This is a genomic window from Leptolyngbya sp. KIOST-1 (genome assembly GCF_000763385.1).
Classification (GTDB): Bacteria; Cyanobacteriota; Cyanobacteriia; order Phormidesmidales; family Phormidesmidaceae; genus Nodosilinea.
This window is the reverse complement of record NZ_JQFA01000002.1, coordinates 3487791-3543759: the sequence shown is the minus strand read 5'-3', so window position 1 is coordinate 3543759 and position 55969 is coordinate 3487791. Positions and strand designations below refer to the sequence as shown.

General features: G+C 61.7%; 52 protein-coding genes (2 of these 52 only partly in view). 31 read left to right on the top strand and 21 right to left on the bottom strand.

The genetic code is table 11. The features are described from left to right. From mltG to NF78_RS15660, 4 genes are all read right to left on the bottom strand, one after another. On the bottom strand, positions 1-19 hold the 5' portion of the coding sequence (gene mltG, locus NF78_RS15675; RefSeq protein ID WP_035987778.1) for an endolytic transglycosylase MltG. 1043 nt of this gene lie to the left of the window's left edge; the window shows 19 of its 1062 coding nt (coding positions 1-19); the start codon lies at positions 17-19; the stop codon falls past the left edge of the window. 41 nt (positions 20-60) lie between these two features. Then, the gene (locus tag NF78_RS15670) at positions 61-624 is read right to left on the bottom strand and encodes a DUF3727 domain-containing protein (protein WP_035987777.1); all 564 of its coding nucleotides are present in this window, start codon (positions 622-624) and stop codon (positions 61-63) included. 115 nt (positions 625-739) lie between these two features. Continuing rightward, on the bottom strand, positions 740-1189 hold the full coding sequence (ruvX, locus tag NF78_RS31870) for a Holliday junction resolvase RuvX (RefSeq protein WP_225885307.1): 450 nt from the start codon (positions 1187-1189) through the stop codon (positions 740-742). After that, on the bottom strand, positions 1190-2413 hold the full coding sequence (locus NF78_RS15660) for a GNAT family N-acetyltransferase (protein WP_197064855.1): 1224 nt from the start codon (positions 2411-2413) through the stop codon (positions 1190-1192). A 395-nt stretch (positions 2414-2808) separates the two neighbouring features. Here NF78_RS15660 and cruF point away from each other — a divergent pair, with 395 nt between their 5' ends. Next, complete coding sequence (cruF, locus tag NF78_RS15655) at positions 2809-3732, top strand: gamma-carotene 1'-hydroxylase CruF (RefSeq protein ID WP_035987776.1); 924 nt, start codon at positions 2809-2811, stop codon at positions 3730-3732. Positions 3733-3809: 77 nt separating this feature from the next. Beyond that, positions 3810-5018, top strand: coding sequence for a 2'-O-glycosyltransferase CruG (gene cruG, locus NF78_RS15650; protein WP_263970615.1), 1209 nt, complete (start codon positions 3810-3812; stop codon positions 5016-5018). A 13-nt stretch (positions 5019-5031) separates the two neighbouring features. Here the strand turns inward: cruG and NF78_RS15645 are convergent, their stop codons facing one another. Both NF78_RS15645 and sds read right to left on the bottom strand, forming a co-directional pair. After that, positions 5032-5502: a CYTH domain-containing protein gene (locus NF78_RS15645; protein ID WP_035987773.1), complete on the bottom strand. Its 471-nt coding sequence runs from the start codon at positions 5500-5502 to the stop codon at positions 5032-5034. Between the two features lie 9 nt (positions 5503-5511). After that, positions 5512-6483 carry a solanesyl diphosphate synthase gene (gene sds, locus NF78_RS15640; RefSeq protein ID WP_035987771.1) on the bottom strand — a complete coding sequence of 324 codons (972 nt, stop codon included), beginning with the start codon at positions 6481-6483 and terminating at the stop codon, positions 5512-5514. A 595-nt stretch (positions 6484-7078) separates the two neighbouring features. Here sds and NF78_RS33005 point away from each other — a divergent pair. Continuing rightward, positions 7079-7201, top strand: a complete 123-nt coding sequence (locus NF78_RS33005; RefSeq protein WP_263970614.1) for a hypothetical protein — start codon at positions 7079-7081, stop codon at positions 7199-7201. A gap of 36 nt (positions 7202-7237) precedes the next feature. Here the strand turns inward: NF78_RS33005 and murI are convergent, their stop codons facing one another. Continuing rightward, a complete protein-coding gene (murI, locus tag NF78_RS15635) occupies positions 7238-8083 on the bottom strand; it encodes a glutamate racemase (RefSeq protein ID WP_052050537.1) in 846 nt (281 codons plus the stop codon). 1195 nt (positions 8084-9278) lie between these two features. Here murI and NF78_RS15630 point away from each other — a divergent pair. Next, the gene (locus NF78_RS15630; protein ID WP_035987770.1) at positions 9279-10262 is read left to right on the top strand and encodes an RNA polymerase sigma factor, RpoD/SigA family; all 984 of its coding nucleotides are present in this window, start codon (positions 9279-9281) and stop codon (positions 10260-10262) included. A gap of 139 nt (positions 10263-10401) precedes the next feature. Here the strand turns inward: NF78_RS15630 and NF78_RS28350 are convergent, their stop codons facing one another. Together NF78_RS28350 and NF78_RS15620 are read right to left on the bottom strand one after the other, a co-directional pair. After that, positions 10402-12228 (bottom strand): diguanylate cyclase, encoded by a 1827-nt coding sequence (locus NF78_RS28350; protein WP_052050536.1) that lies wholly within the window; start codon positions 12226-12228, stop codon positions 10402-10404. A gap of 104 nt (positions 12229-12332) precedes the next feature. Next, positions 12333-12608, bottom strand: a complete 276-nt coding sequence (locus tag NF78_RS15620) for a hypothetical protein (protein WP_035987769.1) — start codon at positions 12606-12608, stop codon at positions 12333-12335. Positions 12609-13134: 526 nt separating this feature from the next. Between NF78_RS15620 and NF78_RS15615 the strand changes: the two genes are divergently transcribed. The 3 genes from NF78_RS15615 to NF78_RS15605 all read left to right on the top strand — a co-directional run bounded on the left by NF78_RS15615 (position 13135) and on the right by NF78_RS15605 (position 16577). Continuing rightward, positions 13135-14118 carry a cytochrome c oxidase subunit II gene (locus NF78_RS15615; protein ID WP_035987767.1) on the top strand — a complete coding sequence of 328 codons (984 nt, stop codon included), beginning with the start codon at positions 13135-13137 and terminating at the stop codon, positions 14116-14118. Between the two features lie 117 nt (positions 14119-14235). Next, the gene (gene ctaD, locus NF78_RS15610; protein WP_225885306.1) at positions 14236-15891 is read left to right on the top strand and encodes a cytochrome c oxidase subunit I; all 1656 of its coding nucleotides are present in this window, start codon (positions 14236-14238) and stop codon (positions 15889-15891) included. A 68-nt stretch (positions 15892-15959) separates the two neighbouring features. Further along, on the top strand, positions 15960-16577 hold the full coding sequence (locus tag NF78_RS15605) for a heme-copper oxidase subunit III (RefSeq protein ID WP_035987765.1): 618 nt from the start codon (positions 15960-15962) through the stop codon (positions 16575-16577). Between the two features lie 76 nt (positions 16578-16653). On the opposite strand, the gene NF78_RS15600 is transcribed toward NF78_RS15605, so the two are convergent. After that, entirely contained in the window at positions 16654-18756 is a 2103-nt protein-coding gene (locus NF78_RS15600; protein WP_035987764.1) for an FAD-dependent oxidoreductase, read from the bottom strand. Between the two features lie 293 nt (positions 18757-19049). Here NF78_RS15600 and NF78_RS28345 point away from each other — a divergent pair, with 293 nt between their 5' ends. The 5 genes from NF78_RS28345 to NF78_RS15580 all read left to right on the top strand — a co-directional run bounded on the left by NF78_RS28345 (position 19050) and on the right by NF78_RS15580 (position 22723). Continuing rightward, complete coding sequence (locus NF78_RS28345) at positions 19050-19454, top strand: hypothetical protein (RefSeq protein WP_156119791.1); 405 nt, start codon at positions 19050-19052, stop codon at positions 19452-19454. Positions 19455-19609: 155 nt separating this feature from the next. Then, the gene (locus tag NF78_RS15590) at positions 19610-21157 is read left to right on the top strand and encodes an FAD-dependent oxidoreductase (protein ID WP_035987763.1); all 1548 of its coding nucleotides are present in this window, start codon (positions 19610-19612) and stop codon (positions 21155-21157) included. Next, the gene (locus tag NF78_RS15585) at positions 21158-21904 is read left to right on the top strand and encodes a SirB1 family protein (RefSeq protein ID WP_263970613.1); all 747 of its coding nucleotides are present in this window, start codon (positions 21158-21160) and stop codon (positions 21902-21904) included. It begins immediately after the preceding gene. Further along, entirely contained in the window at positions 21831-21995 is a 165-nt protein-coding gene (locus NF78_RS33000; RefSeq protein ID WP_263970612.1) for a tetratricopeptide repeat protein, read from the top strand. The genes NF78_RS15585 and NF78_RS33000 overlap by 74 nt, the downstream gene beginning before the upstream one ends. Further along, entirely contained in the window at positions 21992-22723 is a 732-nt protein-coding gene (locus tag NF78_RS15580) for a succinate dehydrogenase cytochrome b subunit (RefSeq protein WP_052050534.1), read from the top strand. Before NF78_RS33000 ends, NF78_RS15580 begins: the two co-directional genes overlap by 4 nt. A gap of 127 nt (positions 22724-22850) precedes the next feature. Here the strand turns inward: NF78_RS15580 and NF78_RS15575 are convergent, their stop codons facing one another. Together NF78_RS15575 and NF78_RS15570 are read right to left on the bottom strand one after the other, a co-directional pair. Then, positions 22851-23306 (bottom strand): GNAT family N-acetyltransferase, encoded by a 456-nt coding sequence (locus tag NF78_RS15575; RefSeq protein ID WP_035987762.1) that lies wholly within the window; start codon positions 23304-23306, stop codon positions 22851-22853. After that, complete coding sequence (locus NF78_RS15570; RefSeq protein ID WP_035987761.1) at positions 23306-24007, bottom strand: TIGR02466 family protein; 702 nt, start codon at positions 24005-24007, stop codon at positions 23306-23308. Before NF78_RS15570 ends, NF78_RS15575 begins: the two co-directional genes overlap by 1 nt. A gap of 109 nt (positions 24008-24116) precedes the next feature. On the opposite strand from NF78_RS15570, the gene NF78_RS15565 reads away from it, so the two are divergent. The 3 genes from NF78_RS15565 (at position 24117) to NF78_RS31220 (ending at position 26232) form a co-directional block, all read left to right on the top strand. Next, positions 24117-24806, top strand: a complete 690-nt coding sequence (locus NF78_RS15565; RefSeq protein ID WP_052050533.1) for a glycerophosphodiester phosphodiesterase family protein — start codon at positions 24117-24119, stop codon at positions 24804-24806. A 242-nt stretch (positions 24807-25048) separates the two neighbouring features. Then, positions 25049-25747, top strand: a complete 699-nt coding sequence (locus NF78_RS15560) for a TIGR04283 family arsenosugar biosynthesis glycosyltransferase (protein WP_035987759.1) — start codon at positions 25049-25051, stop codon at positions 25745-25747. Between the two features lie 140 nt (positions 25748-25887). Next, positions 25888-26232 (top strand): hypothetical protein, encoded by a 345-nt coding sequence (locus NF78_RS31220; protein ID WP_156119790.1) that lies wholly within the window; start codon positions 25888-25890, stop codon positions 26230-26232. A 211-nt stretch (positions 26233-26443) separates the two neighbouring features. On the opposite strand, the gene NF78_RS15555 is transcribed toward NF78_RS31220, so the two are convergent. Further along, a complete protein-coding gene (locus NF78_RS15555) occupies positions 26444-27562 on the bottom strand; it encodes a geranylgeranyl reductase family protein (RefSeq protein WP_035987758.1) in 1119 nt (372 codons plus the stop codon). Between the two features lie 219 nt (positions 27563-27781). Here NF78_RS15555 and NF78_RS15550 point away from each other — a divergent pair, with 219 nt between their 5' ends. The 6 genes from NF78_RS15550 (at position 27782) to gghA (ending at position 36013) form a co-directional block, all read left to right on the top strand. Beyond that, entirely contained in the window at positions 27782-28309 is a 528-nt protein-coding gene (locus NF78_RS15550; protein ID WP_035987757.1) for a carboxypeptidase regulatory-like domain-containing protein, read from the top strand. Next, the gene (cbiM, locus tag NF78_RS15545) at positions 28309-28953 is read left to right on the top strand and encodes a cobalt transporter CbiM (RefSeq protein ID WP_035987755.1); all 645 of its coding nucleotides are present in this window, start codon (positions 28309-28311) and stop codon (positions 28951-28953) included. Before NF78_RS15550 ends, cbiM begins: the two co-directional genes overlap by 1 nt. Before the next feature lie 4 nt (positions 28954-28957). Then, positions 28958-29749 (top strand): cobalt ECF transporter T component CbiQ, encoded by a 792-nt coding sequence (gene cbiQ, locus NF78_RS15540; protein ID WP_035987754.1) that lies wholly within the window; start codon positions 28958-28960, stop codon positions 29747-29749. Between the two features lie 64 nt (positions 29750-29813). Then, positions 29814-30608 (top strand): energy-coupling factor ABC transporter ATP-binding protein, encoded by a 795-nt coding sequence (locus tag NF78_RS15535; RefSeq protein ID WP_035987753.1) that lies wholly within the window; start codon positions 29814-29816, stop codon positions 30606-30608. Positions 30609-30921: 313 nt separating this feature from the next. Beyond that, on the top strand, positions 30922-33171 hold the full coding sequence (glgB, locus tag NF78_RS15530) for a 1,4-alpha-glucan branching protein GlgB (RefSeq protein WP_035987752.1): 2250 nt from the start codon (positions 30922-30924) through the stop codon (positions 33169-33171). A 391-nt stretch (positions 33172-33562) separates the two neighbouring features. After that, positions 33563-36013 carry a glucosylglycerol hydrolase gene (gene gghA, locus NF78_RS15525; protein ID WP_035987751.1) on the top strand — a complete coding sequence of 817 codons (2451 nt, stop codon included), beginning with the start codon at positions 33563-33565 and terminating at the stop codon, positions 36011-36013. A gap of 76 nt (positions 36014-36089) precedes the next feature. Here gghA and queF read toward each other — a convergent pair whose 3' ends face one another. Further along, complete coding sequence (gene queF, locus NF78_RS15520) at positions 36090-36521, bottom strand: preQ(1) synthase (protein WP_035987750.1); 432 nt, start codon at positions 36519-36521, stop codon at positions 36090-36092. Positions 36522-36853: 332 nt separating this feature from the next. Here queF and NF78_RS15515 point away from each other — a divergent pair, with 332 nt between their 5' ends. Next, positions 36854-37444 carry a hypothetical protein gene (locus NF78_RS15515; protein WP_035987749.1) on the top strand — a complete coding sequence of 197 codons (591 nt, stop codon included), beginning with the start codon at positions 36854-36856 and terminating at the stop codon, positions 37442-37444. A gap of 15 nt (positions 37445-37459) precedes the next feature. Here NF78_RS15515 and NF78_RS15510 read toward each other — a convergent pair whose 3' ends face one another. Continuing rightward, entirely contained in the window at positions 37460-38719 is a 1260-nt protein-coding gene (locus NF78_RS15510; protein WP_035987746.1) for a CCA tRNA nucleotidyltransferase, read from the bottom strand. A gap of 325 nt (positions 38720-39044) precedes the next feature. On the opposite strand from NF78_RS15510, the gene NF78_RS15505 reads away from it, so the two are divergent. Both NF78_RS15505 and NF78_RS15500 read left to right on the top strand, forming a co-directional pair. After that, complete coding sequence (locus tag NF78_RS15505; protein ID WP_035987745.1) at positions 39045-39293, top strand: Ycf34 family protein; 249 nt, start codon at positions 39045-39047, stop codon at positions 39291-39293. A 130-nt stretch (positions 39294-39423) separates the two neighbouring features. After that, the gene (locus NF78_RS15500) at positions 39424-41316 is read left to right on the top strand and encodes a serine/threonine-protein kinase (protein ID WP_197064854.1); all 1893 of its coding nucleotides are present in this window, start codon (positions 39424-39426) and stop codon (positions 41314-41316) included. On the opposite strand, the gene NF78_RS15495 is transcribed toward NF78_RS15500, so the two are convergent. Together NF78_RS15495 and NF78_RS15490 are read right to left on the bottom strand one after the other, a co-directional pair. Continuing rightward, positions 41313-41768 carry a hypothetical protein gene (locus NF78_RS15495; protein WP_035987739.1) on the bottom strand — a complete coding sequence of 152 codons (456 nt, stop codon included), beginning with the start codon at positions 41766-41768 and terminating at the stop codon, positions 41313-41315. The two genes, NF78_RS15500 and NF78_RS15495, sit on opposite strands and share 4 nt — an antisense overlap. A gap of 147 nt (positions 41769-41915) precedes the next feature. Further along, positions 41916-42227 carry a hypothetical protein gene (locus NF78_RS15490; RefSeq protein ID WP_035987737.1) on the bottom strand — a complete coding sequence of 104 codons (312 nt, stop codon included), beginning with the start codon at positions 42225-42227 and terminating at the stop codon, positions 41916-41918. Between the two features lie 199 nt (positions 42228-42426). Between NF78_RS15490 and NF78_RS15485 the strand changes: the two genes are divergently transcribed. The 3 genes from NF78_RS15485 (at position 42427) to glmU (ending at position 48774) form a co-directional block, all read left to right on the top strand. Then, the gene (locus NF78_RS15485) at positions 42427-46146 is read left to right on the top strand and encodes a substrate-binding domain-containing protein (RefSeq protein WP_035987733.1); all 3720 of its coding nucleotides are present in this window, start codon (positions 42427-42429) and stop codon (positions 46144-46146) included. A 109-nt stretch (positions 46147-46255) separates the two neighbouring features. Then, positions 46256-47179, top strand: a complete 924-nt coding sequence (locus NF78_RS15480) for an FTR1 family iron permease (RefSeq protein ID WP_035987730.1) — start codon at positions 46256-46258, stop codon at positions 47177-47179. A gap of 227 nt (positions 47180-47406) precedes the next feature. After that, complete coding sequence (glmU, locus tag NF78_RS15475) at positions 47407-48774, top strand: bifunctional UDP-N-acetylglucosamine diphosphorylase/glucosamine-1-phosphate N-acetyltransferase GlmU (protein WP_035987728.1); 1368 nt, start codon at positions 47407-47409, stop codon at positions 48772-48774. Between the two features lie 168 nt (positions 48775-48942). Here the strand turns inward: glmU and NF78_RS15470 are convergent, their stop codons facing one another. Together NF78_RS15470 and NF78_RS15465 are read right to left on the bottom strand one after the other, a co-directional pair. After that, positions 48943-49236: a hypothetical protein gene (locus tag NF78_RS15470; protein ID WP_197064907.1), complete on the bottom strand. Its 294-nt coding sequence runs from the start codon at positions 49234-49236 to the stop codon at positions 48943-48945. 27 nt (positions 49237-49263) lie between these two features. Further along, on the bottom strand, positions 49264-49857 hold the full coding sequence (locus tag NF78_RS15465; protein WP_035987723.1) for a DUF3177 family protein: 594 nt from the start codon (positions 49855-49857) through the stop codon (positions 49264-49266). Positions 49858-50039: 182 nt separating this feature from the next. Here NF78_RS15465 and NF78_RS15460 point away from each other — a divergent pair, with 182 nt between their 5' ends. Further along, positions 50040-50300: a hypothetical protein gene (locus tag NF78_RS15460; protein WP_035987721.1), complete on the top strand. Its 261-nt coding sequence runs from the start codon at positions 50040-50042 to the stop codon at positions 50298-50300. A gap of 10 nt (positions 50301-50310) precedes the next feature. On the opposite strand, the gene NF78_RS15455 is transcribed toward NF78_RS15460, so the two are convergent. Both NF78_RS15455 and acsF read right to left on the bottom strand, forming a co-directional pair. Continuing rightward, positions 50311-51186, bottom strand: a complete 876-nt coding sequence (locus NF78_RS15455) for a hypothetical protein (protein WP_225885305.1) — start codon at positions 51184-51186, stop codon at positions 50311-50313. A gap of 209 nt (positions 51187-51395) precedes the next feature. Next, positions 51396-52472: a magnesium-protoporphyrin IX monomethyl ester (oxidative) cyclase gene (gene acsF, locus NF78_RS15450; RefSeq protein ID WP_035987720.1), complete on the bottom strand. Its 1077-nt coding sequence runs from the start codon at positions 52470-52472 to the stop codon at positions 51396-51398. Positions 52473-52798: 326 nt separating this feature from the next. Here acsF and NF78_RS15445 point away from each other — a divergent pair, with 326 nt between their 5' ends. The 3 genes from NF78_RS15445 to NF78_RS15435 form a co-directional block, all read left to right on the top strand. Further along, positions 52799-53593, top strand: a complete 795-nt coding sequence (locus tag NF78_RS15445) for an E3 ubiquitin ligase family protein (RefSeq protein WP_035987718.1) — start codon at positions 52799-52801, stop codon at positions 53591-53593. 59 nt (positions 53594-53652) lie between these two features. Beyond that, a complete protein-coding gene (locus tag NF78_RS15440) occupies positions 53653-55290 on the top strand; it encodes a mechanosensitive ion channel family protein (protein ID WP_035987716.1) in 1638 nt (545 codons plus the stop codon). A gap of 393 nt (positions 55291-55683) precedes the next feature. Next, positions 55684-55969: the 5' end (the start) of a hypothetical protein gene (locus NF78_RS15435; protein WP_035987715.1), read on the top strand. 938 nt of this gene lie beyond the right edge of the window; 286 of the gene's 1224 nt are visible here — the first part of the coding sequence; the start codon lies at positions 55684-55686; its stop codon lies off the right edge, out of view.

Sequence of the window (55969 nt, the reverse complement as noted above, 5' to 3'; positions counted from 1 at the left end):
AGCGTGAACCCTTAGTCATGGCTACAGTTTTAACTCTGGAGGTCCAAACTCTCGACGCCCCTACTCTAATAGATCAAACAGTTTTTCTTCCAAACCGCTGCGAATGGTCTGAAACTCTTCAGGGGTGACGACCTCCAGGGTACCACTGCTGTTACGGTTGGCAAAGATGAGCAGTGGATCCAGAGGCGTACAGAGCGTATACTCCTCGTCTTCGTAAAAGCAGGTGGCCAGGATCTGAAACTCTTCGGTCACAGGATTACCTGCCTCGTCCAGATCGTCAAGCTCCAGGGTGAGGCAGTTGTCCTCCTCGGGTTCAGGCAGTTCTCCGGCGGCGGTCAGGGTGATGGCGGTGCGCTGGAGGGTGAGGTTTTGCTCGGCCAGCACGGCCTTCGCGGTCAAGAAAATCTGATCGATGTCCTCGTCTTCGACATCCATGAGGATTTCTTCGCCATCGTCGTCTTGTTGCCAAACAAAAATTTCGATTGGGGCATCGATGGGCAGCAGGAGCAGGTATTCGCGACCGTTGAGCTGAAAGCTTTGCTCTACCTGGCAGGGCAAAAACCGCCCAGCATCGTCGGTAAGAACCACAGCTGACTCGTCGATCGGTTGGGTGTTATCGGCCATGAAGCCACTCTTCTTCTGAATAACTGGTTCTGAATAACTGGGTACAGGCGGTGGGGCCGCAGCCCAGCCTGTACACGGACGGTGTTATCAGAATATCCCATCCTGTTACGTCTATTTACGAAGAGCGGCGCTCGTCTAGCCAGCGCTGCAAAATAATGGCGGCCGCTTTGCGGTCGATCAGCGCTTTTTCCTGAGCGATGGACTGACCTGCAGATCGCATCAGCTGCTCGGCTTCCACCGAGCTCAACCGTTCATCTACATAGACCACGGGCAGGTTCAGCGCCTGGGCCAGGCCCCCGGCCAGCCTCCGCACCTGACGAGCCTGAGCGCCTTCTTCCCCATCCATTGTGAGCGGCAGGCCCACAACCAGGGTCTGCACCCGCCGCTCCTGGACAATCTGCCGAATATCGGCGATCAACTCGGCGAAGGATCGCCGGTAGAGGGTCGTAAGCCCCGTGGCGATCAGGCCCGTGCCGTCGCAGCCCGCCACGCCAATCCGTCTGCGACCAATATCCAGCCCCAGGGCGGAGAGGGTCACTGGGGTGTGGCCATCGATCGCAGACACCTAGCGATCGCCCTCAGGGGCCGGGGCATCGCGGTGACCCTCAGAGGTTTGCGGACCCAGTAGCGCGTGCCACCGCTCCGCCGACCAGGTCATCCGTCCGGGAATCGGTTTGCCAGCGGGCTGAAGTCCGGTCAGCACGTCAGAGAGCTGTAGCCCCTCCAGGGACAGGTGGCGCGCTTCGCGCACTTTGTGCCACACCGATCGCGACATCAGCAGGGCGTGGGAGTCGGGGACGGCCTGAATCTGGGTGAAGCAGGCCTCGCGCTCGGGCTGGTAGTCCAGGGACGTCAAGCGCAGGGACTGGGCAGGGAATGGCTGAAGGATTTTAGCCATCTGCGTCATCAGTTCTGGGTAGAGCCAGGTGTAAGCCGGATGCACGGTCAGGTCCGCCTCGTGGGCCTGCTTGCCGTCTCGCGAGATAGCCAGCCTGAACTGCCCGATGGCAGCTTTGCGCTGCTGCTCAAACACGTAGGAACTGACGATTTCGACCTGGTTGACCAGGCGATCGGTGGTGGCAGCGGCGGTACCGAGCAATCCGGTCTTAAAATCCTGGATCTGGTGGTCAAACACCTGGCGTACCAGGGGCGGCATGGAGGCCGTATCAAGCTGGTAGAGCAGCTGGGCGTCGGCGTTGCTGATGGGCAGGAGGTTGGGCAGGTCGGGTTCGCGCTCGGCCAGGACCTCGATTTGCTCGGGCGGCAGAGCCCAGTAGGTCACCTGGGCCAGGGGCTGAAATCCGTTAAACCGATAGAGGGCTAGGGCCGATTTGTGGCTGACATCGGCTTCGATCATCCAGGTTCTGGCCTCCCACACCACCTCAAAGCAGTGGCGCAGCAGCCGCGAACCCACATCCATGTAGCCGGAAGTATCGGGGGCATCGGTATCGGCCAGGGCCCGCCGGTTAACCGCCACTCGATCGACGCGCCAGGTGCTGCGGGTCTGGTTAAACGGCGATACCTGAATCAATCCCACCAGACTTTTCTGGCGCTCCGCCACGAACGTGGTCTGACGCTGTTGCGGCACGGAGCGGGGCAGCCAACTCAGCACCTTGAGCGGACCGTACCAGCGGCGCTGATGCTCTAGCCAGGCCACCATAGCGTCTGCGACGGCGCGATCGCCCCCGGCCTCCAGATCCTCTGGCTGCCACTGCTTGAGGTCGTCTAAATCGCGGTATTGCAGTGGCCTAACCGTCAGGGTTGGGCCGGGGGTGATCATCGGTGCCATAGGATCTCAAAGATCTGACCTGTATGCCGTCATCCTAGCCGATTTTCCTGGTTTCCACACCGAGGCACTGGCAATCCGAGGGCTAAGCCTTGCCTGGATTGCTCAGCTGTTAAAGGAAGAATTTTTTGGCCAAAACCCTGGCCCCAAAACCCTGGCCCCAAAACTCTGGCCCCGAAACTTTGGCCCCAAAACTCTGGCCCCGAAACTCTGGCCCAGAATGACCCCGACCCCAATTTATCCAGAGCCGCCCGCAGCTCGTTTACAAAACTTATGATTTAAGCGACGATTACAACTATAGTAATCAGTGATTACGCACAGCATTGGCAGCGGGCGAAAGACTCCACACAGCCTGAGGCTGAGTTGAACAGGTCAACAATCGGTATCTGGGACAAACTATGAGAAATCTTTTAGCCATCGAGCGATTTTGCCTTTACGGTCACATCGTGGCTATGGCCTTTGGCCTGGCAGGGTTACTGTGGGTGGTACCCCACCCTGGCATCCTAGAATACTTGCCTGCCGGGCAAACCCTGTTTCAGTGGAGCATGGCCGGAGGCGGAGTGGGGTACATCCTGCTAGGTACCCTGGCGGTAGCTCTGTATGCCTATCGCACCCTGGGGTTGGGCAGTCTGCTAACCTTTGCGATCGCAGCCATTGGCATCTCTGTCAGCAGCGAGCTGCTGGGCACCAGTACAGGCTTTCCCTTTGGCCACTACACCTACCTAAATGGGTTGGGATACAAGGTGGCTGGGCTGGTCCCATTTACGATTCCCCTGTCTTGGTTTTACCTGGGTTTGGCGTCCTTTCTACTGGCCCGTAGTGGGTTGGCCGCTGGCGGCGGGTCTGGTCGCTACGGCTGGGTGCGATCGCTGGCGGCGGTGCCGCTGGGCTCTGTTCTGCTGACCTCCTGGGATTTTGTCCTCGACCCAGCCATGAGCCAGACCGCGCTGCCCTTCTGGTACTGGCATCAGCCCGGTGCGTTCTTTGGCATGCCTTACCAGAATTTTGCCGGCTGGCTAGGCACCGGGGTGGTGTTCATGGGGGTGGCCCTAGGCCTCTGGAAAGCCTTCAAGTTTTCCCCTGAGCTAGATCAGACGCAGCTCACCCTGCCCCTGGTGGTTTACCTGGCCAACTTCGGCTTTGCCCTGGTAATGAGCCTGGCCGCTGGGTTTTACGTTCCCATCGCCCTGGGTATTTTGACCGGGGCCCTGCCTGCTGTGCTCTGCTGGCGGGCTACAGCCCAGGAGTCTCTGGCAGCTACAGCTCAATCGGCTACGGTGATTGAGGCTCCGGTCAACGCAGCCAAGGTGGTCCTCAAATAGGCTCTGCCCCTGGACTGAGCGCTGCCGATTCAGCCCGCCGCTCCTGTCCTCTGCTGCTGTTTTTTTGAGGTGTTCCCTTGCCCGCTGACGTAGCCGTCTCATTTCCCTGGTTGAGTGCTGTGGCGGTGTTGGTTTTTGCGGTGCAGGTGCCAATGGTGGCGGTACTGCTGTCGCGGCTGATGCAGGGACCTTTCCGGCGCTCTCCCCTGACCCCAGCTGCGCCCACTCTCGACCAGTTAGGCAGTGTATCGGTCGTGGTACCCACTCTTAACGAGGCCAGTCGTTTGCGCCCCTGCCTGGAGGGGCTGGGGCGCCAGAGCTATGAGCTGCGGGAAGTGCTAGTTGTAGACAGCCGCTCCACCGATGGCACCCAGGCCCTGGTCAACGACTACCAGTCCTACGATCCACGGCTGCGGTTGCTGGAGGACGACCCCCTGCCCCAGGGGTGGGTGGGTCGCCCCTGGGCACTGGACTACGGTTTTCGCCATACCGCCGCCGCCAGCACCTGGGTGTTGGGCATTGATGCCGACACTCAGCCGCAGCCGGGTCTGGTCGCGGCCCTGGCCCAGGCCATGACCGCTGAAGGCTATGACCTGGTGTCCTTGGCACCCCGGTTCATTCTCAAGCACCCTGGCGAGTGCTGGCTCCAGCCCGCGCTCCTGATTACCCTGGTGTATCGATTTGGGCCGGCGGGGAGCCCCAGCGGTTCGCCCCAGCGCGTGATGGCCAATGGCCAGTGCTTTATGGTGCGGCGATCGCTGCTGGAGCAGCTGGACGGCTACCGCTCGGCCTCAGCTTCGTTTTGCGACGACGTCACCCTGGCCCGCCATGCGGCGGCCCTGGGAGCCAGGGTGGGATTTTGGGACGGCAGCCGCCTGCTTAAGGTCCGCATGTATGACGGCATGGCCGAAACCTGGCGGGAGTGGGGCCGCTCCCTCGACCTCAAAGACGCTGCCAGTCGGGCTCAGGTCTGGTGGGATCTGGCGTTTTTGGCGCTGGTGCAGGGTCTGCCCTGGCTGCTGGTGCCGGGGCTGTGGCTGGTGCAGCAGCTCTGGCCGGGGAGCTGGTCGCTGCCGCTGCGGCTGCTGTGGGGACTCAACCTGGGGCTGGTGGCGGTGCGGGTGGGTATGCAGGCGGCGATCGCCTCTGCCTACGACCTCAAAGCAGCGCCCGGAGCCTGGGCGTTTTGGCTGTCTCCCCTGGCTGATCCAGCCGCTGTGGTCCGCATTGGCCTGTCTTCCCTGAGGCGACCGACCCAGTGGCGAGGACGGCAGTATTCGTCTTAAACAGCCAGTCGGTTTAATGGGCCCAGGTTAAAAACGGACGGCGGGCCAAATTGGAGTTCTGGTAGCGGGGGTCAGCGGTAACCTCGGCCCCAATCCACTCTGGCAGATCGACTGGCTGATCGGGGCTATTCAACTCCACTTCGGCCACGATCAGCCCCTGGTTGTCGCCCCAGAACTCGTCTATTTCCCACACCACCGCGCCCAGGGGCAGGCGGTAGCGGGTTTTCTCGACCAGAGGCGGGGTGCAGAGGGTCGCCAGAATGCTCTCAGCGTCCTCCACGGGAATAGGGTACTCAAACTCAGGTCGCACTAGACCAACGGCCGGGCCTTTAAGAGTGAGATAGGCGCGATCGCCCGCCCGTCGCACTCTCACCGTACGGGCATCCTGGGTGGGGATGTAGCCCTGCCGCATCACCTCGCCCTGGGCCAGGCCGCGCCAGCCGTCCCCCACCACTAAAAATTTGCGCTCAATTTCAACCCCCATCGCCAGTCCCTAGGAAATACGTCGCAGCACGTAGCTGGTCAGATCTTGCAGGGCCTGCCCGGCCGCAGAGGGCGGCAGATGCTCCAGACAGGCCGCCGCCTGGCGAGCATGGTGGGAGGCCAACTCCCGCGATCGGGCGATGCCGTCGCTGCGATGCACCAGATCGATCGCCTGGTCAAAGTCGTCGGCCTCGGAAAACTCCCGCTCGATCAAGGTGGTGAGAAAGGGGTGCTCGACCATGGCGTAGAGCACTGGCGCTGTCAGATTGCCGCTCCTGAGGTCAGAGCAGGCGGGCTTGCCCAGCACCTCGTCAGAACTGGTGAAGTCGAGAATGTCATCGACGACCTGAAACGCCAGCCCCAGATGGCGACCGTAGTCGTAGAGCTGCTCAATCACGGCTTCGGGCATGTCGCTGAGCACCCCGGCCGCCTTGGCGCTGTTGGCCATCAGCGAGGCGGTCTTGAAATAGCTCTTGTCCAGGTAGGCCTCAATGGAAAGGCTGGTGTCGAAGCGGTTCAGCCCCTGCTGAATCTCGCCCTCGGCCAGATCCATAATCACCTTGGAGAGCAGCTTGACCACCCGCAGGTTGTCGAGGTTGGCCAGGTACCAGGAGGCCTGGGCAAACAAAAAGTCTCCGGCCAGCACCGCAATGCGATTGCCAAAGCTGCTGTGCACGGTGGGCACCCCCCGCCGCAGGCTGGCCTCATCGACAACATCGTCGTGAACCAGGCTGGCGGTATGGATCATTTCGGTGATTTCGGCCAGGCGTCGGTGCTTGGCCGTGATCTCTTGCCCCGGCAGGGTGGCCTTGGAGAGCAACAGCACAATAGCGGGGCGCAACCGCTTGCCCCCGGCCCCAAACAGGTGTTCTGCCGCCGCCGACAGAATGGGGTGCCTGGTCCCGATTAACCCCTTTAGATTTTGGGTCATCAGGTCAAGGTCGGACTCAACCGGCGCGAAAAGAGAAGTTACTGAAGTCATGGACCCCGGCAAGAGCGGTAAAGTTACGAATTTTTACATATTCTATCGCCATTCTAAGACAACCCCAGGGGCAGTATTGACAAAAGCTGAGCCATTGACGCTCCCACTGAGCCCAAACCCAGACCTGGCAGAGGTTTAGCGTTGAGGCTAAAACCCTTTTAGATTGGGCGTTAGGGCGATCGCGGCGGCAGCTGGACTAAATCTTGGTAGCGTTGATCCTCATCCCCAGGGAGGGCCTAAATTTATACCGGCTCAGGCTTCAAATTGGCCGCCCGACTCGGGAATCCCGTGATAGACTGAAATTAAGAATTTCTCAAGATAACAGGCAAGTTTTAGCGGGCTTCCAGCCAGGTTTTTGCTTGTTGACCACTTTGAGTTGATCTAGGCGTTGGGTGGTTTTTCCACCTGTTTGCTAGACGTCGGGTCGTTTTTATCACATTTAGGAGTGGGTATTTCCACTCTGAAATACTTGGCGAGCACAGTTCTTTCTGCACAGGAAGGACCCAATTCTGGCATCCTCTTGGGCGCTCTCAATGGAGCTCGTCTGGCTAAAGAAACCAGACCACCTATTTCCTCCGCACACCTATACCGAATCATGACTTACGCTTCCTCCCTATGGGTTATTCCCCTGCTGGCGATCGCTTACCTGCTAGTCGTCTACGGCGCGCTGCTGCTGGCCAAACGCGCGGTCAGCTCTCGCGGCACCGAAAGTCAATAAATTAAATACCCATAAATTGATTAAATTGAGCCTGGCTCACCCCTGGGGGCGAAGCGCTAGTTCGGGCAGACGAATCTGGCCCACCTGGGGTTGATGTCCAAGCCACTGCACCGCCAGCCGTTTGAAGTCTGTGGCTGACCCACTGACGTAAAACTCCGTTGACCAAGCCGGAACCGTGCTGCGCAGCCCTAGGGCGTCGAGTTCCTGGGCGGCAGCGGCCACCATGGAAATGGCCGGGTCGACGTACTGCATGGAGTTAGGCAGGAGACTCTGCAGCACTGGGGCCAGGTGAGGGTAGTGGGTGCAGCCGTAGACCAGCGTGTCGATGTTAGCGGCCATCAGCGGTCGCAGGTAGGCGGCGGCGGTTTGCCGAGCCTCGAGAGTTTTAATTTGGTTTTGCTCCACAATAGGCACAAATTGGGGGCAGCCAACCTCCCAGACCTGGCAGTCTGGCGCAATTTCTTGAACAGCGTTGGTGTATGCCCGGCTGTTGACAGTAGCCTGGGTGGCAATCACGCCAATCCGCTTGCCCTGGCGCACCGCCGCCTTCGCCCCCGGTCGAATGAGCCCCAGCACCGGAAATGGAAACTCTGCCTGCACCTGGTCAAGGGCCAGGGCCGAACTGGTATTGCAGGCCATCATCACCATTTTGACGTTGCGGCTGGCCATCCAGGTCAGAATCTGGCGCACAAAGTATAGGATTTCCTCCGGCGATCGCGATCCGTAGGGCAGCCGCGCCGTGTCACCAAAGTACAGCACCGACTCATTGGGCAGCTGGCGGTAGATTTCTCGCAGCACTGTCAGCCCACCCACCCCGCTGTCAAAGATACCGATGGGAGCCGGGCGGGTGGTGAGCAGGCGCTGGTCTAGCCCTTGGTTCATGGGTGTTTGTGCCTATGGGTGAAAAAATAATCTCACTGAGTTTACTTGGTTTTTGGCTGGGTTTTGAGGAATCGCCTCGCCATCGAGATAATGAGCAGGGATCTAGCCCCCCAAGCTAGCGCTGATACCAATCCTTTGCGTTCTATTGAGCTTTGGGGTGCTGTAATTCGGACTGGATTTGACTCAAATCGTTCGAGGGCGTGGCTTGCTCTGCAAGCCACGCCCTCCAGGGAAAGCTCCAGAGGTAGGGATCACAGTAGCGAGTTGTAGTATGCTTCGAAGCTGCCATAGCGCTGCCATACCGCCGACACACCCCCGCGATATGGCCCATGTAACTTTAGGTTGAGGGATTTTAATCTAGCTGACCAGGAGCGGTGCGATCGCAGCCCAGACGGCTAGGTTCGGTTTTCCCAGGGGGGAAGCCCCCTTGGAGCCAGCGCCCGAATCAGTCACTATGACTTGTGTAGGGATTAGTTGGAATCACTCCACAGGGACTTTCCTGGAACTGACACATCTGATGCAGACCATGGTGCAGGAGTTGGCTACCTTAAGCCATAGCCACAGCTATGGCAGTAACCCAGGACTCCGACCATCCGAGAACAGATTACACCTGTAGTACTTTACGCAACCAGCAAGTTGTTATATTCTGAAGGAGCAAACTCATAATGGCTTCGTGTTTTCCGTGGGAGGCTGGCTACAGCGACTGATGGATTTGTTCAGTTAGTGACGGCAGATCCAGCGTCCGGTATTCCCGGTCGGCGCTCTCAGGGATGGTGTTGGGGATTGGTATTAGGAGCTGACACGTTCATAGTCATGGTCTGCCCTGGTTAATGGTTCGCCCTGGTTAACCCCTGCTCCGGTTAACTCGTTTTGAATGTAGTGCAATGCAGAAAACTAAATTTAATTAATCCTGATCTTTCAGGGTTGGCTCAGGAAAGTATAGGACGATAGCTTGTGACGGCAGATTGTGGTGAGTCTGGCACTAACCCCCAAGCGCAACGTCCCTCCTTGTTCTTTGCCGAAACCGATAGCCAGACCGTGGGCTCGACTTTTAAGCCCAATCTTTGGCACCAAGGCGCTTTTCAAGCTTTGAGTATACGTTCTGTCGAGTCAGCATTGCTCCATTTTTGGGTTTCAGGTTTTTGGTTTTCGAGTTTGGCGTATTCGCATTGTCAGTGGAGGAAAGGTTAATTTTATGGCTAAAACAAAGACTCGCACGTTGAAAAGCAAGCCCCTCTACAGTGCCGACGCTGTCAGAACCTACCTCCATGAGATCGGTCGGGTGCCGCTGCTGACCCACGAAGAAGAAATCATCTTCGGTAAGCAGGTACAGACCTACATGGCGCTGCTAGAGCAGAAGGAAAGCCTGACTGAGTCGCTGGGGCACGACCCCAGCCCGGCAGAGTGGGCCGAGGCAGCCGGGCTGAGCGAAGCTCAGCTCAAGCAGACCGTGCGCCAGGGAGAGCGAGCCAAGCGCAAAATGATTGAGGCAAACCTGCGCCTGGTGGTGGCGATTGCCAAAAAGTACCAGAAGCGCAATCTAGAGTTTCTCGACCTGATTCAGGAGGGCACCCTGGGCCTGGAGCGCGGCGTTGAGAAATTCGACCCCACCAAGGGCTACAAGTTCTCTACCTACGCCTACTGGTGGATTCGCCAGGCGATTACCCGGGCGATCGCTCAACAGGCGCGCACGATTCGCCTGCCCATCCACATCACCGAAAAGCTCAACAAGATCAAGCGGGTACAGCGCGAGCTGTCTCAGCAGCTGGGCCGCAGCCCCAACGCCAACGAGATTGGCGAAGCCCTGGAGCTAGAGCCCAAGCAGATCCGCGAGTTCTTGGTGCTGGCGCGGCAGCCCATTTCCCTGGACGTGCGGATTGGCGACAACCAGGATACCGAGCTGCAGGAGCTGCTGGAGGACGATGGCATTTCGCCCGAGACCTTCACGGCCCAGGAGTCGCTCAAGCAGGACATTCGCAACCTGCTGTCTGAGCTCACCCCTCAGCAAAAAGAGGTGATCACCCTGCGCTACGGCCTTGAGGATGGCAATGAGCTATCCCTGGCCAAGGTGGGCAACCGCATGAACATCAGCCGGGAGCGAGTGCGGCAGCTGGAGCAGCAGGCCCTCAAGCACCTGCGCCGCCGCAAAGCCACCATGCATGGCTACATTGCCAGCTAGGGGACGAGCGGACAGCCTGCTCAGATTGTTCTGGATACGCGCATCTTAACCACCAAAGGGTTTAGAGTTGCAGAGCTATGCGGCTGGGGTTGACCCCAGCCCCGCCCCTAGCTCCAGCCGCTCTAAGCCCTATTTTGCGTTAGGCAATCGGGCTGCTGACATTGTGCAACCATGTCTCAGCCTGGGTTTGGTTGCGGCCCGACTGTTTGGCTCGGTAGAGGGCCTGGTCAGCTTTGCTGATCAGATCGTCAATGTGGGGCAAGGACGGCATCCCGTTAGGCTCCGCTCTGGCGAACCAGCAGGAGATACCCACGCTGGCGGTGACAGCCAGCGGGCCACTGCCGCTGTCGAAAGGGGTGGCCGCAATCACCTGTCGCAGCCGTTCTGCACCCACCCACGCCTGGGCCTGATCGGTTTCGGGCATCAGTAAAATGAACTCCTCGCCGCCGTAGCGAGCCAAAATATCGCTTTGGCGCAGGTTGCCTTTCAAGCGCAGGGCAATATCGCGTAGCACCCGGTCCCCCGCCAGGTGCCCGTAGGTGTCGTTGATGGCCTTGAAATAGTCAATGTCGATCATGAGCAGGGTAACCGGTCGATGGAAGCGGGCCGATCGCGCCAGTTCCTGGCTGGCTAGCTCAATGAAGTGGCGGCGGTTGTAGACATGGGTGAGGGAATCACGCATGGCCAGTTCTTCTAGGGCGGTCTGGGCCGCTTTGATTTCGGTAATGTCTTCGACCGCCCCTTCGTAGTACTGAATGGCACCGGCGGCATCGCCAATGCCCCCAGGGCTGGCTTCGCGAACCGCCCGGGCGATGACCCGCACCCACAGATCGCGGCCGTCGGAGCGCAGCAGCCTAAGTTCACAGTTTTTGAGCGTGCCCGCCTGTTGCAGGTAGTCGCGCCACAGCATGGGCTGCCCCAGTCCGGCCACCGGGCTGCTGGGCTGAATCGGACAGTCCCGCACAAACTCCGCCACCGACTCAAACTCAAACAGGTGGAGCAGGGCTGGATTGGCGTCGAGGGGCTGCCCCTCCCGGCTAAAGCGACACAGCCCGATGGGGACGTTGTGAATCAGGCTGCGGTAGCGAGATTCTGACGCCCTGAGCTGCTCCACCACTCGCTGAGTGTCGGTGAGGTCGCGCAAAAAAGCGACCAGAACCTGGCGATCGCCCGGTTCGAGCCCCGCTTCAGCCCCCAGCCGGGGGCTGGCCTGGTCCGCAGGCGGGCGCTGACTCTCGCCAATCTCCAGGGCGGTAGCATAGATTTCCACTTCCATGCTCTGGCCGGTTTTGCCCACCAGCCGCCCCTCCTGGGGGCCAGTGGCGGTGATGCCCAGGGTTGCCAGGTCCAGGTCTGCATCGAGGGTGACCAGATCGGCCAGGGTCAGCTGGTGCAGGTCGGGCTCGGTGTACCCCATCCACTGCATCAACCGCGGATTGGCGTAGACCAGGTAGCGGCGCTGGAAAATGGCCACCCCAACGTTGGCCTGCTCGACGATCGACCGAAACAGCAGTAGGACCGGGTCGTTGGGCTCTAAACCCCGCGATCCGTCTGGGATCGGGGACGATCGCCCGATCTCTTGGGCCTTAGGGGCGGGCAGGTCTAGGCTGTCCCGCAGATGTTCAGCGGTTTCTAGGTGTTGTAGGGCCAGCTCAAAGCTGTGCATTGACTTGTAGGTTTGGGCTAGCTGTCTGTGGCATTCGTAGAGGTCGTGGAGGCTGTGCTGATCCAGGGCGATCGCGATCGCCTGCTGAATGGAGGCCACCGACAGCGAGAGCTGGCCCTGCTCTAGGTGGGCAGAGCCGAGGCGCTGGAGGGCCAGCACCTCGGCCTGGGGGTTGCAGCTGAGCTGGGCCAGGCTGAGGGCATATTCAAACGCAGCCAGGGCCTGGGCGAAGTCACCCCGGGCCAGACAGGCTTCGCCGCGGCTGAGCCAGCTGGCAACTTGGTGGGGCAGGGGAGGCATAGTACAGAGATCGCGGGTGAGACAATCAGGACCTACATCACAGGGCTCTACCGGGAACACAGACAGGGGAACGGGAACGGGCTGGGAAAGGGAGAAAACAGGCGCTAAAACTCGCCAGTGACGCGCTGCTCAAACTCCTGGCGTACAGCCTCGGCCAGGGCGATCGCGTCGGGATAGAGGTCAGCGTGGGCCTCCTTCAGCCAGGCCAGCAGGCGGCTAAACTGGGCGTTGCGCAGCTCCAGGTCGGCCTGAAAAATTGAGGCCGTGGCCATGTGCTGGGCATAGGTGGTTGGGTGGCCCTGTCTGACAAACTGAGCCGTCAACGCCACAAGCGCTTCTTTGCGAACATCGGGCCGGTCTGAGGTCATCGAAAAGTCCATGGTGCAGTTTCTCCCTGGGTACAAAAACACCTCAGCGGCAGGGATGCGTCTACCGACTGAGTATTTTGCTTAGCATGCCCACCTCCCACCGGGAGTTGCATGGGACTGGGCCCTCGCTTCCCAACCCAGCCCCTAGCGCTACCGATCCCGCGCTATGGACTACAGGACTACAAATTTGGGTTAAAAACTTGCAGAAAACTTGCACCCCAGCAGCAATCGTGCGATCGCCATAGTTGGATTTTGTCAGAATCTGCTTTGGGGACAGAAATCCGATTGATTTTTTATCAAAATCCTGGTTTCCTGACGATCGCTCTGGTTACAAAACTTCGTGAAAAGTCCAGGGGTCGCTGACGGAGTTGAAGCAAATCAAAAGTTTCTGAAGCCAGGCCAGATCTGCCCTTTAGCATGCAAAAAGACATGGCTGATGATTTTTTAGCCTTGGCAGTTAAATTGCAAGTTCCCAGGTGTATGTCCTCAATTTGTGTAGGCTCTGCATCTTTCGCAACATCTCCCTAGGAGAGTAGCCATGAAACAAATTCCAGCGCCGCTGCTGACCCTGGTGGGCGGCATTCTCGTCACTCTCGTGAGCTTGTGGGTGGGGCAAACCGTTAACCTCCTACCCGAGCAGGCGTCGGAGCAAGCTCCTCTGGTCGATGACCTGTTTAAGGTCATGGTGATCATTGGCACAGCCCTGTTTCTGGTGGTGCAGGGGGCCATTGTCTACGCCATGATTCGCTTTCGCAAGCCAAAAGGTGATGAGACCGACGGCCCCCCCATCGAGGGCAACCTGCCCCTGGAGGCGTTCTGGACCGCCATTCCCAGCATTATTGTGGTGGGGCTGGGCCTGTATAGCGTAGTGGTATTTCAAGAGATGGGCGGTTTTTCGCCAGGGGGCCACCACGGCCACGGCGCAATGGTGGCGATGGCCCCCCAGCCTTCGGTAATCGATGTGGCTCCCCTGCTGGGTCAGGCCGGGCCGCGGGAGGCCGAGGCCGATGTCTATACCAAAACTCAGGTTTACGGTTTTGGGGCCAGTCCATTGATGCAGCCTAACCAGCCCGACGTGACGGTAAATGTCACTGGCATGCAGTACGCCTGGATCTTTCGCTACCCCGAAACGGGCATCACCGATGGTGAACTGCACGTGCCTGTAGGCAAAGACGTGCAGCTGCTGATCGAAGCCCAGGACGTGATCCACTCCTTTTGGGTACCGCAGTTTCGGCTCAAGCAGGATGCCCTGCCCGGCGAACCGGCTGAACTGCGCTTTGTCGCCACCCGCGAGGGCACCTATCCGGTAGTCTGTGCCGAACTGTGCGGCGCTTACCACGGCGGTATGCGGACCCAGGTAATTGTGCATTCCCCTGAAGAGTACGCCGACTGGGTGGCCAGCCGGGTGGCTGAGGCCCAGCCAGCGGCAACCGTGGCCCAACCCCTAAACCAGGCGACCAGCGCCGAGTACCTGGCTGCCATTGCCCCTGAGTTGGCCACCTCTCCGGTGCAGCTTCGCTGAGCCCGGCGGAACTCACGGCCTGGGGCTGCCCCTTCCTTGCAGCCACTCTGCGGCAACCGTCCGCAGCTTTTATAGCCCTTTAGCAAGACCCGATTTATGGCCCAAGCAGATGTTTCTATGAAACCCACTGAGGTTCAGGCGGGCCACGGCCACCCTGACAAGTGGAAATGGTACGACTACTTCACCTTCAACGTTGACCACAAGGTGATTGGTATTCAGTACCTGGTGACGTCGTTTTTGTTTTACCTGGTGGGTGGCTTCATGGCGGTGCTAATGCGCACCGAGCTGGCCACCCCCGACTCTGACTTCCTCAGCCCTGACCTCTACAACGCCTTCTTGACCAACCACGGCACGATCATGATCTTTCTGTGGATCGTGCCCGCAGCGATCGGCGGCTTTGGCAACTATCTGATTCCGCTGATGATTGGGGCGCGGGACATGGCCTTCCCCAAACTCAACGCCATTGCCTTCTGGCTGAATCCCCCGGCGGGTCTGCTGCTGGCGGCCAGCTTCCTCTTTGGCGGCGGTGCCCAGGCGGGGTGGACCTCCTACCCACCCCTGAGCGAAATCACCGCCAACCTGCCCCAGACCCTGTGGTGTCTGGCCCTGGTGATGGTGGGAACCTCCTCTATCCTGGGTTCGGTGAATTTCCTGGTCACCATCTGGAAGATGCGGGTGCCCAGCATGAAGTGGGACGAGATGCCGCTGTTTTGTTGGGCCATGGTGGCCACGTCGATTCTGGCGCTGTTTGCCACGCCGGTGCTGGCGGCGGCGCTGATTCTACTCATGTTTGACATCAACCTTGGCACCTCGTTCTTCAAGCCCGATGCGGGCGGCAACGTGGTGGTGTACCAGCATCTGTTCTGGTTTTACTCGCACCCGGCGGTGTACCTGATGATTTTGCCGATCTTCGGCATTATGTCGGAGGTGATTCCGGTCCACGCCCGCAAGCCCATCTTTGGCTACAAGGCGATCGCCTACTCGTCCCTGACGATTTGTCTGGTGGGGCTGTTTGTCTGGGTGCACCACATGTTCACCAGCGGCACCGCCCCCTGGATGCGAATTTTTTTCACCATCTCCACGCTGATTGTGGCGGTGCCCACGGGGGTAAAAATCTTTAGCTGGGTGGCGACGCTGTGGGGCGGCAAAATTCGCTACACCACCGCCATGCTGTTTGCGGTGGGGCTGCTGTCGATGTTTGTCTTCGGCGGCCTCAGCGGCGTCACCCTGGGAACGGCTCCCTTCGACATTCACGTACACGACACCTACTACGTGGTCGGCCACTTCCACTACGTGCTGTTTGGCGGCTCGGTGTTTGGCATCTATGCGGGGATCTACCACTGGTTCCCCAAAATGACTGGGCGCATGCTGAACGAGCCCCTGGGCAAGGTGCACTTTGTGCTCACCTTCATCGGCACCCTGCTCACCTTTACCCCCATGCACCAGCTGGGGATGTCGGGGATGCCCCGGCGGGTGGCCATGTACGACCCGCAGTTTGCCGGGCTGAACCAGCTGGTCACGGTGGGGGCGTACATTCTGGCGGTGTCGGTGATCCCCTTCTACATCAACGTGATCTGGAGCTGGATGGCGGGGGAAAAGGCGGGCGATAACCCCTGGAGGGCGCTGACGCTGGAGTGGACCACCGCTTCTCCGCCGATTATCGAAAACTGGGAGGTGCTGCCGGTGCTCACCCACGGTCCCTACGAGTACGGTATGGATAAAGCCAACCAGGTCGGTCCGGCGGGAGAGCCTACCGAGGCCACGCCGCTCTAACGCTGGCGATCGCACGCACCCCCTACCCAACCACCCATCCACCCCTGACCCTTTACCCCGGATACCCTATGCAAGGCGCAATTGACTCTGACGCGGCGGCGGCCAACGGCCATGCCGCAGAGGCCCACGAAGAGCACCAGGATTTGCGGGTGCTGGGTCTGATTACCTTTCTAGCCTCAGAATTTCTGATGTTTGCGGGCTTTTTTGCGGTTTTTCTGGTGTTTCGCGCCAGCAACGCCCAATGGCCCCCGGAAGAAACCGAGGTCGAGCTGCTGCTGCCGGCGATCAACACCCTGATCCTGGTGTCGAGCAGCTGGGTGATCAACCTGGGCACCAAGGCGATCAAGAACAACGACCTGGCCGGTATGCGCAAGTGGTTTGGCATTACCGCCGCCATGGGCGCAATTTTCCTGGCCGGCCAGGTGTATGAGTACCTGAACCTGGGCTACGGCCTGAAAACCAACCTGTTTAGCAACTGCTTTTACCTGACCACGGGGTTCCACGGGGCGCACGTGTTCATCGGTTTGCTGCTGATTTTGGGAGTGCTGTGGCGATCGCGTCGGGCCGACCACTACAGCAACCTGGCCCACACCGGCCCCGAGATGGCCGAGATCTACTGGCACTTCGTCGATGTGGTGTGGATCGTGCTGTTTAGCCTGATCTACCTGCTGACGCTGATCAAGTAGCGCCTGAGCCCCCTGGCCCAGACCCCAGACCCTGGAGACCCCCGAGGTTTTGAAAACCTCGGGGGTCTTGGCGTAGCTAAATCCCCAGCCGTCCCTTCAACACCTCGTAGAGCACCCGCGACAGCTCGCGGCGCTGCAGGTTTTGGCGATCGATGGGGGTGCGGCCAAAGGCTTTGTCGTACACCTCGGGCATGGCCCGCTTGAGTAAAAACGAGAGCTGCTCGCGGGTGATGGGCGCATCCGGGGCAAACCGGCCCTGGCTGACCCCGGCGATCATGCCGTGGGCGTGGAGGGTTTCGATCGCGATGTAGGCCCAGTGCTTCGCCGGCAGCACATCGCCAAAGGTAGGGCTAGCTGGCAGGGTGGTGGGCAGCTTGAGCAGGTTGACCAGGGCCGTGGCGACCACGGCCCGGCTGACCGGGGCGTAGGGCTTAAAGCTGAGGCTGCGGGGGTTGTCGCTGCGCACTATGCCCGCCGCCGCCAGCACCTGAATCGGTTCAAAGTCGGGGTCGTCGTGGCCAATGTCGTTGAACCAGAAGATGGGAATCCCGTTGCGGGTCATGAAGCCCTGGATTTTGCGAAGGTGCTTTTCTTCGGTGGCCAACGTCCTGGGCTCCAGGCCCGTCCACACCGAAAATACGGCGAGAAAGCCGCTGGCCTCACCAATCGCCCACTCCACTGGGTGCATGCGGTAGGCGGCATTGGTGATATGGGTGGTGCCAATGCTCTTGGCCGACAGCACCAGGCCATCCGTGTCGCGGGGCACCAGGGCCCCCAGGGGCAGGCTAAAGGGCAGGGCCACCACGTCTTTGCCTCGGGGGCTGACGTGGCCCTTGGCGTCGTTGCCGTGCAGATCGAGGTAGTGGTACTGGCCAATGCCTACCGAGTCGTCGAAGCAGCGGGCTCGGGCCTGGTCGGGGAAAAAGGTTTCGGCCACATCCTCGTGGCGGATGGTGGTGAGGGCAATGCCGCGGCGGGCTTCGCGAATGTAGGGTTCGAGGGCAATGCCGTCTTTAGTCCAGGTGAGGTCGCCGCGGGGTTTGAGGTCGGCGGCCCCGTGGGTTTGCAGGTAGTGGAGGTAGGCCTGGGCTCGCTGCCGCGCCCGCTGAATGTGCATGGCTCGCTCCTCGCGGCTCACCCCCACCAGCCGACCCGGGCGGTAATCATTGCCGCAGCAAAAGGCGCGATCGGGCTCGCTGGAGGTGCCCCAGTTGAGCACGGTGACATCGCCGGGAAAGACTTTTTTGTCGTGGGGCTGGGCCCTGAGCAGCCGTCGGTAGCGGAAAATGCCAAAGTCGCTGAAGAACTCCCACTTTTGCCACCGCTCGGGCTGGGCTTTGGTCCAGAAGGTGCTGGTGAACTCCTTCAGGCCCATCCAGCCCTCGGTTTCAAAGCCGCTGGGTTTGCCGATGGGGACGCCTTTGCCCCGGGCCGTGTGCTCCACCACCACATCAAAGGTGATCGACTGCTGGCACTGGGGCCGGGCATCCTCGGGCAGAATCGCCTCGCCGGTTTCGTGGCGGGCCTCCTGGCCCACGCGGGAGGGAATGTGGCCCACCTCCAGCAGGTCGCCCAAGTCGGTGGCCTCGACCGTGACCCTGGCGCTGACGGTAAAGGTGTGGCCCGTCTGGGTATCGCGGCAGACCACCCCCTGCACCCTGGGGCGATCGCCCTCCTCGGCCAGCAGCACCTCCACCGGTTCCGCCAGGGGAATCAGCATCAGGCGACCATCGCGCAGGTAGGGCAGCAGCGCCTCGTTCAGGGCCGTAGCGGCTACTACAGGGGTGGTGGCCAGGGGGCTGACCCAGCCGCCGCCGGGGTTGGCTACCTTTTTACCGCCCACGGGCTGAAGCTCGCGCTGGCGATCGCGGAAGGCCCGCTGCGCCCTCGAAATGGCAAACAGTTCGCCTTCTACCGTATACAGCCCCGCCCTGGCCTGGAGCAGATCGCCATCATCGGAAGCGGGCAGCGCCTGGGCCGTGAACTGGCCCCCCACCACCCTGTGGGGCTGCACCAGACACACGTCGAGATTCAGCCGCAGGGCCGTCAGGGCGGTGGTGTAGGCCGCCGTGGAACCCCCCACCACCAGAATCGAGCGGCTCAACTGGGCCCCGGCCGCCGGGCGGGTAAACGCCCCCTCGCTAAACAATCCATTGGGCTGGGTAATGACGGTAGACATGGCGGCGAAACCCTCTAGATTGCAACGATTTTAGGGCAAGGGAGCGGGCAATCGCCCAGGGCAAGCGCTACAACCACACGAATATTTATTCGTCTATTTGTTCGGCTATTTGTTCGTTGGGGGTTCCTCCCAGGGCAGAGACCGCTGACCTTAAATCTGTGACTAAATACTCAGCTCCAGGTCTGCCAGGCGGGCGATGCCGCCAGACTGCTGCTCGGCCTATAACAGGTCTAGACCAGCACCGATGACAGATTACTAATCCCTCGGTGCAAGCTTTTTTCAGGAGACTTTTCATGACTGTTCATGCGATCGCAGCAAAGCTTCAGCGCGTCCTCTGCGTGGGGATGGTGGCTCTGGTAATTGGCTCTAGCCTGCTGTTCGGCTTTAGCACCCCCGCCGCCGCCCTGGGCAACAGAGCCGGAGACATCGTGCAGCAGCGGGCCGAGCGCGAGTTTGACAGCAAGACCGGAGCCGGCACCGCCAACCAGCTGGAAGGCCGCGCCCAGGAAGAGTTCGGCAAAGCCCAGCGCCAGGTTGACCGGGCCGTGGGCGGTACCGATGGCCTGGGCAACCAGGTGCAGGGTCGGGCCCAGCGCGAAACGGGTCGGGCTCAGGGGGCGGTTGAAGATGCCGCAGATGCCGCTCAGGATGCTGGCGAAAGCTTTGTGGACTCGGTCAAGGACTTCTTTGGCCAGTAAGATCTGGGGCCAATAGTTCTACGGCCCGAACCCGTCTGGGGTTCTCCTACTCTCCCTCAATTTGTCGCTGATTTAGCTTCTGGTAGCCTCAACTCTGGGGCTACTTTTTTATGGGGCTTTATGGGGCGGCGTAGGCTCAGGTAACATGAAAGGCTATGACACTCACCGAAACCATGCTGGCTGGCGTACCGGGCAACCCGCTGGGGGGGCTGGAGAAAGCCGACGAGCTGTGGCGGCGCTATCGCCAGGGCCCTCTCCCTGAGCAGCAGGTCATTTTTCAAGCCGAGACCCCGCTGGAGAGCGTCGATTGGGATGTGGTGATCTGCGGCGGCACCCTGGGCGTGCTGGTGGGGGCGGGGCTGGCGCAGCGGGGCTGGCGGGTGGCGCTGATCGAGCGCGGCCCCCTGCAGGGCCGGGAGCAGGAGTGGAACATCTCGCGCCGAGAACTGGCGGTGCTGACAGAGTTGGGCCTGCTGACCAGTGCAGAACTGGACGTTGTCACGGCCTCGGAATACAACCCAGCCCGCATTCAGTTTGGCGAGGGCGATCCGCTCTGGGTGGAGGACGTGCTCAACGTCGGGGTCGATCCCAGGGGGCTGCTGGAGCGGCTCAAGGCCAGGTTTTTAGCCGCTGGGGGCCAGCTGTTTGAGCACACCGCCTTCACGTCGGCCTGGGTGCACCCCAACGGCGTGCTGGTGAAAGCCGACCAGCCCCTGACCACCCGCCTGCTAATCGATGCCATGGGTCACTTTTCGCCGCTGGTGCGCCAGGCGCGGGGGACGGGGAAGCCCGATGCGGTATGCCTGGTGGTGGGTACCTGTGCCGAGGGCTATGCCCAAAACGACACAGGGGACTTACTGGTGTCGTTTACGCCGCTGCGCCACCAGTGCCAGTACTTCTGGGAGGCGTTTCCGGCCCGGGATGGCCGCACCACTTACCTGTTCACCTACCTGGATGCCGACCCCCGCCGGCTGAGCCTGGGGGAGTTTTTTGAGGAATACTGGACCCTGCTGCCCCAGTATCAGCGGGTAACCCGGTCGGACCTGCGGGTGAAACGGGCGCTGTTTGGCTTCTTTCCCTGCTACCGGCAGAGCCCCCTGCGCTTCCCCTGGGGCCGCACCCTGGCGGTAGGCGACAGCAGCGGCAGCCAATCGCCGCTGAGCTTCGGCGGCTTTGGGGCCATGCTGCGCCACCTGGAGCGGCTGGTCAACGGCATTGATGAAGCGCTGGGGTGCGATCGCCTGGGGGCGGCAGCCCTGGGCGCACTTCAGCCTTACCAGCCCAACCTGTCGGTCACCTGGCTATTCCAAAAATCCATGAGCGTGGGGATGGAGCAAAACCTCCCCGAGCAGCATATCAATAGCCTGCTGAGCGCCATCTTTGCCGCCATGGCCGACCTGGGCGAACCCACCCTCAAGCCCTTCTTGCAGGACGTGGTGCAGTTTCCGGCCCTGGCCAAAACCCTGGCGGTGACATCACTGAAGTATCCCGGCCTGGTGGCCAAAATTATTCCCCAGGTGGGGGTGGGGGCCCTGGCCAACTGGCTGGCGCACTACGGTAGTCTGGCGGCCTACAGCACCGTGGAACCGCTGGCCCGTGCCCTGGGTCCAGTAGTAAACACACTGCCTCCGGTTCAGCGGTACTATAGCCATCGTTGGCAAGATAGCCTGTTCTATGGCAGCGGTAAGGACTATGACGCCTAAATGACCAATACTGCACTACCCCGAGAGCAACTCTATCGAGAGCTGCAGCAACCCGCCGACCAGGTGAGCCTAGCCAGGGCAGCTCTCTACATCGCCCAGGAAGAGTACCCCTACCTGGAGGTGGACGACTACCTGGCCACGCTCGATCGCATGGCCGACACCCTGCGCCAGCGGTTGCCCCAAACCCCTTACCCGCTCAAAGTCATTCAGGCCATCAACGACTACCTGTTTGGCGAGCTCAACTTTCGCGGCAACAGCGACTACTACTATGATCCCCGCAACAGCTTTCTCAACGAGGTGCTGGAGCGGCGGGTGGGCATTCCCATTACCCTGTCGCTGGTGTACCTGGAGCTGGCCTACCGGATTGACTTCCCCATGGTGGGGGTGAGTATGCCGGGGCATTTCCTGATTCGCCCCACGGTGGATGAAATGGATATTTTTGTTGATCCCTTTCATCGGGGCGAAATTTTGTTTGAGCAGGACTGCCGAGAGCGGCTCAAGCACATGTTTGGCGACTCGGCCCAGCTCGAGCCCCAGCACCTGGCTCCCATTACCCCCACCACGTTTCTGGTGCGGATGCTGACCAACCTCAAGCTAATTTATTTGCAGAATAGAGATGTGCCCCCGGGCGCTCGATGCGATCAACCGCATTTTGCTGATTCACCCCGAGGCGGTGGGCGAATGGCGCGATCGCGGTCTGATTCAGTACCAGCAGGGCCAGCTCACCGATGCCCAGCGCGACCTTGAGCGCTACCTCTACGAGCACCCCGACGCCCCCGACGGCTTTGAGATTCGCCAGGTGATCGAGCAAATTGAGCGCGTGCAGGACGAACCATGACCAACACCTTAAAAGCTCCCCCCAGCGACCCCGACACCCCGCCGCCAGCCTCCCCCCTGCTCAGGTTCTACCGCTCGTCGATCGGCAAAAAGCTGATCAGCGGGTTCACCGGGCTGGCGCTGGTGACGTTTGTACTGGTACACATGGTCGGCAATCTGCTGCTGTTTGTGGGCCGGGACGCCTACAACGCCTACGCCCTGCTGGTCAGCAACTTCAGCCTTGTCTACTATGCCTTTGAGCTGGCGCTGACCGCGATCGTGCTGCTCCACGCCTGGATTGGCATCGAGATCTTCTGGCGCCGTCGGCAGGCCCGACTTCAGGGCTACAGCACCTACCAGTCAGTGGGGGGAACCAGCTACCAAACCCTCAGCTCGCGCACCATGATCGTCACCGGCTCGGTACTGGCGGTGTTTTGGGTTGTCCACCTGAAGACCTTTCGTTTTGGCACCTACTACGCCACCGAGCTGGGCGGCGACACCGTGCGCGACCTGGCCCGCCTGGTAATCGAGACCTTTCAGTCGCTGCCCTACGTTTTGGGCTACAGCGTCATTTTGGTGCTGCTGGCTTCGCACCTGCGCCACGGCTTCTGGAGCGCCCTGCAATCGATCGGGCTGCTGGATGCAAAGCTTCGGCCCCTGGCCTACGGCACCAGCGCCGTGGTCGGGATTGGCATTGCGACGGGCTTTTTGCTGCTGCCCTGGGCGATCTACCTGGGCCTGGTGGGCTAACCCACCTGTAGCGATGGGGAGTGGGCAGCTTATCGCAGTAACCGGATGCCCACCGGGTTTCCCAGCGCTGATCTGGACTGTAGCTACGCGGAGTTTGTCCGATCCAGCGTTTGGAGACGCGAGAGAATCAGAGGCTTTTTTCCATGAACGAGCTGTTGGGATCGTCGGTGTAGTCGCCAAAGGGACCGCGGTACACAAAGCCGTAGCGCTCGTACAGGGCGCGGGCCGGGGCAAAGGCGGGAAACGCGCCGGTTTCCAGGTACAGGTGGGTGTAGCTCCGCTGGCGGGCCACAGCGATAATGTGTTCCAACAGGCGGGAGGCAACACCCTTGCGGCGGTGGGCAGCGGGGGTCCGCATCGACTTGATTTCGCCGCTGGTGGGGTCGAGTTCCTTTAGCGCACCGCAGCCCAGCAGGTCGTTGCCCTCCCAGGCCGTCCAGAAGGTAATGTTGGGTGCCCTCAGCCGCTCTAAGTCCAGCGCGTGAACGCTGCCGGGGGGCGTAATTTCGTGCATGTTCTCCAGGTGCTCGCGCAGCAGGGCAATGATCTGTGGCCCGGTCAGATCGTCTTCACGGATTTCCATTACTTAAACCTTTTCCACTGGGTGGGGGGCGGCATCAGAAATTCGTAGGCCCCGGCGGCCTGCCCGGGGGCGGCGGTGAGCACAATATCAAACGAGAGCGACAGGCGCAGGTCGTCGGTGTGGTTGGGCGTCACCCCGTGGCGCTGCTTGGCCGGAAAAACGATGAGACGGCCCTCGGTGGGCAAATACAGGGCCTGGTCCTGGTTCAGGTAGTTCCACTCGGCAATGATGTCGGTATTTTCGCTGCCCAGGCCGGGGCTGACTTCATTGGGGCGGGCATCGTCAAAAAAGGTGAGGCAGCCCGCCGCATCGGTGCCGGAGTCGGGCACGGCGACGTAGTACACGGCGCTGACGTGGGCGGTGTTGTGGCAGTGGGCCCCCACCTCCTGCTGGGGCCGCGACACCACCGGCCAGGCCCGCTGAATATAGAGTTCAACCTGGCTGAGATCGAGCCCTAGCGCATTGAGATAGAGCCCCACGTGGGTTTCGACCTGGGCTACCACCCAGGCAAAGCGAGGGTCAATGTGCACTTTCTCCACCCCGTGCAGGTCGCCCGTCCAGGCCATTTCGGGAAAGTTGCGGGGTTCGCTGCCGCTGGCCTCCAGCTCCAGGATGGCCTCGGTGAGGGCAGCTTTGTGCCCGGCGGCATCGGGCAGGTCTTCGAAGTAAATGGCGAGGGGGAACCAGGTATCGAGAGCCATCGGCAGGGGGTTGGCGAGGATGGGGGCTAGGCCGTACTGTGAAGTACTGGTATGACTTGACGATCGGCCCAGGACTGAACTCAGCTTAGCAGGGTAGATGAGGCCAGCGATGGAGTGGATAACGACCCGACCCATTGCCCACCGGGGTCTACACCAGGGTACAGCGGTGCCAGAGAATTCGCTGGCGGCGTTTGAGGCGGCGATCGCCGCCCAGCACCCCATCGAGCTCGATGTGCAGCTGCTGGCCGATGGCCACCTGGCGGTATTCCACGATCGCGACCTGAAGCGCCTGACGGGCAAAAAGGCCCGCCTTGCCGACCAGACCCTCGGCAGCCTGGAGCAGTTCCGCCTCTACAACACCGACCAAACCGTTCCCTCGCTGGCCGCAGCCCTGGCCTGCGTCGCCGGTCGGGTGCCGCTGCTGATTGAAATTAAAAACGAAAAGAAAGTCGGCCCGCCAGAACAGGCGCTGATGAAAACCCTGGTGGATTACCGAGGCGAATTTGCGGTGCAGTCGTTTAACCCGCGATCGCTGCAATGGTTTAAGCGCTACGCCCCAGAGATTGTGCGGGGTCAGTTGGCCAGTAAGCCCCAAAAATTTCTCCGCAGCCACCTGCTGCTCACCTGGGCCAGTGCACCGCACTTCATTTCCTACAACGTTAAGGCCCTGCCCACCCTGGCGACCACCCTGGCCCGTCACCGCTTCCACCGCCCGCTACTGGCCTGGACCGTCCGCAGCCAGGCCGACTGCGATCGCGCCATCCAGTACGCCGACAACTACATTTTTGACCCGTTTTAGGGCGTGTCATCAATTCTGGTCTGGCTCAACCCCGCCCCCCATCAGCGGTGCCACGCCCGCCCCAAGAACCAGGCTAGGAGCTGCAACGGTTGGTGCTTGAACTTTTCAAGGCTAATGGATGACAGCCTCTAGCGCCCTCGGCCTCAGCCGCTCAGCCAATATTCAGCTACCACTCATGGGAATTGCCCCTGGAGTCGGCTAAAGTGGCTGCCTGGACTGTTCTGTGGCCTGGGGCCCTAGCGATGACATTGCCGCTGATTTCAATTATTATCCCTACCCTCAATGAGGCGAGAAACCTGCCGCAGACCCTGGCATCCCTGCCAGGGGCGACCAACGTCGAGGTGGTGGTGGTCGATGGCGGCAGCGGGGATCAGACCGCAGCGGTGGCCCGGGGTTTGGGGGTGAGGGTGATTGAGTCGGCGCCGGGGCGATCGCGCCAGCTCAACGCCGGGGCCACGGTGGCTACGGGCGACATGCTGCTGTTTCTCCATGCCGACACCCGCCTGCCCGCTGGGTTCGACGGGGCCATGCGTCGCACCCTGGCCCAGCCCGGCGTGGTGGCCGGAGCCTTTCGCCTCGCCATCGATGGCCCCGGTCGGGGGCTGCGCTGGGTGGAGTGGGGAGTAAGCCTGCGATCGCGCTGGCTCCAGATGCCCTATGGCGACCAGGGCATTTTCCTGACGGCAGAAACCTTTCGTGCCCTGGGCGGCTTCCCCGACCTGCCGATGATGGAGGACTTTGAGCTCGTGCGGCGGCTGCGGAAGCGAGGGAAAGTCGCGATCGCCCCAACGGCGGTGATGACGAGCGATCGCCGCTGGCAACGACTGGGCATTCTCCGCACCACCCTGGCCAACCAGGTGATGATCGCGGGCTACCTGCTCGGGCTTGACCCGCACAAACTGGCTCGCTGGTACAAAGACCTGGGAAAACCACGTCAGTAAGGACTCCTGAGTAGAAATTTCCGCCCTAGTCATAGTCGGCTCAATGGGGAGATCCGTACCGGCGAAAGTCTGAAATATTACATGAAAAATCTGTAGCTACGGAGATGTTTATGGGTGACGGTATTCACCGTTGAGCAACTATGGCATCGCCTCAAGACTTGTCTAGGTTTTCTTCAAAAGACGATCTGCTAACGGCAGTGGACTATCTCATAGATGTTGAATTTAGCCGCACAGGATCTCCTTGGATAAGCAGGCAGACGCTGTGTGAGTTGTTTTCGCACAGCTACGGTTTCGATTTGGAAGAACTGGCTGATTTCAGAAGCTTGGGCAAAGATTTGAAGCATTTTCTTTCAAGTAGCCAAAGGTTTGCCTTCTACAACAGGCCACAACCAACGGAATATTACATTGCGCTTCGCCGAGTAATTTTTCCGGATCTGCTGAAGAGCGGCAGTCCTGCGCCAAGGCTACGCAGAGGCCCTCACTAGGAAGAGCTAATGGAGATGGAATGTGGGTGAAAACTGCTCCAGCCAATCAACCGTAGAATACGGTTTATACAGAATCCGCCTTGGCTAAACCCCGGTTGGACTGGGCAAACACCGTTTACCCCTACGCAAGTTGCCTGTTTTGAATCAGGGGTGTGAGATTCGGGTTTGGCATTACCTGGGCAAATATATGCGTATCCACCCACCTACCCACCTACCCCGACAAAAACCCACCACTCATGCGCTTCATCACCCGACCGGCAATATCTGCGTAGCGCAATTCACCGGCCAAAAGCTGCCCCAGCCGCTGGGTTGCCGTGGGGCGCTTAATCCCCACCCGGTAGCCAATTCCCGGCACCCGAAAGAACAGTCCCGCAATGCGCTTGGCCCAGGGCATGTCTTCACCCCAGGTGCTGTGCATGGTGGCAGTGTAGTTCGCCAGGGCCTCGGGGTCGCCCTCCAGCGCCGCGTGGATCGCCTCGGCGGCCCGCACCCCGCTGATCATGCCGGGGCGAATGCCTTCGGCACTGAGCGGATCGACAATGGCGGCGGCTTCGCCTACCAGCACAGCCCGGTGGGTGTGCAGCGGGTGGTTGCCGTCCCACAGCTTTAGCGGATGGCTGTAGACCGTGCCCTGGTCGGGGCTGACGCCGAAGGACTGGCTATACTGCGTCAGCACCTTGCTGTGGTCGGCGGGCGCTTTGCCCAAAAAGGTTACCACTCCGATGGAGTAGCCCTGGGCCTTGGGAAAGTTCCAGGCACAGCCCTGCTTCACCAGGCCAAACTCAAAGTTGATGGCGCAGTCGTCGCCCACCGGGGCGGGCACCTCCAGAATGCTGGCGGTGCGCCGGGGCAGGTCGGGAAAGCCCAGCCAATGGGCCATTGGCCCGGTAGCGCCATCGGCGGCCACCAGGTAGGCAGCCTCCAGGGTTTCATTGGCTGTTGACACCTGCCAGTAGTCGCCTCTGTTCTCAATGCCGAGGACGGGAGTCTGGTCCTTGAGCTGGGCCCCCTGCCCCTGGGCCTGCTGCACCAGAAAATGGTCAAACCGGTCCCGCTGCACCATCCAGATCGGGTCGGCGGTTTCCAACTCGGCCTCGACGGGGTCGTCTAGCTTGTAGGTGTAGCGCACCCGGCGCATGGGACGATCGATCACTGGGGTAAAGTCGAAGTCAAAGAACTGGGCTACGCTGGGCGACACCGCGCCGCTACAGGGTTTGTAGCGAGGTAAAGCTTCCTTCTCCAACATCAGCACAGAGTGCCCCCGCTGGGCCAGGTGGTAGGCGGTGGCAGCCCCGGCGGGGCCAGCCCCGACAATGATCGCGTCGTACATTGGCTTCTCGGCTTGTTTGATTCATCCTACCGCTGCGGCGGCGATCGCAGGCTGGCAGAGGGGGAATAGGTGCCCCCGGCGGGCATTGCATAGGGGCGGGTCATCGTCGTTAAGTGGAGGGGCAAGCCGATGAGCCGATTCAATTGTCAGGAGATTTAAGTAGATTAGTAGATATATGCCCCCAGTTCTGCCCCCCAATTCTGACTCGCTGACCAGCCTATGAAGTGGAACTTTGCCCTTGGACTATTCCTAGCGATCGCCAGTGGAACCCTGCCCGCCTTGGCCCACGGCGTTGTTTTGGAGCATCGCCAGGTGAATAGCATCGAGGTGCTGGCCCAGTACGACACGGGCGAGCCCATGGCCAATGCCCAGGTGCTGGTCTACGCCCCCGACCAGCCCAGCGAGGCCTGGCAGCAGAGCACCACCGATGAAGAAGGCCGCTTTACCTTTGTGCCGCCCGCCGACAGGCCCGGCAACTGGGAAGTGATGGTGCGCCAGGCGGGCCACGGCGGCATCGTCAGCATTCCTGTGGAGGCTGGGGTTGCGGCTGGCGCCGACGCCAGCCCTGCAGCCGAAGGGACCACCGCCGCTGAGCCCGACGCGCCTGTCGCCGCTACGCCCCCGGCCACCAGTTCCGTTCTGGCCCCCAACACCAGCCTGTCTCCAGCCCAGCGGGCGATCACCATCGGCGCGGTGATCTGGGGTTTTGTGGGCACGGCCCTGTTCTTTGCCCGGGGCAAGCGGTAGTGCATATTCCCGACGGCATTCTATCGGCCCAGGTCTGTGCGGCGGGGTATGCCGTCACGGGCCTGGCCACCTGGTACTCCCTGCGGCAGATCAATCGCAGATCCGACCCCACTGCCGACATCCCCAAGGCATCGCTGCTGACGGCGGCCTTTTTTGTGGCCTCGTCGATCTACATTCCGGTGCCGCCCGCCAGCGTGCATTTGATTTTGAATGGCCTGCTGGGGGTGGTGCTGGGGTATTTTGCCTTCCCGGCCATTTTGATCGGGCTGTTTTTTCAGGCCCTGGTGATCGGCCACGGCGGCCTGACTACCCTGGGGGTGAATGCCGCGATGATGGGCATTCCGGCCCTGGTGGCGTACCACATTTTCCAGGCTCGCACCAGCCTGGGCCGGGGCCTCAAGGAGCCGACCCGCACGGGGGTGTTTGCGTTTTTGGGCGGGGCCCTGGGGCTGGGCATGGCCACGGTGATCTTTGTGGCGCTGATCATTCTCAACATTCCCGCTGAGCTGGACGGGCAGGCGGAGCGGACGGCGGTGCTGGCCCTGGCGATCGCCCACATTCCCCTGGCCTTGGTGGAGGGTGCTTTTACCACCGTGCTGGTCCTGTTTTTGCGCCGGGTAAAACCGGAGCTGCTGGAGGGCTAGGTCTGTGGGATCGGTGAGTTTTGACACCTACGTCCACCGCGAGTCGGTGATTCATCGCTGGGCACCCCGGCTCAAGCTGCTGAGCCTGCTGGGGCTGATGTTTGCCTTTGCCACGGTGCAAAACCTGGCCCTGGTGCCGTGGATTTTGGCCCTGGCGGCGGTGCTCTACGGCCTCTCAAGCCTGCCCCTGAGCTTTTTGCGGCGGCGGCTGAGCTATCCGGGGCTGTTTATTGTGGCGGTGGTGGTGCTGCTGCCGCTGACGGTGGGGGATACGGTGCTGGGGCAGTGGGGCTGGCTGACCCTGCGGGAGGAGGGGCTGCGGGCTGCACTGCTGATTGTGGGACGGTTTTTGTCGATTTTGACCCTGGGGTTTGTGTTGCTGGGCACCACGCCATTTTTGACCCTGCTGGGGGCGATGCGATCGCTCGGTCTGCCCACTATCCTGACGGATATGGCCCTGCTCTCCTACCGCTACCTGTTTGAGATCGCCGCCATGCTGACCACCATGCAGCAGGCCATGGGCCTGCGGGGCTTTGGCCACCGCCGCCAGGGCTGGCTCAGGGTCAACCGCCAAACCCTAGAGCACCTAGCCCTGCTGACCGGGAACCTGCTGATTCGCAGCTACGAGCAGTCGGAGCGGGTGTACAAGGCTATGCGGCTGCGGGGCTACGGCCAAGGCTCTGCCCCCAGGCAGAGCACCACCCCCCGGCCCACGGCCCTATGCTGGGGGTTAACCGGGGCGGTGGGGGCGGCGGCGATCGCCCTGGTGGCCGCAGAATTGAGCTGGTTGCGGTAACTGGAAAGCGGTAAAGGGGTTACGGTAGTGGGATTGCGGTAGGTGGCGCTAGAGGATGGCGGGAATGGACAGGGTTTTATCACAGACCGTTGAGCCGGTGCTCGACGCCGGGGCAACCGCCCCCCGCCCCCCGGCGATCGCCGCCCGCGATCTCTCCTTCGGCTACCCCGACCAGCCCCAGGTGCTCGACCAGGTCTCGCTGACGGTGCAGGCGGGGGAACGGGTCGGCATCATCGGCCACAACGGCTGCGGCAAAACCACGCTGTTTATGCTGCTCTGCGGCGTGCTCACCCCTGCCGCTGGCGAGATCGATCTATTCGGCGAACCCCTCAAACCCGGCCAGTTTCGGCCCGACGTCGGCCTGCTGTTCCAGGACCCCGACGACCAGCTGTTCTCCATCTCCGTGCGCGACGACCTCGCCTTTGGCCCCCAGAACATGGGCCTGCCCCCCGCCGAGGTGGCCGCCCGCGTGGCCCAGGCCGCCGATCTGGCGGGCATTACCCCCCTGCTCGATCGCCCGCCCCACCACCTCTCTGGCGGCGAAAAGCAGATGGTGGCGATCGCGGGGCTGCTGGCCATGACGCCCCAGATCTTGCTCTGCGACGAGCCCACCGCCAGCCTCGACCTGCGCACCCGCCGCCGCCTGATCCACTTTCTGCAAAGTTCCACCGAAACCCTGCTGATCTCCTCCCACGACCTGGAGTTTGTGCTGGAGGTGTGCGATCGCGTGGTGCTGATCGACGATGGCCGCATCGTGGCCGACGGCTGCCCCAGGGCGATCATGGGCGATCGCGCGCTCATGGAAACCCACGGGTTAGAGAAACCCTATTCGCTGATGACTGGGGGCGATCGGCCCTAGAACGCCAGTAAAGATCCCAGGGTTCTATCCTTGGATGGCCCAAAATTCGTCGCCTATTAGCCCAAGAACCCTGGGATCCTTGACCCAAAGCCTACAAATCCTGCCGCTTCACCAGCCAGAACCCAGGGATCTGTACCAGCGGTTTGCAGCAGATCCCGAGTGCCTCTCTTAAATGGCTAACCCCAGATTGAGATCCCTCCTCCGGTGGATGTTTTTCCTTGGAGAGGTTTCTTAAGGTACCCGGAGTACGGAGCTTGGCAACTGGTCTCCGTCACCGGTTGTCAGGCCAAGACCCCAGCCACCACAATTTTTTATGACTTCTGCAACCCTTTCCCCCGACCAGGTTTACCGCGTCGTCGAGAACAGGCACAGCAACCCCTTTGAAATCCTTGGCTCCCATCCGCTGGAGCAGCCCGAAGCGGGCGATCGCTGGGTGGTGCGCGCCTACCTGCCCGAGGCCGAAGCCGCCTGGGTGGTGCGGCCCGAAACCTGGCAGGAGCACCCCATGGGCACGGTGCATCACCCCCACTTTTTTGAGTGCGAGCTGAGCGGCCAGGCCGACAAAAATTACTTGATCAAAATTAAGGAAAACGGACACGAACGGGTAATCCGCGACCCCTACGCCTTCAAGTCGCCGCTACTCACCGACTTTGACCTGCACCTGTTTGGCGAGGGCAACCACCACGCTATCTACGAAAAAATGGGCGCTCATCCGGTGGAGGTGGAGGGCGTCATCGGCACTTACTTTGCCGTGTGGGCTCCCAACGCCCGCAATGTGTCGGTGGTGGGCAACTTCAACCAGTGGGATGGTCGCAAGCACCAGATGCGCCTGCTCTCCGGCGGCGTGTGGGATCTGTTCATTCCCGACCTGGGCGTGGGCGAAATCTACAAGTACGAGATCAAAAACCACCAGGGCCACGTCTACCTCAAGTCCGACCCCTACGGCTTTCAGCAGCAGGTGCGGCCCGATACCGCCTCGGTGGTCACCGACCTGAGCTACACCTGGAGCGACGATCGCTGGCTGGAGCAGCGCCGCCAGCAGGAACCCCAGGAGCGGCCCATCTCCGTCTACGAAGTCCACCTGGGCTCCTGGCTCCACGACAGCTGGGACAATCCCCCCGCCCAGGGCAGCGCCGTGCGGGTCAGCCAAAAGCCCGACGCCCGCTTCCTCACCTACCGGGAGCTGGCGGCGCGGCTGATCCCCTACGTCAAGGAGATGGGCTACACCCACATTGAGGTGATGCCCGTGGCCGAGCACCCCTTCGACGGCTCCTGGGGCTACCAGGTGGCCGGGCACTTTGCCCCCACCTCCCGCTTTGGCACCCCCCAGGACTTCATGTACTTTGTAGACCAGTGCCACGCCGAGGGCATCGGCGTAATTGTGGACTGGGTGCCGGGCCACTTTCCCAAGGACGCCCACGGGCTGGCCTACTTCGACGGCAGCCACCTCTACGAGCACGCCGACCCCCGCAAGGGCGAGCACAAGGGCTGGGGCACCCTGGTGTTCAACTACTCCCGCAACGAGGTGCGGAATTTCCTGATTGCCAACGCCCTGTTCTGGTTCGACAAGTACCACATCGACGGCATTCGGGTGGACGCCGTCGCCTCCATGCTCTACCTCGACTACGATCGCAAGGACGGCGAGTGGGTTACGAATCAGTTTGGCGGCCACGAAAACCTGGAGGCGGTGGAGCTGCTGACCCAGCTCAACACGCTGCTGTTTGGCTACTACCCCGGCGCGCTCTCCATTGCCGAAGAGTCCACCGCCTGGCCCAACGTGTCGCGCCCCACCTACGTGGGCGGCCTGGGCTTCAACCTGAAGTGGAACATGGGCTGGATGCACGACATGCTCCACTACTTCAGCCAGGACCCGCTCTACCGGCGCTACCACCAGAACAACGTCACCTTCAGCATCTGGTACGCCTTCAGCGAAAACTTCATGCTGGCCCTCTCCCACGACGAGGTGGTGCACGGCAAGGGCAGCCTCTACCAGAAAATGCCCGGCGACGAGTGGCAGAAGTTCGCCAACCTGCGCGCCCTCTACGCCTACATGTTCACCCACCCCGGCAAGAAGACCCTGTTCATGGGCATGGAGTTTGGCCAGACCACCGAGTGGAATAGCTGGCTGGACCTGGACTGGGGCTTGCTGAACCACGCCCCCCACCGCCAGCTAAAGCAGTTTGTGGCCGACCTCAACCGCCTCTATCGGCAGGAGCCCGCCCTCTACACCGACGACTTTTCCACCAGCGGCTTTGAGTGGATCGACTGCAACGACGCGGGCAACAGCGTGGTGTCGTTCCTGCGCCGCGACAAGCAATCCGGCGAATGCCTGGTGACGGTGTGCAACTTCACCCCCCAGCCCCAGTACGACTACTGGGTGGGCGTGCCCGAGCCCGGTTACTACCGGGAACTACTCAACAGCGACGCCACCGTCTACGGCGGCAGCGGCGTGGACAACGGCGGCGGCCAGCACAGCCACGGCTGGGACAATCCCCGCTGGCCCAATGCCCTGAGTTTGACCCTGCCGCCCCTGGGGGTGGTGGTGTTGAAGCTGGAGAGGTGAAGGAGTGGATGGGTGGATGGGTGGATGGGTGGATGGGTGGATGGCGTAGACCCGTAGGGTGGGCATTGCCCACCGTTGATTGGGACGGTGATTTGGGCGGTGGGCGGCGATCGCATCCCCATTCCCAAGCATTAGCGATGGCGCGGGGGTTCCTGAGCGGTGCATTGCTTCGCTAATGCACCCTACGAGCTTCCTTTTTGTTAGGAGCGGCGGTGTCTACCTTGCGGAGATTTCCGACGCCGTCAGAGATCCCAGGGTTCTTCTGGGAGAGCAAAAGAGCCCTCGCTGCCCTGGCGAAAGAACCCTGGGATCTTCCCCCACCCATCCACCCCCTACCCATCCACCCATCCACCCCCTACCCCTCACCCTTCTCGCAAAAAGGAACTACCCCATGGTCACCACCACTGCCAAAATCCAATTGCTCGCAGCCGAGACCCAGGCGCTGCTCGACTGGGCCGAGCAGGTGCACCAGTCCGACGACACCCTGTTCCACAAGGCGCAGACCCTGGCCACCCGTCTGGGAGCCCACTACCGCGCCGACGGCCTCACCGAAATTGGCTTTTGGACGCCGGAGCTAGAATCTGACATGGTGCAGCCCAAGAACATCTACCTGGAGGTGTTTACCCCTCTGGAGGTCATTGACCCCACCGCCGCCCGGCAGACGGTGCGGTTTCGCCGCGATACGGTGGAGTTGGCCAAGCAGGGGGAGTACCACTGGGGGGTGCTGGCGGGGATGCAGGCGGGCACGGGCGATCGCCTCGGGTCCTTCTACTGGCTGCGCTACCTGGATGTGAACAGCGAGGAAGTGGAAGTAGTGGGCGACCCCCTGGCCTACTCGCTGCCCTACGGCGTCTATGCCCCGGCGGAGCTGTACGACATGGGTAGCTTGCAGCGGCAGCGAGCCGACCTGGACTACTTCGCCCAGGGGGATACCGACGAGCAGGGGGTGGTGCAGGTGCATCCCCCCAGCAACATCCTCCAGCTCCACGTCAACACCGCCTCCCCCAACGGCTACCTGAGCGGTCTGACGGCGGTGTACAAAGGCATTGCCGATAAGCTCAGGGCCCAGCAGCCCCTCACCCCCGCCGAGCAAAACTTCATCGGCTACGATGCGGTGCAGCTGCTGCCCATTGAGCCTACGGTAGAGTACCTGGGCAAGCACCACCTGGGTCACGGCTTCTTCAACCTGCAAGATGACGATATGGCCGAGGTGGACCCCGACACCGAAACCATTGATCGCGACCCCGGCACCGTCAAAGTCACCCTGAAAAAGCCCGACACCCAGAACTGGGGCTACGACATTGTCATCTTTGGCTCCTCCGCCACCGACCCCTCGGTGCTGGAGACCCTGCGCCCCGACGAGCTAGTCGAGTTCATCGCCACCCTGCACAACTTCCCCACCGGGCCGATTCAAGTGATCTTCGACATCGTCTACGGCCACGCCGACAACCAGGCCATCGACCTGCTGAACGGGCGGTTTATGAAAGGCCCCAACATGTATGGCCAGGACGTCAACCACCAGAACCCCACGGTGCGGGCGATTTTGCTGGAGATGCAGCGGCGCAAGAACAACACCGGCGTCGATGGCATCCGGGTCGATGGAGCCCAGGACTTCAAGTTCTTTAACCCCCTGTCTGGGGAGGTGGAGTACGACGATGTCTACCTGGGGGCGATGGCGGAGGTGCTGCAAACCGTGGGCGACAGCCAGCGCCGCCTGTTCTCGATCTTTGAAGACGGTCGCCCCTGGCCAGCGGAGAACTGGGAGGAGATCTCCACCTACCGCGACATTGTGGAGTTTAAGCCCGACGCCTTTCAGTGGGGGCCGCTAATCTTTGCCCACAACACCCCCAGCCTACGCCAGTTTTGGGACCGCAAGTGGCGGCGGGTGACTGAGCAAATCCACCAGGGCGAATGCTGGATCACCGGCTGCGGCAACCACGATACCCTGCGCCGGGGCACCCAGGTGGACCCCAGCCTGGATATCAACTGGCACCTGGGGGACGGGCTGCCCCAGGTGCTCAACAACGCCTACGACAACCCCGCCATTGCCCTGATGACCTATGGTTTTAGCCCGGGGCTGCCGATGGATTTCATTAACTGCACCATGCACGCCCCCTGGGGCTTTTTGCGCAACACCGACGATCGCTACGGGGTGAAGGTGGTGGCCGAGGAGGCGGTGGGCTTCCTCGACTGGCAAATCATCCCCGAAACCTACGACTGGCCCGAGCTGTTCCCCGGGCTGAAGGCGATGGGCTTTACCCAGCTGACCGAGCTGCGCCGGTTCATGCAGGGGCTCTACGACGCCATCGAGGAGACCGACTACGACCTCGATGCGATCGCCCACCGCTGTCAAACCCTGGCCGACCAGGCCACCATCTCCCTGCCCCCCATGGATGTCACCACCCTCAAAACCCTGGCCAAAACCTTCATGGAAGACGCCCACGCGATCTGCAACGTGTGGCTCCAGCAGGACAACTTGAACCCGGAGCGGGTGGCCTACAACCTGGCCCTGCGCCGCTTCCGCCGCGCCCACCCCTGGCTGCGGCAAAACCTCTCCCCGCTGGATCGCTTCAACCGCATCCACACCGACGAGCAGACGGTGTTCTACGGCCTGCGCACCTCCCCCGCCGAGGCCGGTACCGAGGTGCAGGTGGCGATGGTGGCCCACATGGGCGGCGACCCACTCACCGTCACCCCCGCCGACTGGCTCCAGCTCGACGGCGACGGCTGGCGGGTGGCGGTGCGATCGCCCGGCATAGACCTGAACAACGCCGATGCCCTCAGCGCCTTTACCCTCACCGACAGCCAGGCAGTCCTGCTAGAGCGCGTGGGCAGAGGCTGATGACCATCCAGCACCCCGTAGGGGCAAACAACCGTTTGCCCCACACCTCCTGGAGGGCGGCAACCAAAATTGAGCATCACAAAACGTTGGCCGTGTAGGGCTCAAACCCAGCACAATCGCCCTTCTTCACCGTGATCACCGTCTTCACCCCGCCCCGGCGCGTGTAGTCGCCAATCACCCGCAGCCCCCGGGGCTGTAGCTCCTCCCACAGGCGATCGGCGATCGCATTGGCCACCGCCTCATGGCTCACCCGCTGGTCCCGAAAACTATTGATATAGAGCTTAAACGCCTTCAACTCCACCACCCACGGCCCCGGACAGTAGTCCACCACCACCGTGCCAAAATCCGGGTAGCCAGAGCGGGGGCACAGCGCCGTAAACTCCGGGTGCTCCAGGTGAATGGTGTAGGCATTCTCCGAGGGATTGGGCCACTTCTCCAGCGGTTCTACACTGGCCTGGAGAATGGCGCGATCGCCGTACTGAGCAGGGGAGGCTGAAACAGGAGTCATCGGTAGCGCCGAGTGAAGAATGGACCGGGGCCAATAGACCCAAAAACAACGCGAGAGTTGCCTTCGATAATGTAACGTTTTTCAGGGTTTCTTAACCCGACGAAACAGAGGCGATCGCTCATAGATGTCCTCAATCAGGTTAAAGTTCCCCAAACTTGTCTTAACCAAAGTTATTCCAATCGCTTAACCAAAACTTCATACTTCTTGCTTAACACCCCTGGCCCTGCCCCAAACCCCGTGATAAGTTCACGAAACGTTGGCGGTAGTTTTTTGTAGCACGCTTGTAGTGCTGGCCCCAACCCCATCGGATGACGCTTTTCAGGAGAAGAACCATGACGATTTACCGTAAGCTTGCCCTCGCTGCCGGTAGCCTCACCCTCGCCGGTCTGGCCCTGGGTCTGCCCGCCCAGGCTGAAGAGACCAAACTCGAAACCGCGGCCGAAGGCGTTGAAGCCATCGCCGCCGAAGCCGACGTTCCTGTGGTCGATGTCGATGCGATCGAAGCTGAACTGGATGCTGAACTGGAAGCCGCCGTTGAAGAGGCCACCCCTGATCTGATGACCGAAGAGGCCGTGGACGAGACTGAGGCCGCCGTTGAAGCTGAAGAAACGGAAGCTGCCGTCGAAGAGACCGATGCTGACGTTACGGTTGAGGAAGCCCCGGCAGAAGAATTGCCCCCCGAGGCGGCGATTGAAGACACCACCGAAGCCCTGGAGGCCGCACTAGAGGAGCCTACCGAGGTCGAAGCTTCTGCCGAAGACATTACCCCCGACGCCACCGCCGCAGACCTGGTGGACGAGCTGGAGTCTGAGGCCACCGCCGAAGAAACCCCCGACACCACCGTTGAAGTCACCACCGACGCAGCCACCGAAGCCCTCGAAGAAGCTCTGCAACCCGCTGTCGGCCCCAACACTGACAGCTAGGCCGTTGCCGTAGGGCTAGAGCTGCCGCTTGACCCACGTCAGGGCCTCTTCGCGGCTGCCCACTAGCCCCTCGGCCTGGGCCAAATGAACGGCCTCTAGCAATTCACCAATCTGAGGACCTGGTTTGAGGGCAAGTCCCTGGACCAGGTCTTTGCCTGTTACCAGGGGTTGAGGATGGGCGATGGGGTCACTGGGGTTGAGGTAGCGCTCAATCAGGGGCAGCACCAGCTCCTCGGGCACACCGCAGGCCAGGCTCAGCAGGGCAACGCCGCCAAACCCTGCCCCCGCCACTTTAAATAAATGGTACTGCTGGCCGGGAGGAAGCGGCCCATTGCCCTGGTGCTGGTGCAGGTACTGCCAGCCTTTGAGAATGCTCAGCACCGCCTGCTGCTCGGCGCGGCTGTACTTGAGCCTGACCAGGGTTGCTTCGGCCTGAGTCAGATCGGCGGGCAAGAGCTGGCTCAGTTTGGTGGCCTTCAGCCAGCTGCGGTGTAACCCAGGGGTGGTCTGCTCCTTCACCCAACTGTGCAACAGCTGGGAAAAAGCGGGCCAGCGCTCGTGGTACTGGGCCGCCAGCTGATCCAGCATGGCCAGCCGTTCCAGCTGGGGGCGATCGACTTCGGGCAGCCAGGTTTGCAGCAGCCCGTCCTGCCAGGCCAGCGCCAACAGGGTCGAGCCCTCCGGTAGGCTGAGCAGGCAGTCGAGTTCGCCTCGCACCCGTTCGGCCGCCATCCGCCCCAGGGCCGGAGCCAGGTGGCGGATGGTCTGCTGAGTAGTGGGGTCGAGGCTAAAGCCCAGTTGGGCGGCCTGGCGGTAGGCCCGCAGCAGGCGCAGGGGGTCGTCTTCCAGATTTTCGGCGGCGACCATACAGAGGGTTTTGCGGGCCAGGTCGGCGCAGCCATCCAGCGGGTCGAGCAGCGACTCGCTGTGGGGGCTGTAGGCGATCGCATTGATGGTAAAGTCGCGCCGGTGCAGGTCTGAGTGGATAGTGGGCCCCACCTGCTGGGCAAAGTCGACCGTGGCGTTGGCAAACACCACCCGGGCAATCTGGTGGTCGGCATCGAGCACCACAAAGCCCGCGCCGTAGTGCTGGGCAATGCCTTTGGCAGTGGCGATCGCCCGCTCTGGCAGCACAAAATCGAGGTCTAAATAATCGGCCTGACGGCGCAGTAGGGCATCTCTGACACTTCCCCCCACCAGGTAGGCTTGCTGTGGCAGTAGCGATACGCTAAAAGGCCAGGTTTTTGGCGAAAGCGCCGATTGTTCAGTAGCCACTGCAAGGGAAATGGGTGATAGCGTTGGATTCAATGAACCCTCATTTCTTTCATTACAACAGGGTTTTTCAGTCTTGACATCCCGGCCCAGCAGAGCAATTCAGAAAACCCAATACTGAGGTTTTCATTTTGCAACATCTGGGCTGGGCCGCCCGGACATTCAAAAAACTTGAGCTAGACTACCAGAAAACGCATCCCCTTTACTGGCACAGCCTGCGCCCGTCGCCATTTTCTCCTGCTAGAGAGCGACGGCCAGGGAGCCAAGAGCTGGTTAGACTGGGGATAAGCAACATCAAATCCTACCCTGTTTCTGCCGGGGGCGTGCTATGTGCATTTGTGTAAACTGCCACTACGTCGATCGCTGCACCACCTACCACGCCGTGGAGGAGCTGCACGAACAACTCCATTTGACCGACTTTCCCACCTTTGAAGCGGTGAACCCGACCATTAATGCCAACCTGCGCGTCGTCGATGACGTGGTCGAGAAAGAGTTTGACGTGGTGGGCTGCGACAGCTTTGTCCAGGAGCAGGGCAAGTGGTCCAAACTGCGCCCCGGCGAGCTGGTGCCTACTTAGAGAGTGGGTGGGTAGGTGAGTGGATGGGTAGGTGGGTAAGGCTTGGCCGATCGTTCCTGCCGTGGGGCACTGTCTACCAGCATAGAAGCTTAAACGTCGCAGATTGTTGGATAGTGGGTCGAACCATCCTTTGACTACGCTTTGCGTCAATCCTGCCTGCCCACAGCCTCAGAATGAGGATAGGGCGAGGGTTTGCACCGCCTGCGGACAGCCGCTGCTGGTGGCCGATCGCTACCGCTGTCTGGAGGTGCTGGGCCAGGGCGGGTTTGGCCGGACCTATCTGGCCATGGCTGAGGGCCACGATCCGCCGCTGCGCTGTGTCCTGAAGCAGATAGCTCCGGCGACTGGCTCCCCCCGCTCCGATGCCGCCCAGCGCTTTCAGGCCGAGGCCCATCGCCTGGCGACCCTGGGGCAGCATCCCCAAATTCCAGCCCTGCTGGACGTGATTGACCTAGATGTGACTGACGGCGGCCAGGGCCGGTTTCTGGTGCAGCAGTACGTCCCCGGCCCCAGCCTCGACCGGTTGCTGCCGGGGCTCCCCGAGGCTGAGCGGCTGGCGCTGACCCAGCGAGTGCTCTATGAGCTGCTGCCCGTGCTGACCTACCTGCACCAGCACGGCGTCATTCACCGCGACATCAAGCCCGCCAATATCATTGTGCCCCCAGCGCCCCAGCCCCTGGCTCTGGTGGATTTTGGCGCGGCAAAAGCGATTGTCGATCCCGAGCAGCTCAAGCACACCGCCACGGTGATCGGCAGCGCCGGGTACGCCGCCCCGGAGCAGGCCCTGGGCAAGGCCGTCTACGCCAGCGACATCTTTAGCCTGGGGGTTAGCTGTCTGCACATGCTGACCGGGCTGCACCCCTTCGACCTGTTTTCGGTCAGCGACGACGCCTGGGTGTGGCGACCCTACGCCCCCGCTGCCCTCAGCCCAGCCCTGGGGCGGGTGCTCGATCGCATGGCCCACCGCCGCCTGAGCGAGCGCTACAGCACGGCCCAGGAGGCGCTGGCCGACCTGCGCTGGAGCGGTCTGGCGCTGGGGAGTGCCCAACCAACTGCCGCCTCCGCTACCAAGACTTTGCCCTCGGGGGCAGCGACCTGGGAGCAGCGATTTGCCCTCAGCCTGTCGGGAGCGGTGGCCAATGGGCTGGCCATTAGCCCCAGCGGACGGGCGATCGCGGCCGCCTGTTCCGACGGCACCATTCGCCTGTGGGACTGCACCAACGGCCAGGCCATTCACACCTTTCGCAAACCGCTGGGGCTGCTGGGGCCGGGCCATCGCGGCCCGGTCAGCGCCCTGGCCTTTACCCCCCAAGGAGACGCGATCGTCAGCGGTGGGGAAGACGGTCAGCTGATTCAGTGGCACCTGGCCGACTACAGCGGCGAAAAACTGCCCCTGGCGGGCTGGCAGGTAGCAGCCCTGCTGATCCTGCCGGACGCCACCCTGGCCGTGGGCAATGGGGACGGTCGCATTAATCTGTGGCCTTTGAATAGGGAGCCTATGCGTCGGGAGGCCCCCAAAGCTCTGATCCATCACCAGGACCAGGTGACGGCCCTGGCGGTGGAGCCGATCGGCAGACTGCTGGTCAGCGGCGGCCGCGATCGCACCATTCGCCTCTGGTCGCTGCCCTCGGGACGGCTGGTGCGGACCCTTACCGCCCCCAAGCAGCCGATTACGGCCCTGGCCTGCCACCCCAGCGATGGTCGCATCGTCAGCGGCGACCCCACCGGGCAGGTGCAGGCCTGGAGCGCCGACCACCCCGATCAGGGCCTAAAGATTTATACCGCTGGCAGCCCGGTGACGGCTCTGACGATCAGCCCAGACGGCGGCTGGCTGGCGATCGGCACCGAAGGCGGCCAGCTCAACCTGATCGATTTGCGGGCTCAGCCCCAGACCATTCAGCTGCGCCAGGCCTGGGCCGTGCGCGCCCTGGCCTTTACCCCCGACAGCCGCATGGTGGTCAGCGCCGGGGCCGACGAAACCATTCGCTTTTGGTGCTACCTAGAGATTAATGAGCTGGTCTAGGGCTGAGCTGAGGGGGTTTCTGAAAATTTGCGGACGGTAGCACTAAAGCCCGACGCCTTAAACTGCTTCAGCTTCAGCGGCTCGGGCTGGTTGGCCGCCACCGAAATCCGCAGCTCAAAGTCGCTCTCGCCCGGGGGCACTTCCGCAATGCCGCCCAGCCGCCCCCGGTTCTGCATGACGGGGTTGTCGTTGGCGTCGTAGATGCGGCCAAAAATGTCGGCATCGATCACAGGTTTGCCGGTACGGTTGATGGCTTTGCCTGTGATCAAAAAGCAGTTGGCCTCCTGAATCGACCCAGGGGCCACCATGCCATCGGCGTAGTCGGGAGGGCAGGGGCTGTAGGTAATGTCGGTCAGGTCGACGGGCGTCAGCGCCTGGGCGGTCAGCCCTGCGCCGCTCAGCAGCCAGAGGCCAGCGACGAGGAGAGCGGTCAAGATGCTGCGTAGTGCCATGGTTGCCAAAAATCAGCCAGGTTGATGTTCTCAGCTTATCGCGATTTGCCGGGGCGGGGGAGCGGTTTGTTATGCCGGACCCAAAAGAGAGGCTAGGGGCTGCAACCCTTGATTGTTAGGTGTTTGGCAGCTAATTGATGACAGCCCCTAGGGCAACCGTTCATCGACGTAGGCCTTGGCGTCGCGCAGGCTACAGCCATTGGTCGCGCTGACGTGGTGAATGGCATCGATCAGCTTGCCCTGGTTGAGGAGGTCCTGCACCTGGCGATCGAGGTCGGAGGCAACAGCGGGATTTGCGGTTGTCAGGGGCGATCGCCGCCCTCGCCTGGTCCCTCGCCCCGGTCTGTGCGATCCTAGCCCGCGAGCGATCCTTGCTCGCGGTTGTCGTAGCCGTCGGGTCAGCCAAAAGGCGAGGCCAAAAGCCAACCCCCCGGCCAGCAGAAAAGCCGCAATGCCCATAGATCTCCCCGATCGCCGTTCAGATTGCCACAGGTTCACTGTAACCACTTCACGGCAGGGGCTGCAGGAACAACGACATCGATCGATTGCTGCGCCTTCTTGGCACCGCTTACAGCGGCTTTCCGAAGTAAAAAAACGCGCAACCGCCACTCCAGCGTGTATCCTTTAGCAGATCGTTTACTGACCTCTGGGTACCGCCATGAATCAGCTTTCTAAGCCGTCTCTGGCTCTGCTGGCCCTGATCAGCGCCCTGGCTGCGCTGCCGGTGAATGCGCTTCGGTCCCATCCAGCGCTGGTGGCTCAGGTTACGGCGGAACCCACCCCCACCTTTGATCTGCAGGATAGCGTAGCCGCCGGTAGTACCATCACCATTGATGGCGATCCGTCGATGGCGGAGATCAATCAGAACCTGGCCCGAGGGTTTGAAGAGCGCTATCCGAATACCGAGGTCACCCACGAGGCCAACGGCGATGAGGAAGCCCTCCAGGCACTGCAAGGGGGAAACATCGACCTGGCCGCCCTGGGGCGGGCCCTGAGCGAGGACGAGCTGGACCCCAACCTCACCTCGATTCCGGTGACGCGGGAGAAAATTGCCGTAATTGTGGGTCGAGACAACCCGTTCCAAGGGGATTTAACCTTTGACGACTTTGCCGCCATCTTTCGCGGCGAAATCACCAACTGGTCGGAGGTCGGAGGGCCAAACCTGCCGATCCGCTTCGTCGATCGCCCGGACGAGAGCGATACTCGCCTGGCCCTGGCCGACTACGAGATTTTCAGCCAGCAGCCCTTTGAAACCGGCGACAACGCGATTCAGATGGAGGAGGACGATACCGCTGCGATCGTGCGAGAGCTGGGGCGAGACGGCATCAGCTACGCCATTTCCTCCGAGGTGCTGAATCAGGATGCCGTGCGTCCGGTCAGCATGGACACCACGCTGCCCGACGATCCCCGCTACCCCTATTCTCAGCCCCGTAACTACATCTATCAGGGCGAGCCGAGTCAGCCCGTCGCCGCTTTCTTGGGCTTTGCCACCAGTGCTGAGGGGCAGACCGCCATTGAGGAGGCCAAACAGATCGCCAGCGACAACGTGACGGTGGGGGCTGTCAGGCTGCCCGGCGGAGTCGCGGTGGCCCCAGACAGTCAGTTCATGGTGCGCGGCACCGAGGACGGCCAGCTGCAGTGGCTCGATGCCGACGGCAACCCCACCGAAACCGTCATCGCCGATGCCCACCGGGGGGCAGTCTCTGCCGTGGTCGTCAGCCCCGATGGCCAAACAGTGGTGTCCAGCGGCGCCGACGGTACCGTGCGCCGCTGGGACCGCACCGGCAACCCCCTGGGCGAACCCCTGGGGGGCGAGGGCGGGCCGATTCTGGCCCTGGCCCTCACCCCCGACAGTCAGACCCTCGCCAGCGGCAATGCCGAGGGTCTAGTCGAGCGCTGGTCGCTGGCCGACGGTACCCCTGTAGGCACGCCGATTACCGCCCACAGTGGCCCGGTGCAAGCCCTCCACTATCCCGCTGGCGGGCAGGCGTTGATCAGCGGCGGCAGCGACGGCAGCCTGGGCTTTTGGAATGCCGATGGCACCGCCGCCGGCCAGTCGGCCAATGCTCATCCCGGCGGCGTTACAGCCATTACCAGCAGCCCCGATGGCCAGGTGTTGACCACCGCAGGGGCCGACGGCAGCCTGCGCAACTGGGATCGCTCCACCCTACAGCCGAGGGGAGACACCATTGCCGCCCACGAGGAGGCGGTGAGCGCAGCCGCCTACAGCCCCGACGGCAATACCCTGGCCACCGCTGCGGTAAACGGCACGCTGCAGTTGTGGTCGCCCGACGGCAGCCCCCGCCTGTCGGAGCCGATTGAACTGGAGACCCCAGCCGCTTCCCTGGGCTACACCCCGGCGGGGCAGCTGGTGGTGGGCAATAGCGATCGCGTGGAGCTGTTCAGTGATCAGGGGGAACCCCTGACCGGGGGCGTGGCGGAGCCGGAGCCCGAGGCCGACGATCCCGCCACCGACCAGGAGGGGCTTTGGGATCGCATTCGCAACTTGCCCCCCAGCGCCTGGTGGATGCTGGCGGCGATCCCGGCCCTGCTGCTGCTGGCCGGAATTATTGGGGCCCTGCTGGGCCGCAAAGACCCCGACGACGACGATGACACCCTGGAAACCGAGCTGGTGCCCGGGACCGAGCTGGACCTGAATTTCTCCGGGGTGGGCAAGCCTCCCGTCACCGCTGGGCCGCTGCCCCCAGGGGTGCTACCGGAGGTTGAACCGCTGCCCCCCGCAGCCGAGCTGCCCCCCGAGGCCCAGCTAGTGCCAGAGACAGGCGACTACGGGGTAGAGATCGCCCCCAGCAAGCTAGAACAGGCCCGCATTGACCTGGCCGAGGGCCGTCGGCTGCTGCGGGATGGCCAGTGCGATGCGGCGCTAATTTACTTTAACCGGGCGGTAGAGGCCACCGAGGTAGAGCGCAGCAAAGCCGAGGCCACGGGGATTCCGGCCCAGGGGCTCAACGCCATTGCCGCCCAAGCCCAGGCTCAGCGGGGCAATGCCCTGGCCCTATTGGGTCAGGCCAACGAAGCCATGGACAGCTACAACGCGGCGCTGGAACTCGACACCAGCACTATCGAGGCCTGGATTGGCAAAGGCCGCCTGCTCAGCACCATGGCCCGCCACGAGGAGGCGATTTTTTGCTTTGATACCGCCCTGGAGTTGGACCCGTCGGCTGCCGCCGCCTGGGCCGGTAAGGGGCAGGCCTTGATGCAGTTGGGCCGTCAGAGTGAGGCCCAGCCCTGTTTGGATAGAGCGGCTGAGCTGGGCGACGATGGGGGGCTGGGGCTGCCGGGGCTGGACTCAGGGCTGCTGTCGGGGAGCAGCGCCACCGAAGTGGCTCCTGTGGCAGACTTTGACCCCGATGTGCCGTTGGAACTTCAGCAGATCGTCATGGGACTGCCCTCTGCCGATGTGGAAATCGCCGGCAGCAGCAGCTCCAGCGGTGCGGATGTGCCCCCCGAGCTGGCGGCAGAGATTGCCAATTTGCCCAACCAGGCTGAAGACGCAGATTTTGCTGCGGATATGGCTGCCGGGGGCGCGCCATTGGCGGAGTCGCCCGAGTCGCCCGAGTCGCTGTCAATCTCGGCGGGGCCGGAGCCCACCGATTGGATTAGCGCTGGGCCGCTACCCCCCGACAGCCTGGAGGAAGAACTGCTCAGCCAGGTGCATTTGGGCACAGACCTGAATGGCGATGGAGGGTCGCAGGCAGAGTTTGGCAGCAGCGGAGTTGCCGCCAGCCCCCTCAGCACCAATGTCGGAATCGCCGAGCCGCCCCTGCGTCCCGCCCCCGAACCCGTGCCGCCGCCGATACCGCTAGAGCCGGGGGACTACGTGCCGCCGCCGCCGGAAATGCCCACCGACGAAGATTCCATGGGGCTGGAGGGTGATCTGGAACTGGCCAATCCTCCCATCCTCGAGGATCTGCCGCCAGAGGTGGTATCGGCCCTGGCCAGCATTCCGCCCGGTTCGCCCGACAGCTTTGGGGTGGTGCCTGCCAGCACCGATGCCGCGATCGCCCCCGCCCCCCCCGAAACCGCCGCCGATAGCTGGATCCGGCTCTCCGTCGACCGCCCGAGCGATCGCTTCTACGCCGTGTGGCAGGTTGACGCCAGCGATCGCGCCCAGGCCCGAGACAGCGGCGGCGAAACTATGGCCCTGCGCCTCTACGACGTCACCGGTCAGGCCACCCAGTCGGAGCTGCCCCCAGCGGTGGCCGAGCAGCGCTGCCGCGATGACTTTGCCCAGGACTGGTACCTGCCCATTCCCCAGTGGGATCGCATCTATGTAGTCGAGGTGGGCTACCTCAGCGCCACCGGAGACTGGCAGGCGATCGCCCAGTCGGGGGCGGTGGCCGCCGTCACCGCCTGAGCGCCACCGCCCCTTCAGGGGCAAGGGCTGAATGCTACCGGCACAGGCTGCAAAGGGTGGAGTTGTTTGACACAATAGCTGTAGCACCTGTTCCCTCACCGCAGTCAAAATGGATTTCACCGCCGCTCTGCCGACCTTTTTGATCACCCTGCGCGAGGGAGTAGAGGCGGCACTCGTTGTCGGCATTGTGCTGGCCTGCCTGGCCAAGGCCAACCGCCAAAGCCTCAACCCCTGGGCCTACGCCGGGGTGGGGGCGGGGCTGGCGGGCAGCATCATGCTGGGGATTGCCCTCGCCATGGGGCTTCAGCAGATTCAGCAGGGGCTGCCGGGGCTACAAATGGTGGTCAAACCGCTGCTCAACGTCCTGTTTGGGGCGATCGCCGTGATCATGCTGAGCTGGATGCTGCTGTGGATGACCCGCCAGGCCCGCAGCCTCAAAGGCGAGTTGGAGGGAACCGTGCGATCGGCCCTGGACGACAGCCAGACCGCTGGCTGGAGCATCTTTAGCCTGGTCTGCATTGCCGTGCTGCGGGAAGGGTTTGAGACGGTGCTGTTTGTCTTTACCAACGTGGAAACCAGCCTGGCGGCGGGGGGAGGGGCGATCGCAGGCCTGCTGGGCGCGGTACTCATTGGCCTCGCCCTGTTTGGTTGGGGGCTGCGCATCAACCTCAAGCGCTTTTTTCAGGTCATGGGCGTGCTGCTGCTGCTGATCGTCGGTGGCCTGGTGATCTCGGTGTGCAAAAACCTGGATGCCGCCCTGGGCAACCTCAGCCAAATCAACCCCGCCGCCGACCTCTGCTTTGCCCAGGCCTCCTGTGTCCTTGGCCCCCTGGTGTGGGATGGCAGCACCATTTTGAGCGATCGCCAGTTTCCCGGCATTGTGCTCAAAACCCTGCTCGGCTACCGCGACCACCTGTATTTAGTCCAAATTTTGGCCTATCTGGGCTTTCTCGGCCTCGTCGGCAGCAGCTACTTCCGCAGCCTCAGCCCCGCCACCGACCGTCCCCAAAAACCCGCCCCCAGCCAATCCTGAGCATTGGTAACCTGGGAAACTCAAAGCCCCCATCCTGCCAATTCCACCCCTCCGATAAGGGCAAACCCCGTTTGCCCCTACCCCAACCCATCCCTCAATCTAAAACGCCCCCCACTCGCCCACCCACCCACCTACCCACCTACCCATCCACTCCTCCACCTCTCCCCTCCCCTCCCCAAACCGCGATATACTCCCTTCGGCCCACACTACCCACGAAGGACGTTCCCATGGTCGCTGTCGCCATTCTTGCCGCTGGGCGCGGCACCCGTATGAAATCGAGTTTGCCCAAGGTGCTGCACTCAGTAGGGGGCAAATCGATGGTAGAACGGGTGATCGACGGCCTAGCCGAGCTAAGGCCGAGCCACACGCTGATTGTGGTCGGTTTCGGCCAAGATCAGGTCAAAGCAGCCCTGGCCCACATCCCCGGCCTCACCTTTGTGGAGCAGAAAGAGCAGCTTGGCACTGGCCATGCCGTGCAGCAGGTGATCCCTTACCTGGAAGGGTTCGACGGCGACCTGCTGGTGCTCAACGGCGATGTGCCCCTGCTGCGCGCCGAAACGATTCAACACCTGGTGAGCACCCACCAGCAAAACAGCAACGCCGCCACCCTGCTCACGGCCCAGTTTAAGGATCCCACCGGCTACGGGCGGGTCTTCTGTACCGACCAGAACCTGATTACCGAAATTGTCGAGCACCGCGACTGTAGCCCGGCCCAGCGCCAGAACCCGCGCATCAACGCCGGGGTCTACTGCTTCAACTGGGCCAAGCTGATGATGGTGCTGCCCCACCTCAGCGCCGACAACGACCAGCAGGAGTACTACCTCACCGACGTGGTCAAAGACCTCAGCCCTGCCATGGCCGTCGATGTGGCCGACAGTCAAGAAATCTTTGGCATCAACAGCCGCAAGCAACTGGCCGAAGCCTACGCCATTCTGCAAGACCGCATCAAAGATCACTGGATGGCCGCTGGCGTTACCCTGATTGACCCCGACAGCACCACCATCGACACCACCGTACGGCTCGAACCCGACGTGGTGATCGAGCCGCAAACTCACCTGCGGGGCAACACCGCGGTGGGGGCGGGCAGCCGCATCGGCCCCGGTAGCCTGATCGAAGACAGCCAGATTGGGGCCAACGCCACCGTGGCGTTCTCGGTGGTGAGCGAGAGCACGGTGGGCAGCGGCGCGCGGGTCGGCCCCTACGCTCACCTGCGCGGCGCAGCGATCGTGGGCGACAACTGCCGCATTGGCAACTTTGTCGAAATCAAAAAATCCACCCTGGGAGCAGGCACCAACGTTGCCCACCTGTCCTACCTGGGCGATGCCACCCTGGGCACCAAGGTCAATGTGGGGGCAGGCACCATTACGGCCAACTATGACGGGTTTAAGAAGCACCAGACTGTGATTGGCGATCGCACCAAAACCGGCTCCAACAGCGTTCTGGTCGCCCCCGTTACCATCGGCAACGACGTCACCATCGCCGCCGGGTCCGTCGTGCGCAAGGACGCCCCCGACAACTGCCTGGTGGTATCCCGCGCCCCGCAGAAAAACCATGAGGGCTGGCAGCCCAGGCACCTGAGGGAAGGGGAGAAGTAGGGGTAAGACGCTGAGCTGCCTTCTGCAGAGTGGAGATGAGGAAGGTGAGGGGATAGGGTAATGAGGGGGACAGTCCTACCGTAGGGTGCATAACGCTAAGGCGGGGCTTTCCTTCGGAACGCTGCGCGAACGCCAACGCGCAGCAATGCACCATTGAGGGTCTAAGCTCTAAACCCCCATATCCTCCAACAAAGGCAGCATGTCGGCCCAAGCCAGCCCCCGCTGCAGGTATCGAGGACTGATGGGGTTATAGGGACCAGCCATAATGTCGATCGCCTGAATCTCTGCGGCTTCGGGCAGTACCGGCACTTCCGGATCGGCGGCGGTGGGGTGCATTAGTGAGCTGGAAAAGCCGCGAAAAATCAGCACCTCGTCTTCCTCGCCATCAATGTCGGCCCTGACCAGCAGCACCAACTCGGGACGCCTCAGGGTGTACTGCTCTAGCCGCGACCCAGGACTCATAGCCATCACCACCCCTCATCTACCGCCCTAGTTAATCGCCTGCCGCCCCTGCTTGCCCAGGCGCACAAACACAAACCAGGCCAGCGAAGCCACGTAGATAGCCAGGCCCAAAATGCCAAAGAAACCCAAAAAGCCGCTGGTATAGCCAGCGTGAAAGTACTCCCTGTACAGCAGCGGCGGCTCCAGCCACACCTGGCAATCGGCGGCTCCAAACCGCGCCGCCGAGAAGGCGCAGGGCACAAAGCCCAGCAAAATCGCCCCGCCAATGATGTTATACAGCGTCACCGCCCAGCGCCAGGCGCTAAAGAGGAGCTTGAGCACCGACCCCGGCTGCTCGCGAATTTCTTCGTTGAGGTCAACCCAAAACCACAGCGATAGCGGAATCAGCACCCGCGCCATCAGCCCGGCCACAAAGCTAATGCTAAAGCCGCCAATCATCAGGTAGACGGTGATCATCAGCAGACTCGCCACCTTCCAGTAGATCGTCAGCAGGTGCTGAATGGCTTCGTTCTTTTGCACAAAGGCCCAGATCAACAGCACCAGCGGCAGAAATACCGTAAACAGGACGGCAAGGCGGTAGTCGGTCCACACAAGGGCGCGCAGCAGCGAAGGTTCTAACATAGGGGCGCAGAGGGAATACGGTCAGTTGGGCAAATTCAGCCTATAGCGTAACATTTGCTTTGGCCCAACTTCTTCAATCCCTGTAGGCAGCCGAAGACTATCCCACGTTATCGTATCGAATCTTGAATCCTAAGCAGGGCTAGAGGAAACGCTAGGATTGAAACCACAGGATCTCTAATCCCATGACACAGACCTATCGGGCCATTCTCAAAAATAATCAGATCACTTGGCTGGGCGATCGCCCTAACTTGAGTGAGGCTGAGGAAGTAGATATTGTCGTTGTCAGGTCATTGGCTGCACCATCTAAAGCGGAGCAGCAGCAAAAAGTAGCGACTCTTTTGGCTCAACTAGCCGCAGTTCGTCCATTTGAGGACATTCCCGACCCCGTAACCTGGCAACGGGAGCAGCGACGAGATAGGGCATTACCCTTTAGGGAAAATTGATAGGCCATCTCTACAGCAGCAGTTCCAGAGAGAGCCCCACGCGGCTGTCCTGGCCAAAGCGGGAGTTTTGTAGCTGAAAGTCGGTGCCCAGCCGCAGCTGCCGGGTGACGGCGTAGCCGATCGCCAAACTGGTTATCCCCACCTCATTCTCGCTGCCGGGGGCGACCCACCGCTGGCTCAGGGCCAGGTCGGCGCCGCCGCCACGGGAGGGCACCAGCAGCAGGCGCAGGCCCACATCCAGGCCATCGGTCTGGTAGGCGGGGGTGCTGAGGGTGCGGTAGCCCACGGTGGGGGCAATATTCACGTAGCCGCCCAGGGGCAGCAGGTAGTAGCGGGCCTCGGCGCCGTAGGACTCGCGATCGCCGTTCCAGCTGCGGCTATAGTCGGCGCTGGCGGTGAGCCCGGTGCCCGGTACTACAAACAGGTCCTCTACCGCCGCCCCAAAACCGCCCACCTGCCCACTGGAGGGAAACTGGGCATAGCTCACCCGCAGCCGGGGGCGAAAGCTGGGCTGGTGTCGAATGTCGCTGGCCACATCGGGAATGTCATTCAGCCAGCGCCGCAGAGTGGGGCTGCCCTCAATCACGGCGGGGTCGAGGTCGAGGGCGGGGGCGACAGCCTCCGGGTCGAGGGCCAGGGCGGCAGGTGTCCTCTGGGCCAGGTCTAGCCCCCCTGGGGCAGCTGTGCCAACGACCGCCGCTGGGTCACCGTCAGCGCTGGGTAGGGGGGCAAAGGAAACGGCACAGGCCTCGTTCAGTTCGGCGGCGGCCTGGGGACAGGGGACAGAGAACTCGACCGGTGCTGCGATCGCCTCCAGGTCAGAGACTACAGAAAGATCGGGTGGGTTAGCCAACGCCGGGGCACCCAGCCCCAGCCCAACAGCCACCAGGCCGCCTCCAATGCTCCGTTGAAAGGTTGATGACACTACGCAGCGGCTCCCAGTTCACGCCATAGTCCTATGCATCTTACCGCCTTCACCCGTCCTGCAAGCCAGGCGTAGACCGCCCAAAAAAGCGGCCCTACTACAACAGTAGAGCCGCTGGGGGAAACGAGGATAGCGTTCCGGTGAATGGCTTAGGTAAATGACTCCGGCCCCTAGCGCACCTGACCCCGCACTGCGGTGGTGTCGATGGGCTTGAGGAAGTAGAGCTGCACCAGCTGCCAGCCGATGGCGGCAATGTGGGGCAGTTTTTGCAGGGTCTTCAGCGGTTTGGGCTGGTTCGACTCGGCAATTTTGGTCAGCTTGGCGTTGGCCGCGGCGGCCGCATCCAGCCGCTGGAAGAAGCTGGGGTGGTCAACGTTGAGCGTGACGGGGAACACCCGGCCCGCGGTTTCGTTGGTTTTCTCAATCACTTCGATGTCGTACTGCCGCGCATCTAGACCCAGCGAGGCGTAGAAGCCGCTGCGCTGGAGGTCGTTAAGGTACATGGTGGCAAACACCGACAGCAGGAAGAAGCGGCACCACAGCTTGGCCTTCCAATCGTTGAGAATTTCCGGCTGGGCCTTCATCAGGGCGGAGAAGAAGTCGCCGTGGCGGTTTTCGTCCTGGCACCAGTTCTCAAAGAAGCGGAAGATCGGGTAGATCTCGTTCTCGGGGTGGGATTCGAGGTGGCGGAAGATGGTGATGTAGCGCCAGTAGCCAATCTTCTCGGAGAGGTAGGTGGCGTAGAAGATGAACTTGGGCTTGAAGAAGGTGTAGTCCTTGCTCTTGGTCAAAAAGCCCAGGTCGAGCTGCAGGTTGAAGTCCGACATGGCTTTGTTGAGGAAGCCCGCGTGACGCGCTTCGTCGCGGGACATCAGATCAAAGCACTCGGCCAGCACCGGGTTTTTGCCCTTGAGGCGACGACCCAGCTCTTTATAGAGCAAAAAGCCAGAGAACTCGGCGGTGCAGGAGCGCTCCAGAAATTCCACGAACAACTGCCGGGTTTCACCGCTGATGGAGTCCCAGGACTTTTCAAAGACATCACTGCGCACGAAGTGGTGGCGGTTGTAGTCGGCCCGGAACTCTTCCAGAATGGCGAGCAGCTCGTCTTCGTTGACGGAGATGTCCATGGCGGCCATCTCGTCGAAGTCGGTGGTGTAGAACCGAGGGGTGAGAATGGTGTCTTTGGCGGGAGCCTTTACCCCTGGGCGAATCTCTTGAAATTCAGGTTTTTTAAGGGAATCTACCATGAGTCCTTAGATGGCGCGGTGAACGTGGGCCGGGGGATCGCCCGGTGGAGATGGCATAGGGCAAAGCCCTCCCAGACATCACGATGACGTCCGGTTTGGGCAGTAAAAATGCAGCTGCCTAACCAAATCGCTACATGCCAGTGTATCAGGGCTTTTGGGACAGTCGGCAGCGCTTTAAGTTTTGCAACAAAACCTTTCGGCAGGTAACGCGAGCAACCCGGTTTCCCTTCACCGTTTCGTTCAAATTCGTTAAGTCGGGGCCACTCGTGGGGCTCACCTGGGCATGCTGAGAGCCAGAATGAGTCATCGGTTCGGGAGCACGACATATGGCGATCGCAGGCATTATTTTTATTGTCGCTGGGGCCGTGCTCTGGTGGGTGCAAAACCGCCAGCAGCGCCGCTGTAACCAGATCAAGCTGGCCCGTGCCTCCAAGAGCACCGACCTGGAGGCTATGGCCACCGCTATTTCCAAGGAAATTGGTGGCGGTGACTGGCGCGACTACGTGTGGCTGTGGGGCACCCCCAAACCCTCGACCCCGCTGCTCTCAGAATTTAAGCAGGTGCCCTGCGTCAGCTATACCAGCACCGTGGTGCGCGAGTACGAAGAAACCGTGCGCGAAAAAGACAGCAGCGGCAACGTGACCACCCGCACCCAGCGCGGTTCAGAGACCGTCAGCGATCACCAGCAGCGGATTCCCTTTGAGCTGGTGGATGCGGCTGGACAGGTGCAGGTGAATCCTGAAGGAGCCAACATTGAATCGGTAGAGGTGCTCAACGACTTTCGCCCTGGGGCTCCCGCCGGGGGCATGCTCTCCTACGGGCCGTTTTCGCTGGTGCTGGGCGGCGATGGCGGCGGCTCCCGACGAACCCTGGGCTACCGCTACAGAGAATCCGTGCTGCCCCTCGATCGCCCGGTGCTGGTTGTGGGCACCGCCAGCGACCGCATCGGCAGCGTCGCCATTGAGCAGCCCACCCAGCCCGACCAGCCCTACATCATCACCACCCGATCCCACGACGCCCTGGCCAAGAGCGTGGGCCAGAGTGCCCAAATCGCCCTCTGGTCTATGGTGGCCTGCTTTGGGCTGGGAGCAGTGCTGCTGCTGGCCGCCCTGCTCAGCTAATCCCCCTCACCCCCCACCCCAAGCGCTATGCTGATCACGACGTCTAAGCCCCCCCCTCCATGCCTCCAGGAGTGTCCTTTCCACGCTGGTTAGCCCGCTTCGTCTGCGGTCTGGTCCTGGCGGCGGTGCTGCATGGATGGGGGGCAGCCCCAGGATTGGCCCAGGCCAACGCAACCGAACCGGTGCTCCTCGACGGGCTGTTTCTGTTCAACGTACCCGCCGCTGGTGATCTGACGGCGGTAGAGCGCGCCCTGGCCATCCAAACCAACTTGGATCCGCTGATCGACAGTCCTGAGCTGGTCGCGGTGCAGGCCGAAATTCGCCGCGTAGAGGGCGGTAACGGCGTGGCCCAGAGCAGCAATCCAGTGATTTTCGCAGGCGATCGCTACATCATGACGGTGACCAGTGCCGATGCCCAGGTGGGGGGAGCCAGCAGTCCCGAGGCCCAGGCTGAGCAATGGGTTAACGCCATCGATGCCGCCCTGACCCAGGCCTACCGCGATCGCCAGGAGGGCTTTTTGGGGCGGGCGCTAGCCAAATCCCTGGCCGCCCTGGCCGCGGCCCTGGCGCTGTACTGGCTGACTGGATGGCTCTGGCAGTGCTGGCTAGGGCCTTTTTTAAATCGATTTGCCATCTCCGCCATCGACCCAGACAACCCCGAGCACCAGACCTCCGGGCTCAACCTGCTGTTTCGAGTGTCGCTGTTTTTGGTGCGCTGCGCCATCCTGTTTGCGGCAGTAGCCTACATTGCCAACCTGTTCCCACTCACGCGCCGGATTAGCTTTCGAGTCACCCAGAGCCTGCGCGAGGGGCTGCTGGATCAGAGTGTGATGTTGGGCAACCGCTCCTACTCACTGCTGGGGCTGCTGCTGCTGGTGGCGGTGCTGCTGACCATGATCGTTGTGGCCAGCGCCCTGACCAATGTGCTGCGGCTGCGGCTGCTGCGGGCTACGGGCATCAGCCTGGCGGCCCAGGAGGCGATCGCGGTGCTCTCTAAGTACACCCTGATCTTGCTGGGCACCGTGGTCGTTCTCCAACTCTGGGGCATCGACCTCAGCTCCATTGCCCTGATCGCCAGCGGTCTGGGGATTGGGGTGGGCCTGGGTCTCCAGGGGCTGGTCAAAGACTTCGTCAGCGGACTGGTACTGGTGTTTGAGCGGCCAGTGCAGGTGGGCGACTTTGTTGACTTTGGTGAGATCAAAGGCACCGTCGCCCGCATTGGTTCGCGCAGCACCGAAATTCGCACCCTAGATCAGGTGTCGATGATTGTGCCCAACTCCCGCTTTTTAGAAACCGAAGTGGTCAACTGGAGTCACGGCAATCCGGTGTCGCGCATTCGCCTGCCGGTAGGGGTGTCCTACAAGAGCGACCCCCAAATGGTCAAAGTCGCCCTGCTCGAAGCCTGCCAAAAAAACCAGGAAATTCTCTCGGCCCCATCGCCCCAGGTTTTTTTCCTGGGCTTTGGCGACAGCGCCCTCAGATTTGAGCTGCTGGTGTGGATAGCCCAGCCCAGCCGTCAGCTGGTAATTAAGAGCGACCTGTACTTTGCGATCGAAGCCAGTCTGCGTCGCCACGAACTAGAAGTACCCTTTCCCCAGCGCGATTTGCACCTGCGCTCCAGCTATCTACCGCTTGAGCTTTCGCCTGAGGTGCAGGAGTTACTGCGACATCTAAACGGTAGGACCGACGAGCCCTAGGACCGCTTTGCAGGGTTCAAAATAGAAAATTCCAAAATACAAAATCCTCAGAGGGGAAGCGTTTCAGGCTTAAAGCGCTAACGCCGGCAGGGGGGCAAGGCGTGTGATCAATTCTGGCCAGAAGCCCTGCATTTCAAGCCTGGCCAGGCCTGTTCCCAAAAACAGGCCTGGGGCGACCTGTAAGCCTAAACAAGGCGACGCCCTAGCGCTCCGCCTTCCCTTGAATGGGATGTTAACGACAACAAGCTACTAACTAAAAAAAAGAGCGCTTTAGGGAAAGTTAGCTAAAATTACAGCCGTATTTGTAGAGAAACCGGGGTTCTATGCCCACAGATTCCCCGTACTGGCGGCCTGGGGGTTTCTCAAATGAGGAGTATAGGGAGCTAATTTTCCATGCAACCAGACTGGCCCAACATCCCCCTTAACCGCTGGTCAAAGCGGCTGCTCAAGACCTTTTCGCTGTTTATTGCCTCGGTTTTTCTGGTCACTGGCCTGGCGGTGCCGGGGCATAGTGCGCTTCAAGCTGGGGTCCTTCAAACTGGGGTCCTTCAGACCACAGATCTAGCTCCCGCCCCTGCGGCCGAGGCGGAGTGGGATAACTGGCTGGCCCAGGATCCCAACACCTCGAACAACGCCACTCTCTACTTTGAAACACCGACATTCACCATAAGCGTGCACC

What these genes read in the sequence shown, in the direction of transcription:
- NF78_RS28350 (WP_052050536.1), bottom strand. Translation starts at nt 12,228, where the DNA reads ATGCCTCCCCTGCCCCACCAAGTTGCCAGCTGGCTCAGCCGCGGCGAA.
- NF78_RS15445 (WP_035987718.1), top strand. Translation starts at nt 52,799, where the DNA reads ATGGCGATCGCAGGCATTATTTTTATTGTCGCTGGGGCCGTGCTCTGG.
- NF78_RS15580 (WP_052050534.1), top strand. Translation starts at nt 21,992, where the DNA reads ATGACCAACACCTTAAAAGCTCCCCCCAGCGACCCCGACACCCCGCCG.
- NF78_RS15575 (WP_035987762.1), bottom strand. Translation starts at nt 23,306, where the DNA reads ATGGAAATCCGTGAAGACGATCTGACCGGGCCACAGATCATTGCCCTG.
- NF78_RS15495 (WP_035987739.1), bottom strand. Translation starts at nt 41,768, where the DNA reads ATGGCACTACGCAGCATCTTGACCGCTCTCCTCGTCGCTGGCCTCTGG.
- gghA (WP_035987751.1), top strand. Translation starts at nt 33,563, where the DNA reads ATGGTCACCACCACTGCCAAAATCCAATTGCTCGCAGCCGAGACCCAG.
- NF78_RS15490 (WP_035987737.1), bottom strand. Translation starts at nt 42,227, where the DNA reads ATGGGCATTGCGGCTTTTCTGCTGGCCGGGGGGTTGGCTTTTGGCCTC.
- NF78_RS15555 (WP_035987758.1), bottom strand. Translation starts at nt 27,562, where the DNA reads ATGTACGACGCGATCATTGTCGGGGCTGGCCCCGCCGGGGCTGCCACC.
- NF78_RS15560 (WP_035987759.1), top strand. Translation starts at nt 25,049, where the DNA reads ATGACATTGCCGCTGATTTCAATTATTATCCCTACCCTCAATGAGGCG.
- glmU (WP_035987728.1), top strand. Translation starts at nt 47,407, where the DNA reads ATGGTCGCTGTCGCCATTCTTGCCGCTGGGCGCGGCACCCGTATGAAA.
- NF78_RS15550 (WP_035987757.1), top strand. Translation starts at nt 27,782, where the DNA reads ATGAAGTGGAACTTTGCCCTTGGACTATTCCTAGCGATCGCCAGTGGA.
- NF78_RS15600 (WP_035987764.1), bottom strand. Translation starts at nt 18,756, where the DNA reads ATGTCTACCGTCATTACCCAGCCCAATGGATTGTTTAGCGAGGGGGCG.
- NF78_RS28345 (WP_156119791.1), top strand. Translation starts at nt 19,050, where the DNA reads ATGACTGTTCATGCGATCGCAGCAAAGCTTCAGCGCGTCCTCTGCGTG.
- NF78_RS15585 (WP_263970613.1), top strand. Translation starts at nt 21,158, where the DNA reads ATGACCAATACTGCACTACCCCGAGAGCAACTCTATCGAGAGCTGCAG.
- glgB (WP_035987752.1), top strand. Translation starts at nt 30,922, where the DNA reads ATGACTTCTGCAACCCTTTCCCCCGACCAGGTTTACCGCGTCGTCGAG.
- NF78_RS15605 (WP_035987765.1), top strand. Translation starts at nt 15,960, where the DNA reads ATGCAAGGCGCAATTGACTCTGACGCGGCGGCGGCCAACGGCCATGCC.
- ctaD (WP_225885306.1), top strand. Translation starts at nt 14,236, where the DNA reads ATGAAACCCACTGAGGTTCAGGCGGGCCACGGCCACCCTGACAAGTGG.
- NF78_RS15565 (WP_052050533.1), top strand. Translation starts at nt 24,117, where the DNA reads ATGGAGTGGATAACGACCCGACCCATTGCCCACCGGGGTCTACACCAG.
- NF78_RS15485 (WP_035987733.1), top strand. Translation starts at nt 42,427, where the DNA reads ATGAATCAGCTTTCTAAGCCGTCTCTGGCTCTGCTGGCCCTGATCAGC.
- NF78_RS15505 (WP_035987745.1), top strand. Translation starts at nt 39,045, where the DNA reads ATGTGCATTTGTGTAAACTGCCACTACGTCGATCGCTGCACCACCTAC.
- NF78_RS15645 (WP_035987773.1), bottom strand. Translation starts at nt 5,502, where the DNA reads ATGGGGGTTGAAATTGAGCGCAAATTTTTAGTGGTGGGGGACGGCTGG.
- NF78_RS15440 (WP_035987716.1), top strand. Translation starts at nt 53,653, where the DNA reads ATGCCTCCAGGAGTGTCCTTTCCACGCTGGTTAGCCCGCTTCGTCTGC.
- queF (WP_035987750.1), bottom strand. Translation starts at nt 36,521, where the DNA reads ATGACTCCTGTTTCAGCCTCCCCTGCTCAGTACGGCGATCGCGCCATT.
- NF78_RS15660 (WP_197064855.1), bottom strand. Translation starts at nt 2,413, where the DNA reads ATGGCACCGATGATCACCCCCGGCCCAACCCTGACGGTTAGGCCACTG.
- NF78_RS15590 (WP_035987763.1), top strand. Translation starts at nt 19,610, where the DNA reads ATGACACTCACCGAAACCATGCTGGCTGGCGTACCGGGCAACCCGCTG.
- NF78_RS15630 (WP_035987770.1), top strand. Translation starts at nt 9,279, where the DNA reads ATGGCTAAAACAAAGACTCGCACGTTGAAAAGCAAGCCCCTCTACAGT.
- NF78_RS15515 (WP_035987749.1), top strand. Translation starts at nt 36,854, where the DNA reads ATGACGATTTACCGTAAGCTTGCCCTCGCTGCCGGTAGCCTCACCCTC.
- NF78_RS15480 (WP_035987730.1), top strand. Translation starts at nt 46,256, where the DNA reads ATGGATTTCACCGCCGCTCTGCCGACCTTTTTGATCACCCTGCGCGAG.
- sds (WP_035987771.1), bottom strand. Translation starts at nt 6,483, where the DNA reads ATGACTTCAGTAACTTCTCTTTTCGCGCCGGTTGAGTCCGACCTTGAC.
- NF78_RS15470 (WP_197064907.1), bottom strand. Translation starts at nt 49,236, where the DNA reads ATGAGTCCTGGGTCGCGGCTAGAGCAGTACACCCTGAGGCGTCCCGAG.
- NF78_RS15535 (WP_035987753.1), top strand. Translation starts at nt 29,814, where the DNA reads ATGGACAGGGTTTTATCACAGACCGTTGAGCCGGTGCTCGACGCCGGG.
- NF78_RS15670 (WP_035987777.1), bottom strand. Translation starts at nt 624, where the DNA reads ATGGCCGATAACACCCAACCGATCGACGAGTCAGCTGTGGTTCTTACC.
- NF78_RS15615 (WP_035987767.1), top strand. Translation starts at nt 13,135, where the DNA reads ATGAAACAAATTCCAGCGCCGCTGCTGACCCTGGTGGGCGGCATTCTC.
- NF78_RS31220 (WP_156119790.1), top strand. Translation starts at nt 25,888, where the DNA reads ATGGCATCGCCTCAAGACTTGTCTAGGTTTTCTTCAAAAGACGATCTG.
- murI (WP_052050537.1), bottom strand. Translation starts at nt 8,083, where the DNA reads ATGAACCAAGGGCTAGACCAGCGCCTGCTCACCACCCGCCCGGCTCCC.
- NF78_RS15620 (WP_035987769.1), bottom strand. Translation starts at nt 12,608, where the DNA reads ATGGACTTTTCGATGACCTCAGACCGGCCCGATGTTCGCAAAGAAGCG.
- acsF (WP_035987720.1), bottom strand. Translation starts at nt 52,472, where the DNA reads ATGGTAGATTCCCTTAAAAAACCTGAATTTCAAGAGATTCGCCCAGGG.
- NF78_RS15570 (WP_035987761.1), bottom strand. Translation starts at nt 24,007, where the DNA reads ATGGCTCTCGATACCTGGTTCCCCCTCGCCATTTACTTCGAAGACCTG.
- NF78_RS15460 (WP_035987721.1), top strand. Translation starts at nt 50,040, where the DNA reads ATGACACAGACCTATCGGGCCATTCTCAAAAATAATCAGATCACTTGG.
- cruF (WP_035987776.1), top strand. Translation starts at nt 2,809, where the DNA reads ATGAGAAATCTTTTAGCCATCGAGCGATTTTGCCTTTACGGTCACATC.
- NF78_RS15465 (WP_035987723.1), bottom strand. Translation starts at nt 49,857, where the DNA reads ATGTTAGAACCTTCGCTGCTGCGCGCCCTTGTGTGGACCGACTACCGC.
- NF78_RS33005 (WP_263970614.1), top strand. Translation starts at nt 7,079, where the DNA reads ATGACTTACGCTTCCTCCCTATGGGTTATTCCCCTGCTGGCGATCGCT.